Below are 49,349 nucleotides of genomic sequence, written 5' to 3' on the forward strand. Positions count from 1 at the left end.
GGCAAGAGCGCTTGGTTACTTGCCGCTTCTGCAAGTGACTCGCCGTAAGGGCGAAACCAATAGCCGCCGTTACCGCAGCAATGGATATGTACACCATCAAAACCTATATCGCCTGACGCAAAGCCATCGCGAGCAGGCTCACTCCTACAACAGGCGCGATATCAGTAGGGTTTGGGTGGGGCAGCGTCCGTCGGGGCTTTTGCCGAACCCTGCTTTTGCACCCGCCACGTCGCCGGTGGCATGCCGAACTGGCTGATGAACCACCGCGTAAACGAACTCGCCATCGAGTAGCCAAGCATGTCGGCAATGCGCCCGAGCGTGTAATTCGGGTTGTCCAGATAACGCAGCACCAGGTCGCGGCGCACATCGTTGATCACATCGTTGAACGCACAACCATCATCCTTCAGGCGACGTTGCAGGGTGCGAACGTTCATGCCCTGGCTCTGCGCGACTTGCTCGATGGTGGCGCGGCCCATGGGCAGCAGCAGGTAGATGGCCTTGCGCACTTCGAACAGCATCGAAGTGCCTTGGTGGCTTTGCAGCGAATCGAGGTAGCTCTGGGCGTAGCGGGCCATGGCCGGGTCGGCATTGGCGTTGGTCATGTCCAGGCTGGCACCTGCGCAGACAATGCCGTTGAACTCACTGCCGAACTCCAGGGTGCAGCCGAACAGGCGACGGTGCAGTTGAAGGTTGTCGGGGGGCTGGTGGGTGAAATTGACGCTGTAGGGATGCCAGTGAGAGCCGAGCAGGGCGGCGCACAGGCGGAACATCACGCCGATGGCAAGCTCGGTGGCCTGTCGACTGGGCATCGGCGAGTCGGTGACCACCTCTTCGCGAATGATCACCATCTTGCCGGCCTCTTCAATGAAGATGGCCAGCGAATCATTCATCAAGTGCCGGTAATGCACCACCACCTGCAAGGCATCACGCAGCGTGCGCTGATGGCTGAGCAGCAGGCTGACCACGCCGAAGTCCGAGAGCTGGCGCGACTCGGCCATGCTCAGGCCGAAGTTCTGGCAGCCGCTGGCGGCGGCTGAATCCTCCAGCAGACGCACGGCGGCATCGATGGGAATGCGATGCTCAGGGGCTTGCAGCAGGGCTTTGCTCAAGCCGACGCCGGCCAGTACATCGCGCGGGTTGAACCCCAGGTACTGAGTAACCTCCAGGTAGTTGGTCAAGACGGCGGCGCGAACAAGCTTGGGCATGCGAAGGTCTTTCCTGGGCCGGTTGCGATTCAGATGAGCGTGGCGACTATATCCAGCACATCAGCGATTGAACAGTTGCGATGTTGTCGAGGGCGCTCGCCAGTTTCTGTCCGCAATCACCTCCGTTGTCGTGGCGCAATCCACGCACACCCATTGATTACAGTGAGCTGCAGAGAACCTGTGGGGATTTTCGACCAGTGGTCGGCGCGCGCCAATACCTGGAAATTTGTCATGAAAAGAAAAGTGCCTGACGTCCAATGAAAAGCGCCTGGGGTGGGCGCTCTTTAATGTCAGTCCTACAAAAAGCCGCTGGCGAAAGAGCCAGTCGAGTCCTCGAGAAAGCGAAGGTGTTGAAGTGGACAAACTGCAAACTGCCGCAACCGTTCTGATCGTACCGGGTCTACGCGAGCACGTTGCCGAACATTGGCAAACGTTGCTTGAAGCCAGGCTGAGCAAAGTGCGCAGTGTGCCGCCGCTTGAAACCGACAAGCTCGACTGCAGCAAGCGGGTCGAAGCGATCCAGCACGCGCTGGAGCAGATCGACGGGCCGGTGATTCTGGTCGCCCACAGTGCCGGCGTGTTGATGGTCGCCCATTGGGCCGCGCGACACAGTCGGCCGATCAAGGGCGCATTGCTGGCCGCTCCACCGGACCTTGATGCGCAATGGCCGTCAGGCTACCCAGCGCCTGAAACCCTGCGTACCCAAGGTTGGAACCCTCTACCCAATGGCCCGCTGCCATTCCGCAGTCTGGTGGCCGCCAGCACCAACGATCACCTCGCCAGCCTGGAAGCTGTCACGCACATGGCCGAAGGCTGGGGCAGCGAACTGCTCAATCTGGGTGACGTCGGTCATCTCAATCCTGCTGCCGGGTACGGGCACTGGCCGCAAGCCGAAGCCCTGATCCTGGAACTGGATCGCTAGTTCAGGCGCCGGTTGGCTCGCGCCATCCGGCATTTGCCCTCACTCCTGAAAAACGCAAACCCCTGGAACAAGAGGGTGCGCGAGGGCGGCTGCGCTTAAAACAAATACAAAAAGGCGGAGACAACGCAATGCACAACAATAAGAGTCACGGGTTCACCGCTTCACGCTACACCTTGCTGGCCTCAGCCATTCTCGCGGCAACGGTGCCGATGGCCCATGCGGCAGAGATCGAGACAGGTAACCCGGACTGGACCGTTCGCCTGGATAACACCATCAAGTACAACTATGGCGTGCGCACCGAAAGCGCGGACAAACGTATGTTGGGCACGCCCAACAATAACGACGGCGACTACAACTTCCGCAAGGCCGGCACCAACATCACCAACCGCGTCGACCTGTTGACCGAGATGGACGTGGTGTACCAGAACCACATGGGCTTTCGCGTCAGCGCCGCCAGTTGGTACGACAAGGCCTACGAGAACACCGGTTCCAATTCCAACCCGTTCGTCAACGGCAACGGTTCAACTTCGGGCCTGGTCGCCAACGACCCGCGCCTGGCCGGGGTCACCAATGACAACGTCGGCAACGGCAGCCCGCACCTGAGTAACTATGCCCAGCGTTACTACACCGGTCCGTCCGGTGAAATCCTCGACGCCTTTGTGTTCTACAGCACCGAAGTGGGCGAGGAGTCGATGCTGAGCTTCAAGGCTGGCCAGCACAACGTGTTCTGGGGCGAGACCATTCTCAACCCGGTGCATTCGATCAGCTACGGCCAGTCCGGCCTGGACCTGGCCAAGCTGGCCGCGTCGCCGGGCACCGAAGCCAAGGAGCTGTTCGTTCCGCGCAATCAGCTGTCGATGTCCTTCACGATCAATCCCGAACTGACCGTGGCCGCCCAGTACTTTCTCGACTGGGACGCCGCACGCCTGCCGGAAGCCGGCACCTACTACGGCGGCTCCGACCTGGTCGGTTTCGGCGCGCAGTCGTTCCTGCTGGGTAACACTAATGCTGTCGTGCCTGGCAGCCCTCTGGGTTGCGGCCTGGCGCCGTGCAACGGCTTGACCAACGTGCGTCGCGGGCATGACCTGACGCCGGACAAGCGCGGTGACTGGGGCCTCATGGCCAAGTGGTCGCCAGCCTGGCTGGACGGCACCCTCGGCGTTTACTACCGCGAAACCTCGGAAATCCTCCCGCAAGCCTGGCTGGATGCCCGAGGTCTGACCTCGGCCAACCCGAACGGAACCCCCCCGGCCGGCCAGGTGCCTGCGGTGATCAATACGCTCAACTCGCTGAGCACCGCCACCTATCAAATGGCCTATGCCGACAACATCAAGATCGTTGGCCTGAGCCTGTCCAAGGATGTGGGCGGGGTGAGCGTGGGCTCGGACCTGAACGTTCGACACAACATGCCGCTGGCGAGTATTCCGGCAGTTGTCAGCACTAACAGTCCGCTGGGCCTGGGCGCGGGTCTTGGCCTGTTGCCAGCGCGCACACCCGGCACCGGTGTGATCTATGACACCCCGCAGAAGGGCGACAGCATGGCCGCCACCGGCGACACCTTGCACTGGACGCTCAACGGTCTGATGACCATTTCCAAAACGCCTGTATTCGATTCGGCAACCCTGCTTGGCGAGCTGTATTACAGCAACCTGCTCAAGCTCGATAGCAAGAACGAGGCGCTCTACAAGGGCAAGGGCACCTACCACGGCATCGACCAGCCAACCCGGGACAACTGGGGCATCGCGGTCAACTTCACACCAACCTGGTACCAGGTGTTTCCCGGTGTCGACCTCAACGCGCCGATGTCCATCAACGTCGGTCTCGATGGCGTTTCACCGGTCTCCGGTGGCGGTGCCAAAGACACCGGTAACTACGCCATCGGTCTCGGGGCCGTTGTGTACAACAAATACTTTGTCGACCTGAAGTACGTGGACTCTTTCGGCAAGACCGACAAGTGCAATGTCAGTGGTGTGAGTACCGGCCCGACCGGAGGTGACGGCGCGGCGCCGAACGCCTTTAGCGGTAACGAAAACTACGCCTGTTACGCCGGTGGCTACTCGGCCTTTTCCGGTGGTGGTGCAACGACTGAGGACCGTGGCGCCGTTTACCTGACGATGAAAACCACTTTTTGATTCAACACTGATTTGCTCAATGCAAGCAGGAGAATAACAAGATGAAATTCGCAAAAACCGTGTTGGCCGCTTCGCTGGCCATGGTCCTGGCCGCTCAGGCACAGGCCGCTGTTTCAACCCAGGACGCTGCCAAGTTGGGCAGCAGCCTGACCCTGGTGGGCGCCGAAAAGGCCGGGAACGCTGATGGTTCCATCCCTGCCTACGACGGTGGCCTGACCACGCCGCCGGCCAGTTTCAAATCCGGTGACAGCATGCGCCCGGATCCGTATGCCAGCGAAAAACCGTTGCTGGTGATCGACGGCAAAAACGTCGATCAGTACAAGGGCATGCTCAGTGCTACCACGGTGGAACTGGCCAAGCGTTTCCCGACTTACCGTGTCGACGTATACCCGACCCACCGCACCGTTTCGCTGCCAAAAGCCATCCTCGATAACGGCGTGAAGAATGCCAGCGGCGCCAAGTCCCTCGAAGGCGGTCTGGCCATCGATAACGTGCTGCCGGGCGTGCCGTTCCCGATCCCGCAATCGGGCAGCGAAGCGATGTGGAACTTCCTGCTGCGCTATCAAGGCGTGAGCATCAACTCCAAGTACGACTCCTGGAACGTTGACTCCGCTGGCGTGCCAAGCCTGGCCACCACCGGGCAGGCATTCATCTCCTACCCGATCTACGAAAACCTGGCGCAGCCGATCAGCAGCGCCGACGTGTACTACCAGATGAAGCTGTCGTACACCGGCCCTGCACGCCGGGCCGGTGAAGCGGTGATGCTCAAGGACGCAGCCAACCCGCTGCAGCAACCGCGTCGCGCCTGGCAGTACCTGCCGGGTCAGCGTCGGGTCAAACTGGCACCGAACCTGGCTTACGACACGCCTAACCCAGGCACCGCCGGCGCGGGCACCTACGACGATGTTTTCGTGTTCAACGGCGCGCTGGATCGTTACGACTGGAAGCTGGTGGGCAAGCAGGAAATGATTGTGCCCTACAACACCTACAAGCTGACCTACGCCCAGGATCCGAAGTCGCTGACCACCGCCAATCACCTGGCACCGGACTTCGTGCGCTGGGAAAAACACCGCGTCTGGGTGGTGGAGGGCAACCTCAAGGCCGGCTCCCGCCACATTTATCAGAAGCGCCGCTTCTACCTTGATGAAGACAGCTGGACCGCTCTGGCCTCGGATCAATACGACGCTCGTGGTCAGTTGTACCGTGGCTCCTTCGCCTTCCTCAGCCAGAGCTACGACAAGCAGGTCCCGGATTCCACGCCCTTCATGATTTACGACCTGGTCGGCGGCTCCTACAACATCAACGGCGTGGTCGGGCCTTATGGCGGCATCAAGTACATCGATCCGCTTTCCAAGGCCCAATGGTCGTCGGAATCCCTGGCCGGCAGCGGCATTCGCTAAGCCAACCGCAAAAAAGCGCTCGCACGATCCACTGTAGGAGCGTGCTCGCTCGCGAAGGACCTGAGGGCGACATGGGTTTCCAGAAAACCCGCGTCATCGTTGACGTCCATCGCGAGCAGGCTCGCTCCTACAACGGCGTTACCTGTCCGGCCCACGGCTCACGAGGCGGTGGAGCCGGGTGGGCGCCAGGTTTTCCGAAGAGGATGCGGTATGTGTTCGTATAAGAATTATTTGCAGGTGGCGTTTGGCGTTGTGCTCGGCCTGTTGCAGGGCGTCACCCTCGCGGCTGATTACGTCGATGTGCTGGACCTGCCCGCCAGGGTCAGTGCCTTGGCCATCAACAGTCCGTTGTCCGGCATGGCTCGCGCTGGTGAACGCGTGATCGCCGTCGGTCAGCGTGGCCATATTCTGTTTTCCGATGATGCCGGCAAGCACTGGCAGCAGGCAGCGGTGCCGGTCAGTGCCGATCTCACGGCGGTGAATTTTCCGACCACCACCCAAGGTTGGGCGGTGGGCAACGACGGTGTGGTGCTGCACAGCAGCGACGCCGGTGCGACCTGGCAAAAGCAGCTCGACGGCCGCCAGATCGGCGCCTTGCTGGTCAAGCATTACACGGCGTTGGCCAGTGCCGAACCGGGCAATGAACAATGGCCGTTGCTGGTTGCCGAAGGCCAGCGGTTGATCGAACAGGGCGCAGACAAACCGCTGCTCGACACATGGTTTGCCAACGACAAAGTCGGTTATGTGGTCGGCGTGTTCAACCTGATCCTGCGCACCGAGGACGGTGGCCAAAGCTGGACGCCATTTCAGGATCGCACAGACAACCCGCAAGGTTTCCACCTCAACGCCATCGCTTCCACCGGCGACGCGTTGTACATCGCCGGCGAACAAGGCCTGTTGCTCAAATGGGATGACAACACCCAACGCTTCAGCGCCGTGCCGACGCCGTATCAAGGCAGTTTTTTCGGCGTGCTCGGCAAGCCTGGCGAAGCGCTCGTCTATGGCCTGCGCGGCAACGTCCTGCGCAGCACCGATGGCGGCCAAAACTGGACGGCACTCGACACCGGCCTGCACGTCAGCATCACCGCTGGCCTGATCGATGCCCGTGGCGATTACCGCCTGTTCACCCAGGGTGGGCAGATGCTGGTCAGCCAGGGCACGGGCGCGCAATTGCACCTGTTGCGCCAACCGGTGTCGACCCCGGTCGCCGGTGTTACCCAGTCCGCCGCTGGTGCGTTGGTGGTCGCGGGCAGCCGTGGCGCCCAGACGCTAGCCCTCGAACCCTAAGAGCGAGAACCCAGACATGGGCAATATCAAACAAGACGCCATGCCGGTAATCCGCGACCTGCGGGATTTCGATCAGCACTCCGGCAACCTCCTCGAACGGTGGGTGTTCAACTATCGGCCGCTGTTCATGCTGCTGATGGCACTGGCCACCGTGGTGCTGGGTTTCATGGCCGTGACACGCCTGGAGCTGCGCCCAAGCTTCGAAAAAATGATTCCGCAGAGCCAGCCGTACATCCAGAATTTCCTGGAAAACCGCCAGTCGCTGCGTGGCTTGGGCAACTCGGTGCGCGTGGTGGTCGAGAACACCCAGGGCGATATTTTCGACCCCGCTTACCTCGACGTACTCAAGCAGGTCAACGACCAGCTGTTCCTCACCGAAGGCGTCGACCGAGCGTGGATGAAATCCCTGTGGAGCCCGGCGGTGCGCTGGACCGAAGTCACCGAGGATGGTTTCCAGGGTGGCCCGGTGATGCCCGATACCTATTCCGGCCAGCCTGAACAAATCGAACAACTGCGCCAGAACATCTCCCGCGCCGGTCTGGTCGGCAGCCTGGTGGCCAGCGACTTCAAGTCGAGCATGCTGATCGTGCCGTTGCTGGACAAAGCCGCCGCCGGAGGTCAGCCCATCAACTATCACGCGTTCTCGCAGATGCTCGAAGAGCAGTTGCGCGACAAGATCGAATTCGCCGGCGACAGCGCGGCGCGCAAATCCGGGGAAGAGGGCAAGGGCCAATACAAGGTTCGGGTAATCGGCTTCGCCAAACTGATGGGCGACCTGATCGATGGCCTGATTCAGGTGATGATGTTTTTCGGCCTGGCGGTCATCACTTCGCTGGCGATCATCTATGCCTACACCCGTTGTGTGCGCAGCACGTTGCTGGTGGTCGGCTGCTCGCTGATTGCGGTGGTCTGGCAACTGGGTATCGTCGCCTGGCTCGGTTATGCCATCGACCCGTACTCGGTGCTGGTGCCGTTTTTGATCTTCGCCATTGGTGTGTCCCACGCCGCACAGAAGATGAACGGCATCATGCAGGACATCGCCCGTGGCACTCACAAACTGATCGCCGCGCGCTATACCTTCCGCCGCTTGTTCATCGCCGGTGTCACCGCGTTGCTGGCCGACGCCGTGGGTTTCGCGGTGCTGATGCTGATCGACATTCCGGTGATCCAGGACCTGGCGATCACCGCCAGCATCGGCGTCGCGGTGCTGATCTTCACCTCGCTGTTGCTGATGCCGGTGGCGCTGTCCTATGTCGGTGTTGGTGCCAAGGCTGCCGAGCGCGCGCTGAAAATCGACACCCGCGCCGAACACCACAAGGGCTTCGGCAAACTCTGGGACCTGCTCGACCGCTTCACCACCGCCAAATGGGCGACCGGCGCAGTATTGGTCGCCGTGTTGATGGGCATCGGCGGCTTCATGGTCAGCCTCAACCTGAAGATCGGCGATCTGGAAAGCGGTGCACCGGAGCTGCGTGCCGACTCGCGCTACAACCGCGACAACGCCTACATCACCCAGCATTACGCGCTGTCCAGCGACCTGTTCGCGGTGATGATCAAGACCGCGCCGGAAGGCTGCCTGAACTACAAGACGTTGGTCCTTGCCGATCGTTTGGCCTGGGAGCTGCAACAGTATCCAGGCGTGCAGGCGACGACCTCGCTGGTCAACGCCGTGCGGCAGATCACTGCCGGCACCTATGAAGGCAACCCCAAGCTCAACAGCATCCAGCGTAACCAGGACGTGCTCAACTACGCCGCGCAGCAGGCTTCGGTCAACTCGCCTGAGCTGTTCAACAACAACTGCTCGCTGATGCCGGTGATCACGTTCCTCAAGGATCACAAGGCTGAAACGCTGGACGCGGTGGTGGCGATTGCCGACAAGTTCGCCAAGGAAAACAGCACCGAAGATCGTCAGTTTTTGTTGGCGGCCGGCAGCGCGGGCATCGAAGCAGCGACCAACATCGTTGTGCGCGAAGCCAACCGCACCATGTTGCTGTACGTCTACGCGGCAGTGACGCTGTTTTGCCTGATCACCTTCCGCAGCTGGCGCGCCACGCTGGTGGCGCTGTTGCCGCTGGTACTGACCTCGATCCTCTGCGAAGCGCTGATGGTCGCCATGGGGATCGGCGTAAAGGTTGCGACCTTGCCGGTGATCGCCCTCGGCGTGGGCATCGGTGTTGACTACGCCTTGTACCTGCTCAGCGTGCAACTGCACTTCCAGCGCCAGGGCTTGCCGCTGTCCCAGGCCTACCGCAATGCGGTGTCCTTCACCGGCCGGGTGGTCGGGCTGGTGGGCATCACCCTGGCGGCTGGCGTGGTGTGTTGGGTCTGGTCGCCGATCAAGTTCCAGGCCGACATGGGCATCCTGCTGACCTTCATGTTCCTGTGGAACATGCTGGGTGCACTGGTGCTGATTCCTGCCCTGTCTTATTTCCTGTTGCGCGAACGGGCGCTGGCGCCCGGTCCTGTTGCGCAAGCCGACAACACCGAAATCTCTCAACGTCCGGGCGTGCCTCATGCCCTGACCACTTCCGAGTAAGCCAACGATGTCTGATTACAAAGCTCCTTTGCGTGACATGCACTTCGTACTCAACGAGGTTTTCCAGGTGTCCCGGTTGTGGGCCAAATTGCCTGGCCTGGCCGAGGTGATCGATGAAGAAACGGCCGCCGCGATCCTCGAAGAAGCCGGCAAGATCAGCGCCGAAGTGATTGCACCGCTGAACCGCAGCAGCGATGAACAAGGCTGCACCTGGAGCAATGGCGCGGTGACGGCACCGGATGGTTTTGCCGCCGCCTACAAGGCTTTTGCCGAAGGTGGCTGGGTGGGCGTAGGTGGCGATCCGCGGTTCGGTGGCATGGGCATGCCCAAGGCCATTTCGGCCCAGGTCGAAGAGATGGTCAATTCGGCCAGCCTGTCCTTCGGCCTGTACCCGATGCTGACGGCCGGCGCGTGCCTGTCGATCAATGCTCACGCCAGCGAAGCACTGAAAGCCACCTACTTGCCGAACCTTTACGACGGCACCTGGACCGGCTCGATGTGCCTGACCGAAGCGCATGCCGGCACAGACCTGGGCCTGATTCGCACCCGTGCCGAACCTCAGGCCGACGGCAGTTTCAAGATCAGCGGCAGCAAGATATTCATCACCGGCGGTGAGCACGACCTGACCGAAAACATCATTCACCTGGTACTGGCGCGCTTGCCGGACGCACCGGCGGGACCGAAAGGCATTTCGCTGTTCCTGGTGCCCAAGGTGCTGGTCAATGCTGATGGCTCGCTGGGTGAGCGCAACTCGCTGTCCTGTGGTTCCATCGAGCACAAGATGGGCATCAAGGCCTCCGCCACGTGCGTGATGAACTTTGACGGTGCCACCGGCTGGATCGTCGACGCACCGAACAAAGGGTTGGCGGCGATGTTCACCATGATGAATTACGAACGTCTGGGCGTGGGTATTCAGGGCCTGGCGCAAGGCGAACGCTCTTACCAGAACGCCGTCGAATACGCCCGTGACCGTCTGCAAAGCCGTTCGCCGAGGGGCGCGCAGAACAAGGACAAAGCCGCCGATCCGATCATCGTTCACCCGGATGTACGCCGGATGTTGTTGACCATGAAGGCCTTGAACGAAGGCGGGCGGGCGTTTTCCAGCTACGTGGCCCTGCAGCTGGATACCGCCAAGTACAGCGAAGACGAGTCAATCAGCAGTCGCGCCCAGGAACTGGTGTCGCTTCTGACCCCTGTGGCCAAGGCGTTCCTCACCGACATGGGGCTGGAAACCACCGTGCATGGCCAACAGATCTTCGGCGGCCATGGCTACATCCGCGAATGGGGCCAGGAGCAATTGGTTCGCGATGTGCGCATCACCCAGATCTACGAAGGCACCAACGGTATCCAGTCACTGGACCTGGCCGGGCGCAAAATCGTCGGCAGCGGCGGGGCGCTCTACCGGCTGTTCGCTTCGGAAATCCGCAACTTTACCGCCAATTCCTGCGCTGACCTCGGCGAGTTCACCAGACCGTTGAACGCCGCCGTCGACACCCTCGACGAACTGACCGCATGGTTGCTGGACCGAGCCCAGAGCAACCCGAATGAAATCGGCGCGGCTTCGGTCGAGTACCTGCACGTGTTCGGCTACACCGCGTACGCCTACATGTGGGCGCGAATGGCCAAAGCGGCCATGAGCACGCATTCCAAGGACGCGTTCTATGTCAGCAAACTGGTCACTGCGCGCTTCTACTTCGCCCGTCTGCTGCCACGTATCCACTCGTTGAGCGCGTCGGCCAAGGCTGGCAGCGAATGCCTCTATAAATTGGATGCAGAGCAGTTCTGAGCCCACGTAAAAAAGGACCGGGAACCACTACCATGATGGCGACAAAAATAATTCCGCCCGCCGACGGCGCCTACGCCTATCCCTTGTTGATCAAGCAATTGTTGTTGTCCGGCGTGCGCTACGAGCCAGGCCGGGAAATCGTGTATGCCGACAAGCTGCGCTACAGCTACCAGACGCTCAACCAACGGATACGCAAGCTGGCCAACGCCTTGACCGCTGCCGGCGTCAAGGCCGGGGACACGGTGGCCCTGCTTGACTGGGATAGCCATCGCTACCTGGAATGTTTCTTTGCCGTGCCGATGATCGGCGCGGTGCTGCATACCGTGAACATCCGTCTTTCGCCGGATCAGGTGCTCTTCACCATGAACCATGCCGAGGACGACCTGGTGCTCGTGCATGACGATTTCCTGCCTCTGCTTGAACAGATTCAGGGGCAGCTCAACACCGTCAAAGGTTACTTGCAGCTTACGGACGACACAGCCACTCCCACGTCGCTGCCGGTGCTGGGGGAATATGAAAACCTGTTGGCCGGGGCCGCAGACCAGTACGACTTTGCCGATTTCGATGAAAACTCGGTGGCGACCCTTTTCTACACCACGGGCACTACTGGCGACCCTAAAGGCGTGTATTTCACCCACCGCCAATTGGTCTTGCACACCTTGAATGCCGTGGGCACTTTGGGCGTCTACCAGGGGTTGCCGCTGCTGCGCTCCGATGATGTCTACATGCCGATCACACCGATGTTCCACGTGCACGCCTGGGGTGTGCCCTATGTCGCCACCCTGATGGGCATCAAGCAGGTGTACCCCGGCCGCTATGAGCCCAACAGTCTGGTCAGGCTGTATCGAGAGGAGAAGGTCACGTTCTCCCACTGTGTGCCGACCATTTTGCAAATGATCCTGAACTGCGAGGAAGCGCAGCGGACTCGTTTTGATGGCTGGAAAATGCTCCTGGGCGGCAGTGCGCTGACCTTGGGCATCGCCAGTGAAGCGAGTGCCAAAGGTATTCAGGTACACAGCGGTTACGGCATGTCGGAAACCTGCCCGCTGCTGTGCCTGACTTATCTGCGTGACGAAGACCTCGCACAATCCACGCAGGCCCAACTGGTTACCCGCATCAAGACTGGCACAACGGTGCCGATGGTCGACCTGAAAATCATCGATGCCAATGGCAATGAAGTTGCCCATGACGGAGAGTCCCTGGGCGAGATCGTGGTGCGCGCGCCTTGGCTGACCCAAGGCTATTTGAAGGAGCCCGAAAAGGGGGCAGAACTTTGGCGCAACGGCTGGCTGCACACCGGCGACATGGCCTCCATTGACCCTTTGGGAGGGGTGGAAATCAAAGATCGAATCAAGGATGTCATCAAGACGGGCGGGGAGTGGATCAGCTCCCTGGAACTGGAAAGCCTGATCAGCGAACACCCGGCCGTCATGTCGGTCGCAGTCGTGGGCATTGCGGACGAGCAATGGGGCGAACGGCCGATGGCGCTGGTGGTATGCGAGCCTGGGCAATACCTCGACCGCAAGATGCTGGAGGTGCACCTGCAAGGGTTTGTCGAGCGTGGCCGTATCAATAAATGGGCGATCCCCAAGCGGTTCAGGTTCGTCGCCGAGATCCCTAAAACCAGCGTCGGGAAGATTAACAAGAAGCTCATCCGGGAAAGCGAATCGAGCTGAAAGGCGCGGCGGATGCCACGTCAACCCTGACCACTGATCGCGAGGTCGGCTGTTTCATATCCGTCAAAGGGGATCATGCATCCAGATGCTTGATCCCTTTTTTCGTTTCAGGTCTGCGTAAACGTCGCGGCGATGTCGTCGGGTCTGTCGTAATAGCTCAGGGCAAGTAGCCAGCAGCCTGGACGAGGTGATTGTCCTGCCCGGCAACGATGAGGTGCATGGGCACATGGGGTTGCTCATCAACAACGGAAGTGACCTCAAACCCACCCACTACCAGCGGCTGTCGCTCACACATTTCGGTCGACTCTCCCGCCAGTTTTTTCGCCATTTTCGCGTGGTTCGCTGCGATTTCGTTGAGAGTTGACACGTTACATCTCCGGGTAAAAGACCCAGCGCATGGCTGGCGTCCAAAATAATGATTTGATGGTTGTCGCGTCAGAATTACGTCGTTTCCGGGCGATTACGACCGGCGATTGCAATCCCTGCGCCAGAGGCTGTGGCAATTCTTTGTCGCGTCTACATTAGCGACGAATGGTGACATTTGGATGTGCTTGAATCGGGCGTAAACTGGCAGTGCTACTTCATCAGGAGGAGCCGGATATGATTGCCGACCGAATGACCGCACAGACGTCCGCGGACAAAGCTGTCTGGGATCAATATTTTTGCGCTGCGCTGATTGCGGAAAGCAATCTGACGGCGCCGGTTGTAGGAGGGGCCACTCATGAGGACAGGCAGAATCTGTTGATTGAAAGAGCCAAGGCGCTCGCCGACAAAATGATGGATACGCGCCAGTGAACGGAAACACGTGCCTGTTCAATACCTCGGCCCAACCTTTTCAGGTTGGGCTTTTTCATGCGTGTCTCAACCCGACGTGAACCCAGTCCCGAACACGCCCGCGATCCGTAGGAGCCAGGCTTGCCGGCGAAGGCGTCCGTGAAATCGCCATCGCCAGCAAGCTGGCTCCTACAGGTTTGGCGTGAACCCCAATCCCGAATCCTCCCGCGATTTTGTAGGAGCCAGGCTTGCCGGCGAAGGCGTCCGTGAAATCGCCATCGCCAGCAAGCCGGCTCCTACAGATTTGGCGTGCCCTACAAATGCGGGTGAAGTCTTATATTTCTAAAAGATATAAATAGATAATTATATATTCCTTTTAATGTCGTTCCGGGAGGTGCACTTTGGGCGCCTGCACATCCGTTCGGATGCGTTCGACATCACACAGGAAGCCGCATCATGACCATCAAAGCGATCAACGTTCGCAACCAGTTCAAGGGTGTCATCAAGGAAATCGTCGAAGGCGAAGTGGTCTCGGAAATCGATGTGCAAACCGCTTCCGGGATCGTCACCTCGGTGATCACTACCCGCTCGGTGCGCGATCTCGAATTGAGGGTAGGCAGCGAAGTCATCGCCTTCGTCAAATCCACCGAGGTCTCAATTGCCAAGCTCTGAATCGACGTTCAAGAAAACGACAGGCCCTGGCTCGCGCGGATCAGGTCATAGGCCTTGCGCGCGATCAGGTTGGCGGTGTTAGGCCGGATCCACAGGTAGTAAGTGACGTCCGGCAGTCGCGGCAATCCATCATTTTCACCCAGCACACGCATGTCCGGGCCGAGCATTTCCATGCTTCGGGGGGTGACCCCCAGCCCCGCGCGCGTCGCCGCTTTAATGCCGATCAGGTTCGACGCCAGGTACGCCTGGCGCCAGGGAATGTTCGCGCGTTCCAGCGCTTCCAACGCATAGCGCCGATAGATGCTTGGCTCATCCACGAGAATCAGCGGCAAGGGTTCGCCGGGGTTGTGCAGGTATTGCGCCGAGCAGATCCACCACACCGGCGAAGTACGCAAGGCAAAGCCTTCGAGGTTCGGGTCTTCGCGAGTGGAAATCACCATGTCGACCTTGCCCCGGTGCAGGTCTTCCATCAGGAACGGGCTGCGACCGACGTCGATTTCCAGACGCAAGCGCGGGGCTGAGCGAGCGATGTGGCTGAGGATCGGCGGCAGGATCGTGTCGGCGATGTCATGGGGGGAGCCGATGCGCAACACGCCGCTCAAGCTGCTTTCACGCAGGGAACTCAAGGCCTCGTCATTGAGCGAGAGCATCTGCCTTGCGTGGCGCAGCAACTGCAGCCCGGCTTCCGTCAGTTGTTTTTGCCGTCCGCGTTTCTCGAACAGATTCACCCCGACCTGTTGTTCCAGGCGTTGCATGTGTTGGGTGACCGACGACTGCGTGCGGTCCAGTTGCGCGCCGGCCTCGGCAAAACTGTGGTGATCCACCACCGCGATGAAAGTGCGCAGCAATTCGAGATCAAGCGTGGGCAGGGTCGACATGGGCGTTTCCAGGGCTGTTTTTACATCACGAGTTTAAACATAAACATAAAGAACATTTATGTGTTTTTTCTGGGTTATTTAGAGATATAGGGTTGATGCTAAGTAAATACTGGGGTTGTAGCCATTTCGGTATTCAGGCTTAAACGCCAAGTTATAACGATATTAGATATTTGAATTTCCGTTACACCAACGCTGTACCTAGGATCCCCCACATCAGGTCGGGGGACGCCGATCATCCATGAGGGGGAAAAACCATGTTGTTCGAGCGCACACCTGTAAAACGAATATTGCCTGTGATGTTGGGCGCCCTGGTCTCACTAGCCGCCAGCACGGCTGCCCAGGCTGACGCGACGCTGGACAAGATCGAGCAGCGTCATGCGCTGGCGGTCGGCGTGCTGTTGTCGGGCGGCCCGTTTGGCGGGATTGATCCGGCCACCCAGAAGCCACGCGGCTTGAACGTCGAACTCGCTCAGGAATTGGGTCGCCAGTTGGGCGCTGAAGTGGAGCTGGTGCCCGTCTTGCCGGCCAACCGCGTGCAATTTTTGCAGCAGGGCAAAGTCGATTTGCTGATCGCCAACATGGAATGGACGGCGGAACGCGGTGAGATTCTCGGTTTTGTGCCGACACCGTTTTACCGGGTCGGCGGCACCGCGGCGGTGCTCAAGGACAGCAAGATCAGCCGTTGGGAAGACCTCAAGGGCCAGCCGGTCTGCACCTCGCAAGGCAGCAGCTACGTCAAGCCGCTCACCGAGTTGGGCGTCGAGATCAAAGCCTTCAAGAGCTCGTCGGAATCCTTGCTGGCGTTGCGCGGCAATAACTGCGTCGCCGCAGTGCACGACGCCACGCTGGTCAATCCGTTGATCGCCGACAGTGCCGAATGGAAAGACTACCGGGCGATCACCCCGGAACTGAACCCGGCGCCTTCGGTGATCTGGACCCGTCGTGGCGAAAGCGACACCCAGGCCAGGCTCGACCCGATCGTCAAGGAACTGCACCGCAGCGGCTGGCTGATCGAGGCGCAGACCCGCAACCGCATCACACCCGCGTCACCGGCGCTGGTCGAGTTGCAAAAGAAGTTTCAGGCCAACGGCGCCTGATTCACCTCATCGTCTTCACTACGCCGGCGCATTGCGCGACGGCTGTTCAAGGTAGTCGCGCATGAATCGCTATTTTTCCGTAAAAAACCTGTCCTCGCTGTGCCTGGCCGGCGCTGTCGTGTTCGGCGCGGGCCTGGCTCAAGCCGATGCCACGCTGGACAAGATCGAGCAGCGCCACGCCATCAGTGTCGGGGTGATTCTCAGCGGGCCGCCGTTCGGCACCATCGACCCGAAGACGGGCGAACACCTGGGCTACAACGTCGAACTGGCCAAAGGCGTTGCCAAGGCCTTGGGCGTCGAAGCCAACACTGTTTCGGTCCTGGCGCCGAACCGCGTGCAGTTTTTGCAGCAGGGCAAGGTCGACATCCTGATCGCCAACATGCAGTTCACCGACGAGCGCGCCGAGATCCTCGATTACGTGCCCACGCCTTATGAAGAGGTGGGCGGCGCGGCGTTGATTCGCAAAGGCTCGGGCATTACCCAATGGGCCGACCTCAAGGGCAAGCCGGTGTGCGTGTCCCAGGGCAGCAACTTCATCAAGCCGTTGCAGGAAACCTACGGCGCCGAGATCAAGGCATTCCGCAGCCAGTCCGAGTCGTTGTTGTCGCTGCGCGGCAATGGCTGCGTGGCGGCGGTGCATGTCAGCCCGACCATGCATGCGTTGTTGAGCGATGCCGAGTGGGCCGGTTATGAAATCCCGCTGCCGGGTGATTTGATCCCCTCCAACTCGGTGATCTGGTTGCGCAAGGGCGAGCACGATACCCAGGCGAAACTCGATGCCATCGTGCGTGACTGGCACCGCAGTGGCTGGCTGATCGAACTGGGTGAGCGCACTGGCATGGCGCCGTCTCAGGCCCTGCGTGACTTGCACGAAAAATATCGCAACGCCGCGCCGCTGGCGGTGCTTCCGTGAGTCTGTTCGCAGACTTGCAGCAACTGCTCGGCGCCAGCCATGTGCAAAGCAGCGAAGAGGCCGCGCCGTACCTGACCGATAAACAGGGCCGTTACGTCGGCCAGGTCATTGCCGCCGTGCACCCGGCCAATACCGAAGAAGTCGCGGCAGTGGTCCGCGCCTGCGTGGTCGCCGATACGCCCGTGGTGGTGCAGGGCGGCAACACCGGGCTGATGGGCGGCGCCACCCCGGAGGCCAGCGGCCGTGCGGTGTTGCTGTTGCTGGATCGCCTGAACCGGGTGCGCGCCGTGGACACCGACAACGACACGCTGACCGTCGAAGCCGGCTGCATTCTGCAAAACGTGCAGGACGTCGCCCGTGAGGCCGGTCGCTTGTTTCCTCTGAGCCTGGGCGCCGAAGGCAGTTGCACGATTGGTGGCAATCTCGGCACCAATGCCGGCGGTACCGCCGTGTTGCGCTACGGCAATACCCGCGAGCTGACGCTGGGGCTGGAAGTGGTGACCGCCGAGGGTGAAATCTGGAATGGCCTGCGCGGTCTGCGCAAGGACAACACCGGTTATGACCTGCGTGATCTGTATATCGGCAGCGAAGGCACCCTCGGCATTATCACCGCCGCCACGCTGAAACTGTTCCCGCTGCCCAAGGCACAAGCCACAGCGTTGCTGGCCTTCGACTCGCTGTCGCAGGCGGTGCAATTCCTGTCCCATGCCCGCGCCGGGTTTGGCGCCAGCCTCACCGCTTTCGAACTGCTCAGTGCCGATTGCCTGGCGCTGCTGCGCGAGCAATTTCCCGAGGGTCCGCAACCTTTTCTCGGTGTCAGCCAACCATGGTTCGCGTTGCTGGAACTCTCGGATAACCACAGCGAAACTCACGCCCGCGAAGCCTTTGAAGTGGTGCTCGGCGATGCGTTCGAAAAGGATTTGCTGGCCAATGCGCTGATCGCCGAAAGCCTCGCGCAAAGTGAAGCGCTGTGGCTGTTGCGCGAAAACATGAGCGAGGCGCAGAAACGTGCCGGCCGCAACATGAAGCACGACATCTCGGTGCCGATTTCCAAGGTCGTGGCGTTCGTCAGCCACACCGATGCGCTGTTGCAGGCGCACTTTCCCGGTGTCCGGCATTTCACCTTCGGCCATCTGGGCGACGGCAACCTGCATTACAACGTCGCTCATCCGCTGGATTCGACGGTGGATGCGCACATGGCGAACTACGCGGCGCTCAGCCTGCTGGTTCACGACAGCGCCCATGCCCACGGTGGCTCGATCAGCGCCGAACACGGCATCGGCCAACGCAAGCTGGGCCTGCTGGATCGCTACAAAAGCCCGGTGGAGCTGGATCTGATGCGGCGCATCAAGCAAGCGCTGGACCCGAAAAACCTGCTCAATCCGGGCAAGGTCGTGGAGGTTGCCCAGCCATGACACTAAGACTTTCCAGGCGTGTGCAGCGTGTGTCCTTGTCGGCCAACGCCGCCGCCAAATCCCGCGCTACCGAATTGCGCGAAGCCGGTCGCGACATTCTCGACCTGACCACCGGCGAGCCGGATTTCGACACGCCCGAACACATCAAGCAGGCGGCTTATGCCGCCATCGCCGCCGGTGCCACCAAGTACACGCCGACGCCGGGCGTGAAGGCTTTGCGACTTGCCGTGCAACGCAAGCTCCAGCGCGAAAACGCACTGGAGTATTCGCTGCCCTCCATCGTGATTGCCAACGGTGCCAAGCAAATCATCTTTAACGCCTTTGCCGCGACCCTCGACGAAGGCGATGAAGTGCTGGTGCCCACGCCGTACTGGCCGTCGTTTCCGGACAGCGTGCGTTTCAACGGTGGCGAGCCAGTGTTTATCGAGTGCGGGCTGGAGCAGGGCTGCAAGCTGACAGCCGCGCAACTGGAGCAACACATCGGCGAGCGCACGCGCTGGTTGATCCTCAACGGCCCCGGCAATCCCAGCGGCGCGGTTTACAGCGCAGCCGAGTTGCAGGCGCTCGCCGAGGTGCTGCGCCGTCATCCGCAGGTGTTGATCCTGCTGGATGAACTCTATGAGCACATCCGTTTTGACGGTCAGCCGCCGCAGAGCCTGCTCAATGTCGCGCCGGATCTGCAAGCGCGCTGCCTGCTGGTCGGCGGTGTGTCCAAGACCTACGCGATGACGGGGTGGCGCATCGGTTTTGGTGCCGGGCCACAACTGCTGACGGGCGCCATGGCGGTCGTGCAGTCGCAATCGACTTCCGGGGCTTCCTCGGTGGGGCAAGCGGCTGCATTGGCGGCCTTTGACGGAGGGCTGGATTTCCTGCCCGAGCAAGTGGCGGCTTATCAACTGAGAAGGGATGTGTTGGTGAGCACGTTGCGCGACGTAGACGGTCTCGAAGTGCTTGAGTCTCAGGGCGGTTTCTTCGTGTTTGTGCGCTGCGCCGGGTTGCTGGGGCGTTATCGTCCTGACGGCGTGCGCCTGAACAGCGACGCCGAGGTCGTCGCCTATTTGCTGGAGGAAGGGGTGGCTGGCGTAGCGGGCAGTGCCTATGGCCTGTCGCCGTGGTTCCGCCTGTCCATCGCCACCGCGACCGACAGCGTGGCTGAAGCCGGACGCCGCATTGCCCGGGCCTGCGCGCAACTGCGGGGTACGGCATGAGTCACTGGCTGGAGCTTTTCGTCCACTGGAGCGCCGGGTTCGGCCTGAACTACAGCTTTCTGCTGGACGCCTATCAACGCGGCACCCTGGTGCAGGGCGCGCTGACCACGGTGCTGTTGTGCCTGTTCACCATCGTCGGCAGTTTGCTCGCCGGCGTGGGATTGGCGGCGATGCTGACGTCGGGCAAGCCGTGGCTGGCGAAACCGGCGCGGGTGTTCGTCGAAGTCACCCGCAACACGCCGACGCTGGTGCAGCTGTATTGCGCCTTCCTGGTGCTGAACATGTTGCTGACCCAGGCCGTCGGCGCGGCGAACCCGCTGACGCCGTTCGCCTGGGTGGTGATCGTGATCTCGCTGCACAAGGGCGCATTCCATGCCGAAGCCTTGCGTGCCGGCATCGAGGCGGTGCCGGGCGTGACGCTGGAAGCGGCCAGTTCCCTGGCGTTCAACGCTCGGCAGTTGTTGTGGAACGTGCAGCTGCCGCTGGCCTTGCGCTTCGCCTTGCCATCGCTAATCAACAATCTGATCGACCTGGTGAAGATGACCGCCGTGGCCTCGGCGATTGCCGTGGGCGATATCACCTACGCGTCGATCATGATCTGGACCCAGAGCGATAACGTGCTGGAACTGATGATCCTGATTCTGAGCTTTTTCGGTCTGCTGAGTTTTATCGTCAATTGTGTGGGGCGCTACCTGGAAGCGCGCCTGAGGATGCCCGGCTATGGCCATTGAATCGTCCGTCACCGCGCCGGTGACCTGGCCACGGCGGCACGTCGGCAAATTGTTGCTGCTGATCTGCGTTGTGCCCGGGTTGCTGTGGTTGGCCCCGCAAAGCCCGGTGCTCAAGGCGCTGCTGCAATGGTCGCCAGCCCTGGTCGTGGGCTTCGGGCAAAACATTCTGATCAGTCTGGTCGCCATCGCGCTGGGGTCGGTGCTGGGGTTGCTGGTGGGTGCACTGGCGTTGTCGCCGCTGCGTCTGCTGCGTTTCCCGGCACGGATCTGGGTGCAGATTTTCCGCAATGCGCCGTGGCTGGTGCTGATCTATTTCACCACCTATGTGTTTCCGTTCGAGATCAAGATCGGCAGCGCCTACATCTCGTTCCCCGACTGGGTCAAGGTCACCATTGGCCTGGCCTTGCCGGCAAGTGCCAACGTCGCGGAAATCTTCCGTGGCGCCATTGCTTCGATTCCGAGCACGCAGTGGGAAGCGGCCCGTTCGCTGGCGTTCACACGTGGGCAGATTTTTCGCTCGATCATCCTGCCGCAGTGCTTCAAACGCATGTTGCCGCCGTGGATGAACCTGTATGCGGTGATCACCATGGGCACGGCGCTGGCCTCGCTGGTGGGTGTGCATGACGTGATCGACACCGCGCAGATCGCCAGCAACACCGTGAACATGACCGGCTTCACCGTGGTGATTTACCTGAGCCTGCTGGTGCTGTTCTTCGCTTATTGCTACCCGATTTCCCGTCTCACCCAACGCCTGGAGCGACGTTATGCCTTCTACTGAAACCGTCGCCGAGCCTCTGGTCAGCCTGCGCGATTTGCACCTGTCGTTCGCCAATAATCCGGTGCTCAAAGGCATCGACCTCGACGTTCATCGTGGGCAGGCGGTGTCGATCATCGGCCCGTCCGGTTCCGGCAAATCGACCATCCTGCGCTGCATCACCGGGTTGTTGCAGCCCCAGCGCGGCAGCATCCGCGTCGGCACCACCGAGGTGCACACGCTGGCACAGGAAGCCCAGCGCATCGAGTTGCGCAAGCGCGTGGGGTTTGTCTTTCAGCAGTACAACCTGTTCCCGCATTTGTCGGTGCTGGAAAACCTGGTGATTGCGCCGCGCAAGGTGTTGGGGCGCAGCCGTGCCGAGGCCGAAAAAGAAGCGCGTGCCTTGCTGGCGAAAGTGCGCATGGAGCACAAGGCCGATGCCTATCCGGGGCAACTGTCCGGCGGCCAGCAGCAGCGGGTAGCGATTGCCCGGGCGCTGGCGATGCGCCCGGAATTGATCCTGTTCGATGAAGTGACCTCGGCCCTTGACCCGGAAACCGTCGGCGAAGTGCTGACGGTGATTCGCGAGCTGACCGAAGAGGGCATGACCTGCGTGCTGGTCACCCACGAGATGCGCTTCGCCGAAGAGATCAGCGACATCGTCTACTTCACCGAAAACGGCGTGATCGTCGAGCACGGCAGCGCCGCACAGATTTTCCAGCACCCGAGCAGCGAGCGCACCCAGGAATTCCTGCGCCATGCCTTGGGTGATCCGGGACGCCGTCCCGCCGTTGCCAACGATCCGTATCTGCTGACCAACCTGGGTCGCTACAGCCTGTCCGTCTAATACTGAGGAGCCTGTCCATGAGTACCGAAAACCGTGCCGCCGTCATCGAGGATTTCCTGAAGAAAATCCGCGTCATCAACCAACGTGGCGTCGACCGCGCCGCGCTGGTGGAGATCGTCTCCCTGCTCGAAGCTCTGGCCGAGCGCCGCGATCTGTTCAATTTCGACGCGTTTCCCGCGCCAGTGCCGGGGCAGGGCAGCACCGCGTTTCGCTATCGTCTGAATGACGACGGCGACACGCCGACGCTGTACCTGAACTCGTTGTTGCCGGGCAAAAGCACGCTCCCGCACAACCATGAAACCTGGGCGATCATCAGCGCCGTCGAAGGCCAGGAGATCAACTATGTCTATGGTCGTGATGACGAAGGTCGCGAGCCAGGTTTCACCACCTTGCATCTGCAAAAGGAAGTGATCGTGCAACCCGGCACGTCGATTTCGTTTCTCGGTGAAGACCTGCACGGCATTCGCGTTGAAGGCGAGAGTGCGACCTTGCATTTCCATCTCTACGGCTTGCCGCTGGAATCCCTCAACGGCCGTTATGGCGTCGAAGCGGACGGGCGCATTCTCAATTACAACGCCTCGCAAATGGCGCCGTCGATCAAGGCCTACGCATGATCGATTTGTACTACTGGCCGACCGGCAACGGTTTGAAGATCGGCATCCTGCTTGAAGAACTCGGACTGGATTACCGAGTGGTGCCGATCAACATCCGCGAGGGCGAGCAGAAGCAGGCGGCGTTCCAGCGGATCAGCGCCAATGGGCGGATCCCGGCGATTGTCGACCATGCGCCTGAGGGGTTGAGCGAACCGCTGAACCTGTTCGAATCCGGCGCCATTCTCAATTACCTCGCCGACAAGGCCGGGCGTTTTCTGCCCGCTGCCGGCAGCGTCGAGCGGCAGAAAGTCCAGGAGTGGCTGTTCTGGCAGGTGGGGCATATCACGCCGTACCTGAGTCAGTTGCAGGTTTTCAAGGAGAAGGCGCCACAGCCGATTCCGTTCGCCCTCGACCTGCTCAATACCGAAGCGACGCGGCTGTATCGGGTGCTGGAAACGCGTCTGGCTGACGTGCCGTATGTGGCGGGCGAGTACTCCATTGCCGACATGGCGATTTTTCCGTGGATCCAGCCGCAACGTCAGGGCCAGGACCTGGCGGATTTCCCGCACATCCACGCCTGGCGCGAACGCCTCAAGGCACGGCCGGCGATTCAACGTGCGTATGCGAAGGGCCGCGACGTGGCGGCCAATGAGCGCTCTCTGGCGCTTCAATAATTACTTTTCAAGCGGGACTTCCATGAGCCAGACCGTAACCCCAGGGCAATTGCAACAGTGGCTGTTCGACGGGCAGGAAATCGCCCTGTTTGATGGGCGCGAACACGGCCAGTATGGCGAGGCCCATCTGTTTTTCGGGGTCAATCTGCCCTACAGCCGACTGGAACTGGAGGCTCGGCGACTGGCGCCGAACCCTCAGGTGCGGCTGGTGATCTATGACCAGAATGGCGGTGATGTCGCCACGCGTTCTGCCCAGCGTCTTCAGGCGTTGGGGTATGAGCGCGTGCACGTTCTCGAGGGTGGCGCCGATGGCTGGCAGGCTGCCGGTTATCAGTTGTTTGCTGGCGTGCATGTGCCGTCCAAGGCGTTCGGCGAATTGGTGGAAGAGGCCAGCCACACGCCGCATGTCACCGCGCAGCAACTGGCCGAATGGCAAAGCCGTGGCGAACCGTTGGTGGTGCTGGACGGCCGGCCGTTCGATGAATACCGCAAGATGACCATTCCCGGTTCCGTGTGCTGCCCGAACGGTGAGCTGGGTTATCGCATCCATGATCTGGTGCCGGATGACACCACGCCAATCGTGGTCAATTGCGCCGGCCGGACCCGCAGCATTATCGGCGCGCAAACGCTGATCAACCTGGGCTTGAAGAATCCGGTCTACGCGTTGGAGAACGGTACTCAGGGCTGGTACCTGGAAGATTTTCAGCTGGAACACGGCAGCAGCCGTCGTTATGCCGATGCGGTATCCGTTGCGCCATTGGCGGCGCAACGCCTGGCCGCCGCCCGGCTGGCGGAACGGGCCGGGGTGAAAACAGTTACGGCAGCACAGGTCGAGCAGTGGTCCAAAGAGGCAGGGCGCAGTCTGTTTCTGTGCGACGTGCGCACTGCCGAGGAGTTTGCCGCTGGCAGTCTGACCGGTGCACAACACACGCCGGGCGGGCAGTTGATTCAATCCACCGATCTGTACGTCGGTGTGCGTCAGGCGCGGTTGGTGCTGATTGACAGCGATGGCGTGCGCGCGCCGATTGTCGCCAGTTGGCTGCGCCAGTTGGGGCATGAGGCGTATGTGCTGGAGGGTGGCGTGAGCAGCGGTCTGGCGTTGCCCGAGACTGAAGTTGCCGCCTATGAGGCGTTGCCATCGATCTCGGTGCAGGCACTGTCCGACGCGTTGAAGGACGACGCCGTCGCGCTGATCGATTTGCGCCCGAGTATGACCTTTCGCAAGGGCCATATTACCGGCTCGCGCTGGTCGATCCGTTCGCTGCTCGCGACGCACGTAGCCGGTGAGAACCGGCCATTGGTCTTGGTGGCCGATGATCCATTGCTGGCCGCATTCGCGGCGCAGGAATTGCCGGAAACCCAGCGCGCACAACTGCGACTGCTGGAAGGCGGACTCGCTGCCTGGCGTGCGGCCGGTTTCACCGTGCAGGAAAGTCCGGACACACCGGCCAATGAACAGTGCATCGATTTCCTGTTCTTCACCCATGATCGGCACTCCGGCAACAAGGACGCGGCGCGGCAGTACCTGGCCTGGGAAATCGGCTTGCTGGCGCAAATGAGTGACGATGAGATCGCCAGTCTCAAACCACTGCAACCTCAAGCTACCGAGGATTCGCGGGTACGCACACGCCTGGTCCATTCGGCACGCACGGAGCAGAGCAGTGGCGGTCGTTCGGTCAACGTGCCGGTCACCCGTCTGAGTACGGTGCTGTTCGACAACCTCGCGCAAATGCGTGACGCCCGTGCCCGCCGCGACACCGAGCGGGTGTTGAGTTACGGCGCGCGCGGCAATCCAACTGCGTTCGCCCTCGAAGACCTGGTCACCGAACTGGAAGGCGGTTATCGCACGCGTCTGTTCGGCACCGGGCTGGCGGCGGTTGCGCAGACGTTTCTGGCCTACCTGCGCCCCGGCGATCATGTGCTGATCACCGATGCGGTGTACGCACCGGTGCGGCGTCTGGCCCGGGAATTTCTTGAGCCGTTCGGTATCCAGGTCAGCTACTTCATCCCCGACGGCAGCAACTTGCAGGCGCAACTGCAAGCCAACACCAAAATGGTCTACACCGAGGTCCCGGGCTCCTTGCTGTACGAACTCTGCGACTTGCCGGCCATCGCCGCCCTGTGCAAACCGCGAGGTATTCTGCTGGCCGTCGACAACACCTGGGGCTCGGGTTACCTGTACCGACCGCTGACCCTCGGTGCGGACATCTCGATCATGGCGCTGACCAAATACCTGTGCGGCCACAGCGATGTGGTCATGGGCAGCGTCTGCGTCCGCGAAGATGCCTGGCAACCGCTGGCATCCATGAGCGACACCTTTGGCGTCACCGTCAGCCCGGATGACGCTTATCTGGTATTGCGCGGCGCACGAACCCTGGCACCGAGACTGGAGGTGCATGAGCGCCAGGCGCTGGAAATCGCCCATTGGCTGCAAGCGCAACCTCAGGTGAAACGGGTGTTCCATCCGGCATTGCCCGACCACCCTGGCCACACCTTGTGGCAACGGGACTTCAAGGGCAGCAACGGCTTGCTGTCCTTTGAACTGAACGATGCGGACGCCGCTTATGTCGAGCGCTTCATCGATGCGTTGCAGTTGTTCGGATTGGGCGCTTCCTGGGGTGGTTTCGAAAGTCTGATCACCGTGGCCGACACCCAGGATCGCCAAAGTGCGGCGGACCGTTCATTGAATCCGGTGCTGCGTTTGCACATCGGGCTGGAGGATGTCGAGGCGTTGATTGAGGATCTGCAACGTGGTTTCGCTGCGATATCATGAAGACTCAACGCACGGCTGAGTCTTCAGCACAGCGCCGGATCATCGGCCATCGGAAAGAACCGAATCATGCAAGACCGAACCTATCAACTGCTGGAAGTCGCCAACGGCAAACCGATCAAGCTCTGGACCGAAGGCGTTCCGGTAGAAAACGAAGCCAGGCAGCAATTGATCAACACCGCGAAGATGCAGTTCATCTTCAAGCACTTGGCGGTGATGCCCGACGTGCACCTGGGCAAGGGCTCGACCATCGGCAGTGTGATTCCTACCGTGGGCGCGATCATCCCGGCCGCCGTCGGGGTGGATATTGGCTGCGGCATGATCGCCGCGTGCACGTCGCTGACCGCCGCTGATTTGCCGGACAACCTGCATGGCTTGCGTTGTGCGATCGAAAAAGCGGTGCCCCATGGGCGCACCGTTGGTCGTGGGGTGCGGGACAAAGGTGCCTGGGACAGCGTTCCGAAACAGGCCGATCATGCCTGGTCTGCCTTGAACCCACGGTTCAAGGCGATCACCGACAAATACCCGAAACTCGCCAGCACCAACAATCGAGGGCACTTGGGCACGTTGGGCAGCGGCAACCACTTCATTGAAGTGTGCCTGGATGAGGCCAATCGGGTCTGGTTCATGCTGCACAGCGGCTCACGCGGGGTTGGCAACGCCATTGGCTGCTTGTTCATTCAACTGGCCCAGGCCGACATGCGCCAGCACATCGCCAATTTGCCGGACCGTGACCTGGCTTACTTCGAAGAAGGCAGCCGGCATTTTGATGATTACGTTGAAGCCGTCGGTTGGGCCCAGGATTTCGCCAGGCAGAACCGTGCGTTGATGATGCAATCGGTGATTCAGGCGGCACGGAAAGTGATCGGCAAACCGTTCGACGTCGCCCTGGAGGCGGTGAACTGCCACCACAACTACGTGCAGAAAGAACGGCATTTTGGTCAGGAAATCCTGGTCACCCGCAAAGGCGCGGTGTCGGCGCAGAAGGGGGAGCTGGGGATTATTCCGGGATCGATGGGCGCGAAAAGCTTCATCGTTCGCGGGCTCGGCAACGAGCAATCGTTCTGCTCCTGTAGCCACGGCGCTGGCCGCACCATGAGCCGTACCAAAGCGAAAAGCCTGTTCACCGTCGAAGATCAGATCCGCGCCACCGCCCACGTCGAGTGCCGCAAGGATGCGGCGGTGATCGATGAAATACCGATGGCCTACAAAGACATCGACCGCGTGATGCACGCCCAACGCGAGCTGGTGGAAGTGCTGCATACCTTGCGTCAGGTGGTGTGCGTGAAGGGTTAGGCGCAATGCAAAGATCGCCGCCTCGTTTCACTCGACAGCTCCTACTGGGGATACGCATTCCAATGTAGGAGCTGTCGAGTGAAACGAGGCGGCGATCTTTTGATCTACCGATACTTGATCACGATCCCTTTGAGCTTGCGTCCCTCAATGGTTCTTACATCGCGAGCCCACAGCGGCCCGTTGACATAAGCGCCCATCGGCTGGATATGGTCGTAGACCACCACCACGGCATCGCCACCGAGCTTGGCTGACTCGTCCCGAAGTTTTCCTTCTACCTGGGTGATCGGGGGGGCAGGATCAACGCTGGCATCGATCAGCACTTCACCCAATCGAATGTGCGGGCGAAGGGGTTCGGTACGCAACACCACCACTTCACTGGCCAGCGTCGGCGCGGGATGCTCGACACCCACATAAGCAGTGGTCCGGGCATCGACCGTGGCGCAACCACTCAAACCCAGCAGGGTTCCGGCAAGCGCTGTCGCCAGCAGCGATATTTTCAAACGGGTGGACCAGGGCGCGTCATGGGCAGGCATGGTGGGTTTCCTCCGACGGTTCTGCTGTGAGGCGGGGTGGCCTGTTGACGGTAGCAGACGGTCCGGGAGTGTCCAGAACGCCCAGCCTTTTCAGGTTGGGCGTTTGCTTGCCGGTAAAGTCACTGATCCTTTTCGCAATTGACCATCCACGACACACCAAACCGGTCGACCAGCATCCCGAAACGCGCGGCCCAGAAGGTCGCTTCCAGGGGCATTTGCACGCTGCCGTCTTCCGCCAATGCGTTGAAGACCCGTTCCGCCTCGGCAATGCTGTCGACATTCAGCGAGACCGAACAACCGGCCATGTCATCCGTGGGGCGATCAGGTGTGGTGTCCGACCCCATGATCGCCTGATCGCCCACCGACAGGCGGGTATGAATGATCAGGTTGTGCAGGTCCGCCGCAAAGTGCTCGCGCGCCGGGCTTTCACCGAAGGTCATCATGACGTCGAGCTGGCCTTGAAGGGCCTGGGCATAGAAAGTGAACGCGGCTTTACAGTCGCCGTTGAAGATGAGGTAGGGATTGATTTTCATTGTTTGCTCCCGTTGCCAACAGACGGAGGTGGGTTTTCCTGTAGGAGCGAGCCTGCTCGCGATGGTCTCCAAAACGCCGCGTTTATCCAGACCGCACGCTCCTACAACGGCATTAGCAAAGTCTTAGAGGTGGTGATTGGCAAAAATCGTTTAGATGTTTTTTCTATTGAAACGGTGCGGGTTATCGCTCAATCCACGACCACCGGGACATCGTCTTCGCCCAGGCAGACCGTCAACTGTTGACCGGCTTCGTTGAAGGCGCAGTGCGGTAACGACTGTTGCTTGAAAATGGCCATGGGCACGCCGACAAACAAGATGAGCAGCGTGGTCGCCACGGCCATTCGCCCCGACATTGCAGAGCGTGACGGCGATGTTTTTGAGGCGCGGCTTTTGATCCTCGAGCGGGCATACAGGCCGCTGCACAGCAACACTGCGCCGATCAGCATGGCCACGCCGATCTCCTGTCGGCTGGTACTCAAAATCATTTGGTCGGCGTTTGCCGGATAGTCCAGTTGCCACCAGGCGCCAATGCCCACGGGCAAAAGTCCGGCACTGATCCAGCCGTAGATTGATCCGGGCAAACGACACACCACGGCAAGCAACAGGGCGACGCTGGCAGCGCCCCAGCCCATCAGATAAAGCTGGGTTGCCATGCCTCCCCCCATAAAAGTGCCGCCGACATCGATGGGCGTTATCAGCAACCAGTCAAAGGCGGCGATGTGCAGCGTCAGTACGGAGACGGCGATACAGCTCAGGGGATAGTAGAGCCATGACCAGAGGGTGCGGGGGCGGGATAACACACGAAGTCCTTTTTGTGTTTGAGGGCGCGCCATTATGCTGCGTGGGTTTACGCTTTGCATCGGTGGTTCGCTCGATCCACTGAAACCAGTCCGGTTTCTCAGGCCGCTGCGCGTGGCACCGAGGGCCGCAGCAAACGCTCAATGGCCCCAGCCACGAGGTTTTCCAGCAGTTCATTACGCTCAGGCTCATCCAGCAGATGGTGCGCCAGCCAGCAGGGCGCGCTGTTCAGCAGATTGGCGATGGCATGCCCGGCGGCCTGTTGCGCCTGTTCACTGAGGCGGGGTTTGGTCCCGAGCATCAGCAGCAATGTGCGTTCGTACTGTTCGCGCAACTGCCGAACGCGCGCCTGCTGTTCGTCATTCAGGCAGCCGCTGTCGCGTTCCACCAGACGAAAATGCCAGGGCATTTCCTGATGCAGATTCAAATGCGCGCGGATCAGGCTGTTGAGCCTGTCGCGCTTGGCCGGAGACTTTTGCTCGATGCGCCCCAGGGTTGCCAACAGCTCTTCGTAGAACTCCTCGATCAGGTCGAGCAGCAAGTGCTGTTTGCTGGGGTAATGGTGATACAACGAACCCGGGGAAAGCCCCAGGCACGTCGCGAGCTCACGCATGCCGACCTGACCGAAACCTTTGCTGGCAAACAGCTCCAGCACCTTGTCGCGGTACTCGGCGAAACGTGAGCAACGCTCAGGCATAGGCATGGAAGCCACGCCCCGTCTTGCGTCCCAGATAACCGGCGGCAACCATTTCCTTGAGCAGTGGCGCGGGGCGGTATTTGCTGTCGTTGAAACCGTCGTAGAAGGCTTCAAGAATCGCCAGCACGGTGTCCAGGCCGATCAGGTCGGCCAGTGCCAGCGGGCCGATGGGCTGGTTGCAACCCAGGCGCATCCCGGCGTCGATGTCTTCGGCGCTGGCCAGGCCTTCCTGAAACACCAGGATCGCTTCGTTGATCATCGGCACCAGAATCCGGTTGACCACAAAGCCCGGACGGTTGCCGGCGGTGATCGCGGTTTTGCCCAGGGTGGTTGCCATGTCCAGCGCCAGGGCGTGGGTTGCATCGCTGGTTTGCAGGCCGCGAATCACTTCGATCAGGCCCATCACCGGCACCGGATTGAAGAAGTGCAGGCCGATGAAACGTTCAGGCTGGCTGACGCTGGCGGCAAGCTGGGTGATCGACAGTGACGACGTATTGGAGGCGATCACACATTCGGCGCTGACCTGCGCGGCGATTTGTTGCAGCACGCGCAGTTTCAGGTCGAGGTTTTCGGTGGCGGCTTCGATCACCAGTTGCACGTTGTGCAAGCTGCTGTAGTCGGTGCTGGTGCGGATCTTGTCGAGGGCGGCGAGCTTTTGAGCTTCTGTCAGCGTGTCCTTGGCAACTTGCCGGTCGAGGTTTTTGCCGACGGTCGCAACAGCCTTTTGCAGGGCGCTCTCGGAGATATCGATCAAGGTCACGTTGAACCCTGCCTGGGCGCAGACTTGTGCAATGCCGTTGCCCATGGTGCCTGCGCCGATCACGCCAATGTTTTGCAGATTCATGTACACGTCCTTCCGGTCAAACCCTGCGATACCTTGGCCGCCACAGCGGCCGAAGGCGTACTATTGGCCGCGAGTCTAGAACCGGCGGGGCGGTTGTCCTATGCCGGAACTGTTCAACGGTGCTGGTGTTTTTTGCCATTCGGGTGATGGGGAGCGAAGCGTTCAGATGCGGGAAAAGGATTCGGTGGCCGCCTACTTCGTGCAGGCGATGATCCATGGGCTGGGGGACAATCCGCAGCGGCGGCGGGCTGCTCTGGAACAGGCAGGCATCGATCCGGCGTTGATCGAACAGCCCGTGTCGCGGGTGCCGGCCAGTGAGTTTGCTGCACTCTGGTTGATCCAGATCCGAGAGCTCGATGACGAGTTCTTCCGGCTCGACTCCCACGGCATGCCGCCGGGCAGCTTCGCCCTGATTTGCCGGGCCTTGATTCAGGAACCCGACCTGCACAAAGCCATGCGCCAGTGCCTGAACAACTTTGCCCTGTTCCTTCGCGATTTTCGCGGCACGCTGACGGTGCGCGGCAAACGTGCGGTCATCAGCCTGGATACCTGCGCGAAAAACGATGATGTTGCGCGTTTTGGCGAAGAAACTTTTCTGGTACTGATGATCAGCCTGATGTGCTGGCTGGGTGGTCGGCGCATCCCCATCGACCGCGCGGACTTCCGCCATAAGCGCGTGTCCCTCAGCGATGACCGTTTGCTCTGGGGGCCTAACCTGACCTTCGGCGCTGAACGCACCGAAATCGAATTCGCCAGCCACTACCTGCGCTTGCCGGTGGTCCAGGACCTGGCTTCGCTGAAAGTGTTTCTGCGCACCGCGCCGCAATGGCTGGTGATTCGCTTCCGAAACCAGCATGGGCTCGCGTCGCAAGTCCACCAGCGTTTGCGCAACAGCCACTACAGCCAATGGCCGACCTTGCAGGCCTTTGCTTTGGAACAACATCTGAGCCCCAGCACCTTTCGCCGCAAGCTGGAGCGGGAAGGGTGTTCGTATCAGGAAATCAAGGACGAGGTGCGGCGCGGGGTTGCGTTTGAGCAATTGCGGCAGAGCAAGGCCAGCATCGGTGACATTGCCGAACAGTTGGGGTTTCAGGAGCCGAGTGCATTTCACCGGGCGTTCAAGAAGTGGACGGGGGAGAGTCCGGGGCGTTATCGAGCGCGGTTTTTGGAGCACGTAACGTCGGATCTGGATTGAGTTTTTGTCCAGTTTTTCCTTGTTGAATGTAGGAGGGTTTTTCGCTTGTAGTCCCGCCTGTAGTCCCGAAATCTCTTGTGACTACCGCACTTCAGCAGTGGATGACACAGGCTGTAGAGGTGCTGTATTTATTTGCTCCGAGTCGAATTTTTCAATGGATTGGAAATGGCATGGATAGCTTGGTCAAGGAAGTCATTCCGCTACTGCAGTATTTGCTCCCGGGGTTTTTAGCAACCTGGATCTTTTACTCGCTCACGGCGTTCAAGCGACCCGATACCTTTGGGCAGATAGTCCAGGCGTTGATTTTCACGTTTGTGATTCAGTCGCTGGTAGTCGGTTTGGAGGGGGTGTTGCTATTGACGGGAGAGCGGTTTTTCTCAGTCGGCGTGTGGGACAAGAAATCGGAGGCTTTATGGTCAGCAGTTATTGCGGTGGTGATGGGGGTTCTTTCGTGCCACATCGCGAACAGCGACAAGCTTCATGCGTTACTCAGGAAGCTGAAAGTCACCACCAAAAATTCGTTCCCCAGCGAGTGGTACAGTGCTTTTTTATCGAGGCAGGGATTCGTAATACTGCATTTGATCGGAGGGAAGCGTCTGTTTGGTTGGCCAAGCGAATGGCCATCGGAGCCTGCAAACGGACAGTTTGTTCTCGAGTTTCCTCGCTGGATTGATAACCACGACAATCCGTTGCCTGTCAGGGCCAAGGTTATTGTTATTGATGCTTCAAAAGTACAGTGGGTCGAGTTCGCAAAAACAATAGGGTGATCAAATGACGTGCAAGATGCCGACCGTAATGCCGCCTGAACTGAGGCGGTTAATGGAAGAATGGGAAAATGGTGGTCCTCCTCCCCCCGGGCTGGTGATTCCAATCGGGCCTCCACCTTCAAGAAGAGAAGTCGAGAGACCGCGCAAGCGCAACCGATAAACATGCCAGCGGCCCTTTCCCGCGTCACCTCATTGCTCGATCAGGCCAGACGCGCCTTGCTCCTTGTCTGGGCTACTTCTCGCGGGTTGTTTCTGGGCCTGGTGCTGGCGACCCTGATCGCAGGCGTACTCCCGGCATTGGCTGCCTGGCTTGGCCAACGCATCGTCGACGCGGTGGTTTTCGCCATGCAACTGCACGCGCAGCAGGGCAGTGCGCCGTTGTGGCCGGTGGTGCGTTACGTGCTGTTTGAAGCCGGTGTGCTCGCATTGCTGTCCGGGACCCAACGGGCGCTGTCGGTTCAGCAATCGCTGTTGCGAGTGCAGTTGGGGCAGAAGGTCAACACGATGATTCTGGAGAAAGCCCAGACGTTGTCGCTGGTGCAGTTCGAGAATTCCGAGTTCTACGACAAGCTGGTGCGGGTCCGGCGCGAGGCGTCGACCCGGCCGTTGGCGCTGGTGATGAAGTCGCTGGGGCTGATCCAGAACCTGATCGTGCTGATCAGTTTTGGCGTGTTGCTGGTGCATTTTTCGCCGTGGGCGCTGGTGTTGTTGGTGGTGGGTGCGTTGCCGGTATTTTTTGCCGAAGCACATTTTTCCGGGGACGCCTTCAGGCTGTTTACCCGTCGTGCGCCGGAGAGTCGGCAGCAGAACTACATCGAGACGCTGCTCTCCCACGAGGGCTACATCAAAGAGGTCAAACTGTTTGGCTTCGCGCCACTGCTGTTGAAGCGTTATCGCGATACGTTCGCGCGTCTTTACGCTGAAGACCGTCGGCTGACCCTGCGCCGCGATGGCTGGGGTTTTGTCCTGGGGTTACTGGGCACGGGGGCGTTTTATCTGGCCTACGCGTGGGTGGTGGTCGACACCGTCCACGGCAGCATCACCCTCGGCCAGATGACCATGTACCTGGTGCTGTTCAAGCAGGGGCAGACGGCAGTGAGCAGCAGCTTGAGCGCCATCAGTGGTCTTTACGAAGACGGACTGTATCTGTCCAGCCTCTATGAATACCTGGCTGAGCCCGTGGTGGCCGACTCCGGCAACCTGACCGTAGGCGCGCTGCCCGGCGATGGTCTGCGGTTCGAAAACGTCGGGTTCAGCTATCCGGGCGCGAGCCGCGCGGCGCTGGAGGGCATCGATCTGCACCTCGTGCCGGGGCACAGCGTGGCGCTGGTGGGGGAGAACGGTTCGGGCAAGACCACGCTGATCAAGCTGCTGACCCGTCTGTACCGTCCCGATCAGGGGCGCATCCTGCTGGACGGCAGTGACTTGCAGGCATGGGACGAAGATGCGCTGCGCCGGCGTATCGGCGTGATTTTCCAGGACTATATTCGCTACCAGTTCTCCGTGGGCGAGAACATCGGTGTCGGCGACACCCTGGCGTTCAACGATGAGCAGCGCTGGCAAGCCGCTGCCGCCGAGGGCATGGCTGCGCCTTTCATTGAGCGTCTGGATCGCGGCTATGCCACCCAATTGGGCCGCTGGTTTGCCGGCGGCCAGGAACTGTCCGGCGGGCAATGGCAGAAGATTGCCTTGTCCCGTGCCTACATGCGCCGTGACGCCGATATCCTGATTCTGGATGAGCCGACCTCAGCCCTCGACCCGGCGGCGGAAGCGGCGGTGTTCGAGCATTTCAGCGAGCACACCGAAGGCCGCATGACGCTGTTGATTTCCCACCGTTTTTCCAGCGTGCGTAATGCCGACCACATCATCGTGCTGGATCAGGGGGCGATTCTTGAGCGCGGCGATCACGCCAGTCTGGTGGCCGCCGGAGGGCGTTACGCGCAATTGTTCAACTTGCAGGCGCGAGGTTATCGCTAAACGTCAGGAGTCCTGAGAACCGCGAGCCACTGCCGGCCCGGCCATCTGCGGCGGTTTTGCTTTCATCAGGCCTTCAAGTGCCTGGCGATACTGGGTGCCGCCCAAACTCATGCTGTTGTTGTGCGTGCCACCCGGCACCAACAACAGGCGCTTGGGCTCGCTGGCGGCGTTGAACAACTGCTGGCTGAAGCGCGAAGGCATGAATGTATCGGCCAGGCCATGCACGACCAGCAGCGGCATGTCGATGTCGACGATCTTGTCGATGGAATCGAATTTCTGCGACAGCAGCCAGCGCACCGGCAGCCATTTCACTGGCAGGTTACTTTCGGCCACTTGGGCCACGGCATCGCCCAGTGACGTGAACGTGGACTCGATCACCAGACCGCGCACCGGGACGGCGACATGGTTCTTTTTCGCCTGCGCGGCCAGGTCTGACGCGAGGTCGATGGCTACCGCACCGCCGAGGGAATGGCCATAGATCAGGCGCTTGCTGGCGTCCGGTTGCATCGTTGTGAAGCGTTCCCAGGCAGCTCGTGCGTCTTCATACACGCTGGCTTCCGACGGCAGATCGCCTTTGCTCTGACCAAACCCGCGGTAGTCGATCGCCAGGACGGAATAGCCCATGGCGCGCAATTGTTCGATGCGAAACGCCTGGCCGGTGAGGTTCCAGCGCACGCCGTGCAAATAGAGGATCGAAGGCGCATCACGACGAGCCGCCGGCCACCACCAGGCATGCAGGTTTTGCCCCTCCTTGAAACTGGCGGGCTGGATGTCGAATTCTTGAACGTCCTTCGGCAAACCGCGATACCAGCCCGCCGTGCCCGGTTCGATACGAAACAGCAGCTCGCGCTCGGTGTGCTCAAGCACGCCGCAACTCACCGGCAGGCCGACAATCAGCGCGGCCATGCACAGCAAGGGCAGCCAGCGTCGGCGCAGGCGTGTGAGCGGAGAGGAGGGCATCGGATGGTCCGTCGGTAAAAACTGAAGTCCGGTTTTTAACAGAAGCGTGTCGGCGGGGGGAACATTTTCGACAGCCGTTCACCAACCCTCCTTGTAGGAGCAAGCTTGCTCGCGATGACGGTGGCACATTAAGCAATGCTGTCGACTGACACACCGCTATCGCGAGCAAGCTTGCTCCTACAGGGGGGCGCGACAATTGCAGATCAATCCACCCGCAACACAATCTTGCCAATGTGCTCGCCACCTTCCATCCGCGCATGCGCCTGTGCCGCCTCGGCCAACGAATAAACCTTGTCGATCATCGGCAGGCAACGCCCGGCAGCGAGCACCGGCCACACGTATTCGCGCAACTGCTCGGCAATCGAGGCTTTTTCTTCCACGGTGCGTGGGCGCAGCAACGAGCCCGTCACGATGGCGCGTTTGCTCATGATCGCCAACAGGTCGACGTCCTTGGCGTGGGCGCCGCCGAGAAAGCCCAGCATTACCAGTCGACCTTCCATGCCCAGTGCCGCGATGTTTGAATTCAGGTACGAGCCGCCCATGATATCGAGAATGACATTGACGCCCTTGCCGGCGGTTTTTTCCTGGATGACCTGGGCGAAATCCTGATCGCGATAGTTGATCGCTTCGGCGCCCAACGTACGGATCGCCGCGCACTTTTCCTCACTGACCGCCGTGGCGAAGGCCTTGACGTCGAATTCGCGACACAGCATCAACGCGGTCGTGCCGATGCCGCTGGTGCCGCCATGGATCAATGCGCGCTGACCTTTGGCAGCGCCGCCCATGTCAAACAGGTTGGCCCACACGGTGAAGAAGGTTTCCGGGACCGCCGCCGCGTGCACCCAATCCATGCCTTGAGGAATCGGCAGCGTCTGGCCGGCCGGCGCGACGCAGTATTGTGCGTAACCGCCGCCGTTGGTCAGCGCGCAGACGTTGTCGCCGACGATAAATTCGCTGACACCTTTACCGACCCCCACCACTTCACCGGCCACTTCCAGGCCCGGAATCGGGCTCATGCCGGGTTTCATCGGGTACTTGCCGGCACGTTGAATCACGTCGGGGCGATTGACCCCGGCAGCGTGCACGCGAATCAGCACTTCGCCCGGCCCCGGGGTTGGTACTGACGCCTGGCGTGGCTTCAATACCTGCGGGCCGCCGGGTTCGGTGATTTCGATCAGGGTCATGGTGTGGGGCAGATTCATGTGAGTGTCCTGTCTGGAACTGTTCAGTAAGTGGGGCCACATCAAGCCGTCGGTGACTCAGCTCAATACAGGTTGCCGCCGGCCGCGACGATTCAGCAAGCGCGTGCCTTGCTCCAGCAGCAGGGCTACGACAATGGCGCCCGCTGCGAGGATGAACAACAGCGCGTGATGCCCGCCGCTGGCGTTGAACAACGCCGAATATGCAAACCCGGCAATCGCCTGGAACGTGGCGAACGACACGGTGGCGCGACTCCAGGCAATCTGCTGTTGATGATGGTTCGGGATCAGTTCGTGAACCCGGGCCAATGCCAGCGGCACGATACCTGGCGGGAACGAGCCGAGGATCACCGCCAGCAAGGCCAGCGCAGTGAAATCACTTGAAATCGACAGTAAACCGACTGCAACTGCCTGCACCACCAGCACCAGGCGAATGCTCAGCCGTGCGCCCAGTTTGTCAGCCAGAAAACCGTAACTCACCGGCCCGATAATCGCGCCGAGGCCGTACATCACCCAGATAAGAGCGCCAATGTGCGCGCCAGCCCCGAGCCCGCGGGCAACGTAATCCACCAGGAACACCATGGCGGGCACGAGCCCGGCAGCCATGAACGCGTATTGGGCGAACAGCAGGTAAACGTTCGGGTCAGTCGGCATCGTCGAGGGTTCAGCGGACGGTGCCGCGGTGGCCGCATGCGTGGCTGACGGCCAACCGAACCAACTGGCGACGGTCAGCACCAATGCCAGCGCGCCGAGACCGAACCAGGTGTTCTGCAAACCCAGGCTCAACAGCGGCGGCACAATCGTCCCGGAGCCGGCGATACCCAAACCGATGCCCAGGAAAATCGCACCACTGGCCAGCCCTCGGCGGGACGCCGGCACATGCGGCAGCACGGTCGCGGCCACCAACACCATGATCGCGCCGCCAGCGACGCCCGACAGCAATCGCCAGCCGAAGAACCAGCTCACCGACAACGGAAAGCCACACGCGCAAAACGACAGCGTCACCGCCAGCATCATCAGGCGCAGGGCGCTTTTGTTGGAGGTCCGACGGGCCAGCGGATGGCCGATCAGCGCACCAATCAGGTAACCCACCAGATTGGCGGCGCCGAGGTACACCACGTCGCTGGCGGAAAACCAGTGCGCCTGGATCAACGAGGGAATCAACGGCGTGTAGGCGAACCGCGCCAGGCCGATGCTGACCAGGCTGGCGCAGAGGCCGGCGAAAATCGGCAGCCAGATCGCGCTGCTCGGGGTGGTTGATGTGCTGGGCATGGGAGCCGTCCTCCAGGTTTATCTATGGTGCCCAGCTTATCCAGGTTCATTGATGCAATAACGCAGCGATTTTGCGTTATGGTGATGCGTATATGCAGCAGTGGAGAAACCTATGAATTGGGATGACGCCAGGGTGTTTTTGGCCGTATGCCGGGAATCGACGTTACGTGGCGCGGCGCGGGTGCTGGGGGTCGATCAGGCCACCGTCGGGAGGCGGATCACAGCACTGGAGAAGTCCTTGAGTGCGACGCTGTTTCTGCGTACTTCGGAGGGATACGCGCTGACAGCCGTCGGTGAAGCCGCGTTGAAAGCCGTGGAGAAAATGGAGCACTCCGCACTGGAGATGCAGCGCCAGATTCAAGGGCTCGACGACCGGCTGACCGGTATCGTTCGGGTCAGCACCACGGACTCCATGGCCATCGACTTCCTGATCCCGGCGATTGCCCGCTTGCACGCACAGCACCCCGACGTGCGCGTGCAACTGGACGCTTCGACGCAGATTCTGAGCCTGTCGAAACGCGAAGCCGACATCGCCGTGCGCAACACCCGGCCAGACAACCCGGACCTGATCGCCCGACGCATCGCGCGTTGGCCGGTGGGCCTGTTTGCCTCCCGGGAGTATGTGGACACCCACGGTGTACCGGCACCGGGTTCGGCGTTCGAGGGGCATGATCTGGTGGTGTATCAACCGTATTTGCAGAGCAACAAAGACATCACGCTGGTCTCGGAACCGTTGGGACGCGGGCGCATCGTTTCGAGCCTGAGCTCCAGTCTGCTGGTGCGCCGGGCGATTGCCGCGGGGATCGGGCTGGGGGAAATTCCGGTGTACATGGGGGAGCGCGACGGGCTGGTCAGGCTATGGCCGGAACGCACACGGCCGGTGCCGTATGACATATGGCTGGTGACGCACGCGGACTTGCGGCATACCGCGAGGGTGCGGGTGGTGATCGATGAGATTGTTGCGGGGTTTGCGGGGACGGGTGAGTAACGCACGCCCCTGTGGGAGCGGGCTTGCTCGCGAATGCGGCCAGTCATTCAACATTGATGCTGACTGGCAATCCGCGTTCGCGAGCAAGCCCGCTCCCACAAGGGGCGTGTTTCAACGTTACGGCATTTCAGGCAATTCCTGAGGACGCAGGTCAAACACCAGCACTTCGGCATCCACGCCGTTGCTCAGGGTCAGCAACTGTTCATCGCGAACCCGCACGCCATCGCCTTCCTGCAATTGCAGGCCGTTGAGTTCGACGCTGCCGCGCGCCACATGCACGTAGGCATAACGATTGGCGGCCAGTTCCAGCGTGGCACTTTCCTTGCCATCGATCAGGCCGGCATACACCCGCGCATCCTGGCGCACCTTCAGCGAACCGTTTTTCCCCTCGGGGGAGATGATCAGTTGCAGACGCCCGCGTTTCTTCTGTGTATTGAAATGCTCTTGCTGATAGCGCGGTTTGGCGCCGCTGACGTCCGGCACGATCCAGATTTGCAGGAAGTGCACGCCACGGGTCGCCGAGTGGTTGTACTCGCTGTGTGCCACGCCGCTGCCGGCACTCATCAGTTGCACGTCACCGGGGCGGATCACCGAACCGGTGCCCAGGGTGTCCTTGTGTTCCAGGGCGCCTTCAAGCACGTAGGAGAAAATCTCCATGTCACGGTGTGGGTGCTGGCCAAAGCCTTTGCCTGCCGCGACGCGGTCATCGTTGATCACCAGCAGGTCGGAAAAACCCTGCTCTTTCGGGTTGCGGTAGTTGGCGAAGGAAAAGGTATGGAACGACTTCAACCAACCATGATTGGCCAAGCCGCGATCGGAAGCTTTGCGAAGGGTCAGCATGATGAAATCTCCTGTGGGGACGTTGATTCGTCCGAGTGAGGAGAAGGTTAATGTTTATCCTGTGGTGCAATAAGTAGATGGAAATTGAAATACTGTCCCTTTGAGATTGACAATAATAAACAGGCTGATCCCCCCGCACTTGGCCATAATGCACAGCACAGCCTTCATGCCGTACACGTAACCCTGTAGGAGCCGGCTTGCTGGCGATGGCGTCCGTTCAGACAATAATCATGTCGACTGACCCACCGCTATCGCCAGCAAGCCGGCTCCTACAGGGGGCGATGTACGGCCAGTATTTTTTTTTGATTTCAGTGATTTTGAACCCATGAAAACCGTGGCAATGGTGCTGTTCCCTGATTTTCTCCTGCTCGACATGGCCGGGCCCATGGAGGTGTTTTCCATCGCCAATCGTTATCTGGAACCGGCCGAGCGTTACGTGTTGTCGACCATCGGCACCGAGCACGGCGCGTTGCGTGCCTCCAACGGTGTCAGCGTGCAGGCCGATGTGCATATCGATCAGGCGGATCAGGCGTATGACCTGTTGCTGGTGCCGGGCGGTCCCGGGGCCTACAACGAAAAACACCCGCCGTTGCTCGGCTGGCTCAAAGGTGCGGTTAAGCGGGCTGGACGTTATGGCTCGATCTGCACCGGCGCATTCGTGCTCGGGCATGCCGGTCTGATTGACGGCTACCGTGTCACCACCCACTGGCATTACACCGAACGGCTGATCAAGGGGTTCCCGAAGGCGACGGTGGAGACCGATCAGATCTTTGTTCAGGACCGCAACCTGATCACCTCCGGTGGCGTCACCGCCGGCATCGACCTGGCACTCGCGGTGGTTGCCGAAGACCATGGCAAGAAAGTCGCTCAGGACGTGGCCAAGGTGTTGCTGGTGGTGATGAAACGTCAGGGCGGACAGGCGCAATTCAGTCCGTTGATGGCGACGGTGGCCCCTCACGAAACGCCGGTGACGCGCGTGCAGAACTATGTGCTCGACCACCTCGACGAAGCCTTCAGCATCGAGCGCATGGCCGGCCTGGCCACCATGAGTCCACGTCATTTCGCCAGGGTGTTCGCCCGGGAAGTGAACATGACGCCGATGGAATTTCTCCAGAGCGCACGTATCGACTGTGCGAGAAATCTGTTGGAAACCAGTGACTTGCCGCTCAAGACCGTGGCTTTCAAAAGTGGTTTCGGCAGTGTGCGGCACATGCGGTTTCTGTTCAGTGAAAAACTCGGGTTGACCCCGTCCCAGTACCGCGAACAGTTCAGCTAGTGCCTTTTTGTCCGTTTTGCGCACCGTGATGACCGTGACGCTCCCATCGTGGTCGTTGTTCCGTCACCGAGGCCTGCGAAGATACCCGTGAACTCTTTGTAATGGAGGCGCGAGCCTGGCGCGCAATGGAAATGACAATCCGTTGAGCCGCTTAGGGTTTGCGCACGTGGACCTGCATGAACAGCGTCAGTGATTTGAACAACGAAGCGGTGCTGCGATTCGGCCCTTATGCGTTTCACCTGCGGCAACGGCTGATCCTCGACGGGGACCGGCCGCTGCGCATGGGCGGGCGGGCCCTGGATATCTTGCAGGTGCTGGTCCAGCGCGCGGGCAACGTGGTCAGCAAGGACGAACTCATCGCACTCGTCTGGCCGACTTCGGTGGTCGAGGAGATCAACCTGCGCGTGCACATCGCCGCACTGCGTCGCGCACTGGGCGACGGGCAGGACGGGCAGCGCTACATCGTCAACATTCCCCAGCGCGGTTATAGCTTTATCGCAGCCGTGCAGCGGGTGCCGGCGAGTACGCTGGCCTCGATCGAAACGGTTCAGAAACCTCAACACAACCTGCCCGCGCGCCTGTCGCCGGTGATCGGGCGCGATTCGCTGGTCGGCAGTCTGGTCCGGCAGTTACCGGTTCGGCGCCTCATGACCCTGACCGGTCCCGGCGGCATCGGCAAGACCACCGTGGCGTTGCGGGTGGCCGAACTGCTCTTGCAGCATTATCAGGATGGGGTCTGGCTGGTGGATCTGGCGGTGATCGATGACCCTGCGCAGGTGGTCGATCATCTGACCCGGGCGCTTGAGCTGGGCGTCGGAACCACCCTGGAGACATGGGCGCAACGTCATGCGTTATTGGTGCTCGACAATTGCGAGCACCTGCTCGAACGCTGCCGGACACTGGTCGAGGACCTGCTGATGGCGGCGCCACGCCTGTCGATCCTGGTGACCAGTCGCGAGCCGCTCCAGGCGCAGGGGGAAACGGTCCAGCGTTTGCCGCCACTGGCGGTGCCTCCGGCTTCGGCGTTGCACAGTGTGGCCGAAGCGATGGGCTATTCGGCGGTGCAACTGTTCGTCAGCCGTGCCCGTGCTCGTCAGCAAGGCTTTGTGCTGCGCGAACAAGACCTCAAGGTCGTGCGCGAAATCTGTCGCCGGCTCGATGGTCTGCCCCTGGCCATCGAACTGGCGGCGGCGCAGATTGATGCGTTGGCGCTGGTGGGCCTGCAAGCTCAACTGGATAACTGTTTTCAGCTGCTGACCCAGGGCCGGCGCACCGCCGTGCCCCGGCATCAAACCTTGAAAGCGGCGCTGGACTGGAGCTATGAGCAACTGAGCCCGCTGGAGCAAACCGTGTTGCAGCGTCTGTCGGTGTTCAAGATGGCCTTTACGCTGGATACCGCCATTGGCGTGATCAGTTGCGCGGCATTGCTGCCTGCCCGCTTGATTGAAGGGGTGGAAAGTCTGGCGCTCAAATCGTTGCTATCGCTGGAGCAGGGCGGCGGACTGGCCCGCTACCGTTTCCTCAACACCACCCGCACCTACGCCCTGGAGAAACTCGAGGGCAGCGGTGAATTGCGCACCGTTGAAATGCGTTACGCCCGCTACATCAGCCGGGCGCGGTGGGTATCAAGCGGGCACGTGGCGCTGCAACTCATCGAGTAACCGGCGGACTTTCGTCAGGTCCGGCGTGGCAAAACCTTCGGTGAACCGGTTGTAGATCGGCGCCAGCAGCGTATGGGCTTGCCGGTGCCGACCCTGACGCTGCCAAAGCTGTGCCAGCGAGGTAGCGCTGCGCAGTTCCCAGGCCAGGGCGCCCTGATGGTTGGCGACGTTCAAGGCCCTGATCAGCAAGGCCTCGGCCGCGTCGGTGTTCAACGGGCGCTCTTGCGCCAGAAGCGCCTCAGCCCTGGCTCGCAGGATCTCCGCCGTGTTCCAGCCCGCCATGCCGGTATCCGCCCGTTGTGACAAGTCGTCATCGACGAAACCGGTGTCCAGCGTCACCATGATGTCCTTGATCAACCCCTCGCCCGGCAGAAGGGAGGAGCGCAACTCGGTGTGGTCGATCACCTGTGCGTAGTGCATGGCCCAAGTGTAGAACAGCAGCACCGAGTGCTTTTGCGCTTGTTCCAGCAGCAGTCGCAAGAGTTCGCGCGCGGTGCGGGTGTCGCCGTTGTAGTGGGCGATCAGGCAACCGGCCAGCGCCAGGGTGTAGCAGATGGACGTGCCGTGGTTGATCTGCATCGCGATGTCCAGCGCTTGCCGGGCGGTGCGCCACGCCTGTTCCGGCCGGCCTTGCAGCCAGAGGATGCGTGCCAGAATGGTCAGGGCGGCGACGCTCTGGTCGTACTGCACGCCAAAACCGTGGGTGAAGCGGTTGAGGTGGCCGCTCTGGGCCATGCGCTGCAGCACCTCTTCGGCATTCACCCGCGCCTGTTCCTGATTCCCGGCAAAGTGCAGCGCCAGCACCCGCAAACGGTGGGTGCTGAGGGACAACACTTCATCGCCGTGCAGTCCCAACCGGTCGAACTGCTGGCTCTGCTCCAGGGCCATTTGATAGTTGGCACAGCAGAGGTTGACCGCCATGTGCCCGGACACCGCACGTAACTGACCGGCCACGTCGTTGCAGTGCCTGGCCAGCGTTCTGGCGCTGACGAAGGCCTCGACGGTTTCCGCCGTGCCGCCCTGGGTGTGGTAGCAGGCGCTGCCGAGGGCCAGTTTTAGGGCCATTTTCAGCCGGGGGCAGGGCTCGGGTGCGGCATCCAGCAGGGCCAGCGCCTTGCGCACATGCACGCCGTGCTCCTTGAGCAGCGACATTTCCTGCCAGAGCGGCGTCGATGTCGCGGTCAGGCGGATCGCCAACGTCTGCGGCCCTTGTGCGTCCAAGCCCCAATCGAGGGCTGCGCGAATATCTTCCAGACTGCGTGCATAACGCTCGATCCACGTCGCCGTCGCGATCAGCTCCCAGTCCTGCTGAGCCTGATGCATCAAGGCCAGGCAACGCTCGGCGTGGCGTTCGCGGGTGCCCGGCAGGTCGGCGGCCTGGTCGAGTTTTTCCAGGGCGTAGCTGCGCGTAGTGTCGAGCAGGCGGTAGAACACTTCTTCGTCGCCGACCTCGACGTTCAGCAGCGACTTGGCCACCAGTTGTGTGATCGAGCCAAACACCTCACAGGGTTCGATATGTTCGCCGACGATCACTGCCGCTGCCGATTCCAGGGTGAAGCCGCCTCTGAACACGCTCAGTCGGCGCAGGCAGGTTTGCTCACAGGCACTCAGCAGTTCGAAACTCCAGTCCAGCGTGGCGCGCAAGGTTTGATGGCGACCCAAGGTGGTCTGGCAGCCTTGGGTGAGCAGGCGAAAACTGCCTTGCAGTTGCGTGAGCAAGCCGCCCACGCCGAGGCCGCCGACTTGCGCCGCCGCCAGTTCAATCGCCAGGGGAATACCGTCCAGGCGCCGGCAGATTTCAATCGCCAGCGGCAGCTCGTCATCGCTCAGTTCAAAACTGTCGTGGCTGGCCATCGCCCGTTCGACAAACAACTGCAAGGCCGAAAAGCTCAGGGCCTGCGCGCGGTCGAGCACGGCAATGGGCGGCGGGCAGTCCAGTGACTCAAGACGCTGAACGAACTCGCCTTCGGCCCGCAGGCTCTCGCGGCTGGTGGTCAGGATGTGCACGTCGGGCGCGGCGCGCAGGATGCTTTCACTCAACACGGCGATGGCGTCGAGCAGGTGTTCGCAGTTGTCGATCACCAGCAGCATCTGCCGGTCGCGCAAAAACGCGGGGAGGCCGCTCATCGGGTCGGTGTCATGCAACGACAGTTCGAGCAGCGTCGCCAGATGCGCGCTGATCATCGATGGATCGTTGATCGGCGCCAGGTCCAGCAGACGAATGCCATCGCGGTAGCGCCCGATCAATTGCTCGGCAACGCGCAGGGCCACGGTGGTTTTGCCGATGCCGCCGGGGCCGACCAGCGTAATGAAACGCTGGCGTGACAACTGGACCACCAGGCTGTCGACGAGGGACTGGCGACCGATCATGCGCGTGCGCCGCACGGGCAGGTTGTGGCCGTTCGGTGCGGGGGCTTCATTCGCCGGATGTTGCTCGATGTGCTCCAACGAGAACGGCGCGACAAAGCTGTAGCCGCGCTGGGCCACGGTGACGATGTAACGCTGGCCGTTCTGGCCGTCGCCGAGGGCTTTGCGCAACGCCGCCATGTGCACCCGCAGGTTGATGTCTTCGACAACGCTTTTGGGCCAGACCCCGGCGATCAGTTCCTGTTTGCTGACCACATTTCCGGCGTGTTCCAGAAGGATCAACAGAATGTCCATGGCACGCCGACCCAGGCGCAGGGGCTGGTCGGCCTCCATCACCAGACGTTGTCCGGGATAGATCCGGTAAGGGCCGAAATGGATGGCCTGTTCGGGGGAAAGGGTCAACGGGTCACTCCTGCTTGCAGCCGTCTGGTACGCGGTTACCGAGCATATTCGTCAGGTTTGTTCATTCGCGCAATGCGCTGGCCAACTGACTGCCGGGTGTTCACTTGGACTGCCGGTTTGCGATCCTCCCTGTTCTTTGCGTTTTTACTGGGCGTGGCGCTCGTGTAGAAGGCGCCGGGGCTTTTGGCGCGCCAGGGAAAATTAACAACGTTTAACTCGTCCTGCGTCCGGTCTACGCCCAAAACTCCAGCACCGCAACTGCTCAAACTGTAGGAGCCGGCTTGCTGGCGATTGCGGTATTTCAGCCGAAGTTGTCGGCGATTGGTACATCGCCATCGCCAGCAAGCCGGCTCCTACAGGGGGGGCGTGTTGTGAAAAGGGATTTATTTGTCATGAGGACGCCGGAATGAGCAACGTGGTGGTGGTCTATCACAGTGGCTACGGGCACACACGGGTCATGGCCGAAGCCGTGGCCCAAGGTGTGGAACGGCACCTGGGCAGTACCTGCCAGCTGATTTCGGTCGAGGACGTGGACCAGCACTGGGACCGTTTGCACAACGCCGACGCGATCATCTTCGGTGCGCCGACCTACATGGGCAGCGCCTCGGCACGCTTCAAGGGGTTCATGGAAGCCACGGCGGCGTTCTACCTGACCCAACCCTGGCGCGACAAACTCGCGGCGGGCTTCACCAATTCCGGCTGCCTGTGTGGCGACAAACTCAACACCTTGCTGCAGATGGCGGTGTTCGCCGCGCAGCATTCGATGATCTGGGTCGGCCTCGACCTGCTGCCGGCACGCTCCGGCACCGGTGTGTTCGACGGGCAGCTCAATCGCCTCGGCAGTTCGCTGGGCGCCATGGCGCAGTCGAATGTCGAACAGTCCCCCGAATTCGCACCGCCCCCGGAAGATCGCTGCACCGCCGCGCACCTGGGCGAACGCGTGGCGCGGCTGGCTGAACGCCTGAGCCACTCACCGGTTTGAATCACCCCCAACCCTCCTGAGGAAACATCGCATGAGCACGTTCACCACCCGAGACGGCACCGAGATTTATTACAAGGATTGGGGCACCGGCCAGCCCATCGTCTTCAGCCACGGTTGGCCGCTGAACGCCGACAGCTGGGAATCGCAGATGATCTTCCTCGCCTCCAAAGGCTACCGGGTGATCGCCCACGACCGTCGTGGCCACGGCCGCTCCAGTCAGCCGTGGACCGGCAACGACATGGACACCTACGCCGATGACCTGGCGCAGTTGATCGAACGGCTCGACCTGAAAGACGCTGTGCTGTTCGGTTTCTCCACCGGCGGTGGTGAAGTGGCGCGTTACATCGGTCGCCACGGCACCGGGCGCGTGGCCAAGGCCGGGCTGATTTCAGCGGTGCCGCCCCTGATGCTCAAGACCGAAGCCAACCCCGGTGGCCTGCCGATCGAGGTGTTTGACGGTATTCGTCAGGCGTCCCTGGTCGACCGCTCGCAGCTGTACATCGACCTCGCCAGCGGTCCGTTCTTCGGCTTCAACAAACCGGACGCCAAACCGTCGCAAGGCATGATCGACTGGTTCTGGATGCAAGGCATGACCTCCGGCCACAAGAACGCTTATGACTGCATCAAGGCGTTCTCCGAAACCGACTTCACCGAAGACCTGAAGAAATTCGACATCCCCACGCTGGTGGTGCACGGCGACGCGGACCAGGTGGTGCCGATCGAGGCCGCCGGCATTGCTTCGGCAAAACTGGTCAAGGGGTCTACGCTGAAGGTCTACCCCGGCGCGCCCCATGGCCTGACTGATACCCACAAGGATCAGCTCAACGCTGATCTGCTGGCGTTCCTCAAGGGTTGATGTGCCCACGGCGCGGGCGTAGATCCGCGCCGTTCTCGCTCCTGATGAGCCGAATCCTTCGAGAACCTGACCATGAAAAAGCTGACCAACGCCACCGGGGCACCGGTGGCCGACAACTTCAATATCCAGACCGCCGGCCCCCGTGGACCGGCGCTCTTGCAAGACATCTGGTTGCTGGAAAAACTCGCCCACTTCGACCGCGAATTGATCCCGGAACGGCGCATGCACGCCAAGGGTGCGGGCGCCTACGGCACCTTCACCGTCACCCATGACATCACCCGTTATACAAAAGCCAGCATCTTCAGCTCGGTGGGCAAGGAAACGCCGCTGTTCGTGCGTTTTTCCTCGGTGGCCGGCGAACGCGGCGCGGCGGATGCCGAGCGTGATATCCGTGGCTTCGCGGTGAAGTTCTACACCGACGAAGGCAACTGGGACATTGTCGGCAACAACACGCCGGTGTTTTTCTTCCGCGACCCGCTGCGTTTCTCCGACCTCAACCACGTGGTCAAACGCGACCCGCGCACCGGCCTGCGCAACGCCACCAGCAATTGGGACTTCTGGACCCTGCTGCCCGAGGCGCTGCACCAGGTGACCATCGTGATGAGCGATCGCGGGATTCCCACCAGCTTCCGTCACATGCACGGCTTCGGCAGTCACACCTTCAGCCTGATCGACCGCGACAACAAACGGGTGTGGGTGAAGTTTCATTTTGTCTGCCAGCAAGGCATCGAAAACCTCTCGGACGCCGAGGCCGAAGCAGTGGTTGGCAAGGACCGCGAAAGCAATCTGCGCGACCTTTACGAAGTCATCGAACAGGGCAACTTCCCGCGCTGGAAATTGTGCATTCAGGTGATGGAGGAAGAACAGGCGCTCAACTATCGGCACAACCCGTTCGACTTGACCAAGGTATGGCCGCACGCTGAATTCCCGCTGATTGAAGTGGGCGTCATGGAGCTCAATCGCAACGCCGAAAACCACTTTGCCGAAATCGAACAGGCAGCGTTTTCGCCGGCCAACGTGGTGCCGGGCGTGAGTTTTTCACCGGACCGCATGCTCCAGGCGCGGCTGTTTTCCTATGGTGATGCCCAGCGTTATCGCCTCGGCGTGAACTTCAACCACATCCCGGTCAACGCGCCGCGCTGCCCGGCGCACAGCTACCACCGCGACGGCGCCATGCGCACCGACGGCAACCTCGGCGGCACCGCCAGTTACTTCCCGAACAGTGTCGGTGAATGGCAGGACTCGCCGGAACTGGCCGAGCCGCCGCTGCCGCTGGAAGGCTTTGCCCAGCATTATGATCATCGGTTGGAAGAGGATCATTACGAGCAGCCGGGTAACCTGTTTCGACTGCTCGATCCGGTGCGCAAGCAGTTGCTGTTCGACAACACCGCACGCGCCATGAAGGGCGTGCCGCAGGCAATCCGCCAGCGTCATATCGACAACTGCACCAAGGCCGATCCGGCCTACGGATTTGGCGTGGCCGAGGCGTTGGAGCGGTTGGTGCCGTTAAGGTAAAAGGCGGCAGGCTTGCGGGCGATGGCGCCCATGAAATCGCCATCGCCAGCAAGCCGGGCTCCTACAGGTTTTGTGTCGACCCTCAATCCCCGAACACCCCATAATCCTTGTAGGAGCCGGC

At 60.9% G+C, this 49,349-nt stretch carries 42 protein-coding genes; 29 read left to right on the top strand and 13 right to left on the bottom strand.

Annotated elements, in window-relative coordinates:
* Positions 1 to 161 precede the first annotated feature (161 nt).
* Positions 162 to 1,205: an AraC family transcriptional regulator gene (locus PMI32_RS06710; protein WP_008032805.1), complete on the bottom strand. Its 1,044-nt coding sequence runs from the start codon at positions 1,203 to 1,205 to the stop codon at positions 162 to 164.
* A 355-nt stretch (positions 1,206 to 1,560) separates the two neighbouring features.
* Between PMI32_RS06710 and PMI32_RS06705 the strand changes: the two genes are divergently transcribed.
* The 7 genes from PMI32_RS06705 to PMI32_RS06675 all read left to right on the top strand — a co-directional run bounded on the left by PMI32_RS06705 (position 1,561) and on the right by PMI32_RS06675 (position 12,944).
* Positions 1,561 to 2,127, top strand: a complete 567-nt coding sequence (locus tag PMI32_RS06705) for an RBBP9/YdeN family alpha/beta hydrolase (RefSeq protein ID WP_008032807.1) — start codon at positions 1,561 to 1,563, stop codon at positions 2,125 to 2,127.
* A gap of 128 nt (positions 2,128 to 2,255) precedes the next feature.
* A complete protein-coding gene (locus tag PMI32_RS06700) occupies positions 2,256 to 4,259 on the top strand; it encodes a DUF1302 domain-containing protein (RefSeq protein ID WP_008032809.1) in 2,004 nt (667 codons plus the stop codon).
* Between the two features lie 41 nt (positions 4,260 to 4,300).
* Positions 4,301 to 5,659, top strand: a complete 1,359-nt coding sequence (locus tag PMI32_RS06695) for a DUF1329 domain-containing protein (RefSeq protein WP_008032811.1) — start codon at positions 4,301 to 4,303, stop codon at positions 5,657 to 5,659.
* A gap of 210 nt (positions 5,660 to 5,869) precedes the next feature.
* On the top strand, positions 5,870 to 6,946 hold the full coding sequence (locus PMI32_RS06690; protein WP_008032812.1) for a WD40/YVTN/BNR-like repeat-containing protein: 1,077 nt from the start codon (positions 5,870 to 5,872) through the stop codon (positions 6,944 to 6,946).
* A 16-nt stretch (positions 6,947 to 6,962) separates the two neighbouring features.
* Positions 6,963 to 9,482 carry an efflux RND transporter permease subunit gene (locus tag PMI32_RS06685; RefSeq protein ID WP_008032814.1) on the top strand — a complete coding sequence of 840 codons (2,520 nt, stop codon included), beginning with the start codon at positions 6,963 to 6,965 and terminating at the stop codon, positions 9,480 to 9,482.
* 7 nt (positions 9,483 to 9,489) lie between these two features.
* Positions 9,490 to 11,268, top strand: coding sequence for an acyl-CoA dehydrogenase C-terminal domain-containing protein (locus PMI32_RS06680; protein ID WP_008032816.1), 1,779 nt, complete (start codon positions 9,490 to 9,492; stop codon positions 11,266 to 11,268).
* Between the two features lie 32 nt (positions 11,269 to 11,300).
* On the top strand, positions 11,301 to 12,944 hold the full coding sequence (locus PMI32_RS06675) for a fatty acid--CoA ligase (RefSeq protein WP_008032818.1): 1,644 nt from the start codon (positions 11,301 to 11,303) through the stop codon (positions 12,942 to 12,944).
* A gap of 157 nt (positions 12,945 to 13,101) precedes the next feature.
* Here the strand turns inward: PMI32_RS06675 and PMI32_RS06670 are convergent, their stop codons facing one another.
* On the bottom strand, positions 13,102 to 13,311 hold the full coding sequence (locus tag PMI32_RS06670; RefSeq protein ID WP_008032820.1) for a hypothetical protein: 210 nt from the start codon (positions 13,309 to 13,311) through the stop codon (positions 13,102 to 13,104).
* Between the two features lie 233 nt (positions 13,312 to 13,544).
* Here PMI32_RS06670 and PMI32_RS06665 point away from each other — a divergent pair, with 233 nt between their 5' ends.
* Both PMI32_RS06665 and PMI32_RS06660 read left to right on the top strand, forming a co-directional pair.
* Positions 13,545 to 13,739, top strand: a complete 195-nt coding sequence (locus PMI32_RS06665) for a hypothetical protein (protein WP_008032821.1) — start codon at positions 13,545 to 13,547, stop codon at positions 13,737 to 13,739.
* A 435-nt stretch (positions 13,740 to 14,174) separates the two neighbouring features.
* Positions 14,175 to 14,390 carry a TOBE domain-containing protein gene (locus PMI32_RS06660; protein ID WP_008032823.1) on the top strand — a complete coding sequence of 72 codons (216 nt, stop codon included), beginning with the start codon at positions 14,175 to 14,177 and terminating at the stop codon, positions 14,388 to 14,390.
* 8 nt (positions 14,391 to 14,398) lie between these two features.
* Here the strand turns inward: PMI32_RS06660 and PMI32_RS06655 are convergent, their stop codons facing one another.
* Positions 14,399 to 15,268 carry a LysR substrate-binding domain-containing protein gene (locus tag PMI32_RS06655; RefSeq protein ID WP_008032824.1) on the bottom strand — a complete coding sequence of 290 codons (870 nt, stop codon included), beginning with the start codon at positions 15,266 to 15,268 and terminating at the stop codon, positions 14,399 to 14,401.
* 254 nt (positions 15,269 to 15,522) lie between these two features.
* Between PMI32_RS06655 and PMI32_RS06650 the strand changes: the two genes are divergently transcribed.
* The 11 genes from PMI32_RS06650 (at position 15,523) to PMI32_RS06600 (ending at position 27,566) form a co-directional block, all read left to right on the top strand.
* On the top strand, positions 15,523 to 16,365 hold the full coding sequence (locus PMI32_RS06650) for a transporter substrate-binding domain-containing protein (protein ID WP_008032825.1): 843 nt from the start codon (positions 15,523 to 15,525) through the stop codon (positions 16,363 to 16,365).
* Between the two features lie 61 nt (positions 16,366 to 16,426).
* A complete protein-coding gene (locus tag PMI32_RS06645; RefSeq protein WP_008032826.1) occupies positions 16,427 to 17,278 on the top strand; it encodes a transporter substrate-binding domain-containing protein in 852 nt (283 codons plus the stop codon).
* Entirely contained in the window at positions 17,275 to 18,693 is a 1,419-nt protein-coding gene (locus PMI32_RS06640; protein WP_008032827.1) for an FAD-binding oxidoreductase, read from the top strand. Before PMI32_RS06645 ends, PMI32_RS06640 begins: the two co-directional genes overlap by 4 nt.
* Positions 18,690 to 19,901, top strand: a complete 1,212-nt coding sequence (locus PMI32_RS06635) for an aminotransferase class I/II-fold pyridoxal phosphate-dependent enzyme (protein WP_008032828.1) — start codon at positions 18,690 to 18,692, stop codon at positions 19,899 to 19,901. Before PMI32_RS06640 ends, PMI32_RS06635 begins: the two co-directional genes overlap by 4 nt.
* Positions 19,898 to 20,632 (top strand): amino acid ABC transporter permease, encoded by a 735-nt coding sequence (locus PMI32_RS06630; RefSeq protein ID WP_008032829.1) that lies wholly within the window; start codon positions 19,898 to 19,900, stop codon positions 20,630 to 20,632. Before PMI32_RS06635 ends, PMI32_RS06630 begins: the two co-directional genes overlap by 4 nt.
* Positions 20,622 to 21,410, top strand: a complete 789-nt coding sequence (locus PMI32_RS06625; RefSeq protein WP_008032831.1) for an amino acid ABC transporter permease — start codon at positions 20,622 to 20,624, stop codon at positions 21,408 to 21,410. Before PMI32_RS06630 ends, PMI32_RS06625 begins: the two co-directional genes overlap by 11 nt.
* Positions 21,397 to 22,233: an amino acid ABC transporter ATP-binding protein gene (locus PMI32_RS06620; RefSeq protein ID WP_008032833.1), complete on the top strand. Its 837-nt coding sequence runs from the start codon at positions 21,397 to 21,399 to the stop codon at positions 22,231 to 22,233. The genes PMI32_RS06625 and PMI32_RS06620 overlap by 14 nt, the downstream gene beginning before the upstream one ends.
* Positions 22,234 to 22,250: 17 nt before the next feature.
* The gene (locus tag PMI32_RS06615; protein ID WP_008032837.1) at positions 22,251 to 22,847 is read left to right on the top strand and encodes a cysteine dioxygenase family protein; all 597 of its coding nucleotides are present in this window, start codon (positions 22,251 to 22,253) and stop codon (positions 22,845 to 22,847) included.
* Positions 22,844 to 23,500 (top strand): glutathione binding-like protein, encoded by a 657-nt coding sequence (locus tag PMI32_RS06610; protein WP_008032838.1) that lies wholly within the window; start codon positions 22,844 to 22,846, stop codon positions 23,498 to 23,500. Before PMI32_RS06615 ends, PMI32_RS06610 begins: the two co-directional genes overlap by 4 nt.
* 22 nt (positions 23,501 to 23,522) lie before the next feature.
* Positions 23,523 to 26,273 (top strand): cystathionine beta-lyase, encoded by a 2,751-nt coding sequence (gene metC / locus PMI32_RS06605; protein WP_008032840.1) that lies wholly within the window; start codon positions 23,523 to 23,525, stop codon positions 26,271 to 26,273.
* Positions 26,274 to 26,339: 66 nt separating this feature from the next.
* Complete coding sequence (locus PMI32_RS06600) at positions 26,340 to 27,566, top strand: RtcB family protein (protein WP_008032841.1); 1,227 nt, start codon at positions 26,340 to 26,342, stop codon at positions 27,564 to 27,566.
* Between the two features lie 104 nt (positions 27,567 to 27,670).
* Here the strand turns inward: PMI32_RS06600 and PMI32_RS06595 are convergent, their stop codons facing one another.
* From PMI32_RS06595 to PMI32_RS06575, 5 genes are all read right to left on the bottom strand, one after another.
* Complete coding sequence (locus PMI32_RS06595) at positions 27,671 to 28,099, bottom strand: hypothetical protein (RefSeq protein WP_008032842.1); 429 nt, start codon at positions 28,097 to 28,099, stop codon at positions 27,671 to 27,673.
* Positions 28,100 to 28,218: 119 nt separating this feature from the next.
* Positions 28,219 to 28,632 (bottom strand): VOC family protein, encoded by a 414-nt coding sequence (locus PMI32_RS06590; RefSeq protein WP_008032844.1) that lies wholly within the window; start codon positions 28,630 to 28,632, stop codon positions 28,219 to 28,221.
* Positions 28,633 to 28,820: 188 nt separating this feature from the next.
* Positions 28,821 to 29,492, bottom strand: coding sequence for a hypothetical protein (locus tag PMI32_RS06585; RefSeq protein ID WP_008032846.1), 672 nt, complete (start codon positions 29,490 to 29,492; stop codon positions 28,821 to 28,823).
* Between the two features lie 38 nt (positions 29,493 to 29,530).
* Entirely contained in the window at positions 29,531 to 30,133 is a 603-nt protein-coding gene (locus tag PMI32_RS06580) for a TetR/AcrR family transcriptional regulator (RefSeq protein ID WP_008032848.1), read from the bottom strand.
* The gene (locus PMI32_RS06575; RefSeq protein ID WP_008032849.1) at positions 30,120 to 30,971 is read right to left on the bottom strand and encodes a 3-hydroxybutyryl-CoA dehydrogenase; all 852 of its coding nucleotides are present in this window, start codon (positions 30,969 to 30,971) and stop codon (positions 30,120 to 30,122) included. Before PMI32_RS06575 ends, PMI32_RS06580 begins: the two co-directional genes overlap by 14 nt.
* A gap of 166 nt (positions 30,972 to 31,137) precedes the next feature.
* Between PMI32_RS06575 and PMI32_RS06570 the strand changes: the two genes are divergently transcribed.
* The 3 genes from PMI32_RS06570 to PMI32_RS06560 all read left to right on the top strand — a co-directional run bounded on the left by PMI32_RS06570 (position 31,138) and on the right by PMI32_RS06560 (position 34,910).
* Entirely contained in the window at positions 31,138 to 32,166 is a 1,029-nt protein-coding gene (locus PMI32_RS06570; protein WP_008032853.1) for an AraC family transcriptional regulator, read from the top strand.
* A gap of 170 nt (positions 32,167 to 32,336) precedes the next feature.
* Complete coding sequence (locus PMI32_RS06565) at positions 32,337 to 32,933, top strand: DUF6338 family protein (RefSeq protein ID WP_008032855.1); 597 nt, start codon at positions 32,337 to 32,339, stop codon at positions 32,931 to 32,933.
* Between the two features lie 162 nt (positions 32,934 to 33,095).
* Positions 33,096 to 34,910 carry an ABC transporter ATP-binding protein gene (locus PMI32_RS06560; RefSeq protein WP_008032856.1) on the top strand — a complete coding sequence of 605 codons (1,815 nt, stop codon included), beginning with the start codon at positions 33,096 to 33,098 and terminating at the stop codon, positions 34,908 to 34,910.
* Between the two features lie 3 nt (positions 34,911 to 34,913).
* Here the strand turns inward: PMI32_RS06560 and PMI32_RS06555 are convergent, their stop codons facing one another.
* From PMI32_RS06555 to PMI32_RS06545, 3 genes are all read right to left on the bottom strand, one after another.
* A complete protein-coding gene (locus tag PMI32_RS06555) occupies positions 34,914 to 35,870 on the bottom strand; it encodes an alpha/beta hydrolase (protein ID WP_008032857.1) in 957 nt (318 codons plus the stop codon).
* 203 nt (positions 35,871 to 36,073) lie between these two features.
* Positions 36,074 to 37,072, bottom strand: coding sequence for an NAD(P)H-quinone oxidoreductase (locus tag PMI32_RS06550; protein ID WP_008032858.1), 999 nt, complete (start codon positions 37,070 to 37,072; stop codon positions 36,074 to 36,076).
* Between the two features lie 57 nt (positions 37,073 to 37,129).
* Entirely contained in the window at positions 37,130 to 38,341 is a 1,212-nt protein-coding gene (locus PMI32_RS06545; protein ID WP_008032860.1) for a YbfB/YjiJ family MFS transporter, read from the bottom strand.
* Between the two features lie 112 nt (positions 38,342 to 38,453).
* Between PMI32_RS06545 and PMI32_RS06540 the strand changes: the two genes are divergently transcribed.
* Entirely contained in the window at positions 38,454 to 39,329 is an 876-nt protein-coding gene (locus tag PMI32_RS06540; RefSeq protein WP_008032861.1) for a LysR family transcriptional regulator, read from the top strand.
* A gap of 117 nt (positions 39,330 to 39,446) precedes the next feature.
* On the opposite strand, the gene PMI32_RS06535 is transcribed toward PMI32_RS06540, so the two are convergent.
* Positions 39,447 to 40,169 carry a pirin family protein gene (locus tag PMI32_RS06535; protein ID WP_008032862.1) on the bottom strand — a complete coding sequence of 241 codons (723 nt, stop codon included), beginning with the start codon at positions 40,167 to 40,169 and terminating at the stop codon, positions 39,447 to 39,449.
* A 325-nt stretch (positions 40,170 to 40,494) separates the two neighbouring features.
* Here PMI32_RS06535 and PMI32_RS06530 point away from each other — a divergent pair, with 325 nt between their 5' ends.
* Together PMI32_RS06530 and PMI32_RS06525 are read left to right on the top strand one after the other, a co-directional pair.
* Positions 40,495 to 41,445, top strand: coding sequence for a GlxA family transcriptional regulator (locus tag PMI32_RS06530; protein ID WP_008032863.1), 951 nt, complete (start codon positions 40,495 to 40,497; stop codon positions 41,443 to 41,445).
* A 176-nt stretch (positions 41,446 to 41,621) separates the two neighbouring features.
* A complete protein-coding gene (locus PMI32_RS06525; protein ID WP_008032864.1) occupies positions 41,622 to 43,106 on the top strand; it encodes an ATP-binding protein in 1,485 nt (494 codons plus the stop codon).
* Here the strand turns inward: PMI32_RS06525 and PMI32_RS06520 are convergent.
* Positions 43,071 to 45,875: an ATP-binding protein gene (locus PMI32_RS06520; protein WP_008032865.1), complete on the bottom strand. Its 2,805-nt coding sequence runs from the start codon at positions 45,873 to 45,875 to the stop codon at positions 43,071 to 43,073. The two genes, PMI32_RS06525 and PMI32_RS06520, sit on opposite strands and share 36 nt — an antisense overlap.
* Positions 45,876 to 46,281: 406 nt before the next feature.
* On the opposite strand from PMI32_RS06520, the gene PMI32_RS06515 reads away from it, so the two are divergent.
* The 3 genes from PMI32_RS06515 (at position 46,282) to PMI32_RS06505 (ending at position 49,228) form a co-directional block, all read left to right on the top strand.
* Positions 46,282 to 46,857 (top strand): flavodoxin family protein, encoded by a 576-nt coding sequence (locus PMI32_RS06515; RefSeq protein WP_008032866.1) that lies wholly within the window; start codon positions 46,282 to 46,284, stop codon positions 46,855 to 46,857.
* Between the two features lie 31 nt (positions 46,858 to 46,888).
* Positions 46,889 to 47,713, top strand: a complete 825-nt coding sequence (locus PMI32_RS06510; RefSeq protein WP_008032867.1) for an alpha/beta fold hydrolase — start codon at positions 46,889 to 46,891, stop codon at positions 47,711 to 47,713.
* 72 nt (positions 47,714 to 47,785) lie between these two features.
* On the top strand, positions 47,786 to 49,228 hold the full coding sequence (locus tag PMI32_RS06505; protein ID WP_008032868.1) for a catalase: 1,443 nt from the start codon (positions 47,786 to 47,788) through the stop codon (positions 49,226 to 49,228).
* Positions 49,229 to 49,349 lie beyond the last annotated feature (121 nt).

It is taken from the genome of Pseudomonas sp. GM60 (genome assembly GCF_000282415.1).
GTDB lineage: Bacteria > Pseudomonadota > Gammaproteobacteria > Pseudomonadales > Pseudomonadaceae > Aquipseudomonas > Aquipseudomonas migulae.

What these genes read in the sequence shown, in the direction of transcription:
- PMI32_RS06710 (WP_008032805.1), bottom strand. Translation starts at nt 1,205, where the DNA reads ATGCCCAAGCTTGTTCGCGCCGCCGTCTTGACCAACTACCTGGAGGTT.
- PMI32_RS06700 (WP_008032809.1), top strand. Translation starts at nt 2,256, where the DNA reads ATGCACAACAATAAGAGTCACGGGTTCACCGCTTCACGCTACACCTTG.
- PMI32_RS06695 (WP_008032811.1), top strand. Translation starts at nt 4,301, where the DNA reads ATGAAATTCGCAAAAACCGTGTTGGCCGCTTCGCTGGCCATGGTCCTG.
- PMI32_RS06690 (WP_008032812.1), top strand. Translation starts at nt 5,870, where the DNA reads ATGTGTTCGTATAAGAATTATTTGCAGGTGGCGTTTGGCGTTGTGCTC.
- PMI32_RS06685 (WP_008032814.1), top strand. Translation starts at nt 6,963, where the DNA reads ATGGGCAATATCAAACAAGACGCCATGCCGGTAATCCGCGACCTGCGG.
- PMI32_RS06680 (WP_008032816.1), top strand. Translation starts at nt 9,490, where the DNA reads ATGTCTGATTACAAAGCTCCTTTGCGTGACATGCACTTCGTACTCAAC.
- PMI32_RS06675 (WP_008032818.1), top strand. Translation starts at nt 11,301, where the DNA reads ATGATGGCGACAAAAATAATTCCGCCCGCCGACGGCGCCTACGCCTAT.
- PMI32_RS06665 (WP_008032821.1), top strand. Translation starts at nt 13,545, where the DNA reads ATGATTGCCGACCGAATGACCGCACAGACGTCCGCGGACAAAGCTGTC.
- PMI32_RS06660 (WP_008032823.1), top strand. Translation starts at nt 14,175, where the DNA reads ATGACCATCAAAGCGATCAACGTTCGCAACCAGTTCAAGGGTGTCATC.
- PMI32_RS06655 (WP_008032824.1), bottom strand. Translation starts at nt 15,268, where the DNA reads ATGTCGACCCTGCCCACGCTTGATCTCGAATTGCTGCGCACTTTCATC.
- PMI32_RS06650 (WP_008032825.1), top strand. Translation starts at nt 15,523, where the DNA reads ATGTTGTTCGAGCGCACACCTGTAAAACGAATATTGCCTGTGATGTTG.
- PMI32_RS06645 (WP_008032826.1), top strand. Translation starts at nt 16,427, where the DNA reads ATGAATCGCTATTTTTCCGTAAAAAACCTGTCCTCGCTGTGCCTGGCC.
- PMI32_RS06635 (WP_008032828.1), top strand. Translation starts at nt 18,690, where the DNA reads ATGACACTAAGACTTTCCAGGCGTGTGCAGCGTGTGTCCTTGTCGGCC.
- PMI32_RS06630 (WP_008032829.1), top strand. Translation starts at nt 19,898, where the DNA reads ATGAGTCACTGGCTGGAGCTTTTCGTCCACTGGAGCGCCGGGTTCGGC.
- PMI32_RS06625 (WP_008032831.1), top strand. Translation starts at nt 20,622, where the DNA reads ATGGCCATTGAATCGTCCGTCACCGCGCCGGTGACCTGGCCACGGCGG.
- PMI32_RS06620 (WP_008032833.1), top strand. Translation starts at nt 21,397, where the DNA reads ATGCCTTCTACTGAAACCGTCGCCGAGCCTCTGGTCAGCCTGCGCGAT.
- PMI32_RS06615 (WP_008032837.1), top strand. Translation starts at nt 22,251, where the DNA reads ATGAGTACCGAAAACCGTGCCGCCGTCATCGAGGATTTCCTGAAGAAA.
- PMI32_RS06610 (WP_008032838.1), top strand. Translation starts at nt 22,844, where the DNA reads ATGATCGATTTGTACTACTGGCCGACCGGCAACGGTTTGAAGATCGGC.
- metC (WP_008032840.1), top strand. Translation starts at nt 23,523, where the DNA reads ATGAGCCAGACCGTAACCCCAGGGCAATTGCAACAGTGGCTGTTCGAC.
- PMI32_RS06600 (WP_008032841.1), top strand. Translation starts at nt 26,340, where the DNA reads ATGCAAGACCGAACCTATCAACTGCTGGAAGTCGCCAACGGCAAACCG.
- PMI32_RS06595 (WP_008032842.1), bottom strand. Translation starts at nt 28,099, where the DNA reads ATGCCTGCCCATGACGCGCCCTGGTCCACCCGTTTGAAAATATCGCTG.
- PMI32_RS06590 (WP_008032844.1), bottom strand. Translation starts at nt 28,632, where the DNA reads ATGAAAATCAATCCCTACCTCATCTTCAACGGCGACTGTAAAGCCGCG.
- PMI32_RS06585 (WP_008032846.1), bottom strand. Translation starts at nt 29,492, where the DNA reads ATGCAAAGCGTAAACCCACGCAGCATAATGGCGCGCCCTCAAACACAA.
- PMI32_RS06580 (WP_008032848.1), bottom strand. Translation starts at nt 30,133, where the DNA reads ATGCCTATGCCTGAGCGTTGCTCACGTTTCGCCGAGTACCGCGACAAG.
- PMI32_RS06575 (WP_008032849.1), bottom strand. Translation starts at nt 30,971, where the DNA reads ATGAATCTGCAAAACATTGGCGTGATCGGCGCAGGCACCATGGGCAAC.
- PMI32_RS06570 (WP_008032853.1), top strand. Translation starts at nt 31,138, where the DNA reads ATGCGGGAAAAGGATTCGGTGGCCGCCTACTTCGTGCAGGCGATGATC.
- PMI32_RS06565 (WP_008032855.1), top strand. Translation starts at nt 32,337, where the DNA reads ATGGATAGCTTGGTCAAGGAAGTCATTCCGCTACTGCAGTATTTGCTC.
- PMI32_RS06560 (WP_008032856.1), top strand. Translation starts at nt 33,096, where the DNA reads ATGCCAGCGGCCCTTTCCCGCGTCACCTCATTGCTCGATCAGGCCAGA.
- PMI32_RS06555 (WP_008032857.1), bottom strand. Translation starts at nt 35,870, where the DNA reads ATGCCCTCCTCTCCGCTCACACGCCTGCGCCGACGCTGGCTGCCCTTG.
- PMI32_RS06550 (WP_008032858.1), bottom strand. Translation starts at nt 37,072, where the DNA reads ATGAATCTGCCCCACACCATGACCCTGATCGAAATCACCGAACCCGGC.
- PMI32_RS06545 (WP_008032860.1), bottom strand. Translation starts at nt 38,341, where the DNA reads ATGCCCAGCACATCAACCACCCCGAGCAGCGCGATCTGGCTGCCGATT.
- PMI32_RS06540 (WP_008032861.1), top strand. Translation starts at nt 38,454, where the DNA reads ATGAATTGGGATGACGCCAGGGTGTTTTTGGCCGTATGCCGGGAATCG.
- PMI32_RS06535 (WP_008032862.1), bottom strand. Translation starts at nt 40,169, where the DNA reads ATGCTGACCCTTCGCAAAGCTTCCGATCGCGGCTTGGCCAATCATGGT.
- PMI32_RS06530 (WP_008032863.1), top strand. Translation starts at nt 40,495, where the DNA reads ATGAAAACCGTGGCAATGGTGCTGTTCCCTGATTTTCTCCTGCTCGAC.
- PMI32_RS06525 (WP_008032864.1), top strand. Translation starts at nt 41,622, where the DNA reads ATGAACAGCGTCAGTGATTTGAACAACGAAGCGGTGCTGCGATTCGGC.
- PMI32_RS06515 (WP_008032866.1), top strand. Translation starts at nt 46,282, where the DNA reads ATGAGCAACGTGGTGGTGGTCTATCACAGTGGCTACGGGCACACACGG.
- PMI32_RS06510 (WP_008032867.1), top strand. Translation starts at nt 46,889, where the DNA reads ATGAGCACGTTCACCACCCGAGACGGCACCGAGATTTATTACAAGGAT.
- PMI32_RS06505 (WP_008032868.1), top strand. Translation starts at nt 47,786, where the DNA reads ATGAAAAAGCTGACCAACGCCACCGGGGCACCGGTGGCCGACAACTTC.